General features: G+C 39.8%; 49 protein-coding genes, 2 rRNA genes and 1 pseudogene. 30 read left to right on the forward strand and 22 right to left on the reverse strand.

The features are described from left to right. The 3 genes from LS71_RS07675 to LS71_RS07685 form a co-directional block, all read left to right on the forward strand. Positions 1-101 (forward strand): 23S ribosomal RNA (locus LS71_RS07675); the annotation flags it as partial. 347 nt (positions 102-448) lie between these two features. Next, positions 449-565 (forward strand): 5S ribosomal RNA (gene rrf / locus LS71_RS07680). A gap of 463 nt (positions 566-1028) precedes the next feature. Next, positions 1029-1673 (forward strand): outer membrane protein, encoded by a 645-nt coding sequence (locus LS71_RS07685; protein ID WP_034356880.1) that lies wholly within the window; start codon positions 1029-1031, stop codon positions 1671-1673. 99 nt (positions 1674-1772) lie between these two features. Here LS71_RS07685 and acnB read toward each other — a convergent pair whose 3' ends face one another. Next, on the reverse strand, positions 1773-4352 hold the full coding sequence (gene acnB / locus LS71_RS07690) for a bifunctional aconitate hydratase 2/2-methylisocitrate dehydratase (RefSeq protein ID WP_034356877.1): 2580 nt from the start codon (positions 4350-4352) through the stop codon (positions 1773-1775). Positions 4353-4691: 339 nt separating this feature from the next. Between acnB and LS71_RS07695 the strand changes: the two genes are divergently transcribed. Beyond that, on the forward strand, positions 4692-6089 hold the full coding sequence (locus LS71_RS07695; RefSeq protein WP_034356874.1) for an aminotransferase class V-fold PLP-dependent enzyme: 1398 nt from the start codon (positions 4692-4694) through the stop codon (positions 6087-6089). 25 nt (positions 6090-6114) lie between these two features. Here the strand turns inward: LS71_RS07695 and LS71_RS07700 are convergent, their stop codons facing one another. From LS71_RS07700 to LS71_RS07725, 6 genes and pseudogenes are all read right to left on the reverse strand, one after another. Next, entirely contained in the window at positions 6115-7494 is a 1380-nt protein-coding gene (locus tag LS71_RS07700) for a restriction endonuclease subunit S (protein ID WP_138109899.1), read from the reverse strand. Continuing rightward, positions 7440-9470 carry an HsdM family class I SAM-dependent methyltransferase gene (locus tag LS71_RS07705; RefSeq protein WP_034353356.1) on the reverse strand — a complete coding sequence of 677 codons (2031 nt, stop codon included), beginning with the start codon at positions 9468-9470 and terminating at the stop codon, positions 7440-7442. The genes LS71_RS07700 and LS71_RS07705 overlap by 55 nt, the downstream gene beginning before the upstream one ends. A 157-nt stretch (positions 9471-9627) precedes the next feature. Beyond that, on the reverse strand, positions 9628-10317 hold the full coding sequence (locus tag LS71_RS07710) for a hypothetical protein (RefSeq protein ID WP_034353353.1): 690 nt from the start codon (positions 10315-10317) through the stop codon (positions 9628-9630). A gap of 104 nt (positions 10318-10421) precedes the next feature. Next, positions 10422-11444: pseudogene (selD, locus tag LS71_RS07715) on the reverse strand (selenide, water dikinase SelD); the annotation flags it as partial. 70 nt (positions 11445-11514) lie between these two features. Further along, the gene (yedF, locus tag LS71_RS07720; protein WP_034353348.1) at positions 11515-12132 is read right to left on the reverse strand and encodes a sulfurtransferase-like selenium metabolism protein YedF; all 618 of its coding nucleotides are present in this window, start codon (positions 12130-12132) and stop codon (positions 11515-11517) included. A gap of 282 nt (positions 12133-12414) precedes the next feature. Further along, on the reverse strand, positions 12415-12825 hold the full coding sequence (locus LS71_RS07725) for a hypothetical protein (RefSeq protein ID WP_034353345.1): 411 nt from the start codon (positions 12823-12825) through the stop codon (positions 12415-12417). A gap of 140 nt (positions 12826-12965) precedes the next feature. Here LS71_RS07725 and lysA point away from each other — a divergent pair, with 140 nt between their 5' ends. The 8 genes from lysA (at position 12966) to LS71_RS07765 (ending at position 21399) form a co-directional block, all read left to right on the forward strand. Continuing rightward, positions 12966-14213 carry a diaminopimelate decarboxylase gene (gene lysA / locus LS71_RS07730; protein WP_034353341.1) on the forward strand — a complete coding sequence of 416 codons (1248 nt, stop codon included), beginning with the start codon at positions 12966-12968 and terminating at the stop codon, positions 14211-14213. A gap of 3 nt (positions 14214-14216) precedes the next feature. Next, complete coding sequence (gene pheA / locus LS71_RS07735) at positions 14217-15293, forward strand: chorismate mutase (protein WP_034353339.1); 1077 nt, start codon at positions 14217-14219, stop codon at positions 15291-15293. A gap of 17 nt (positions 15294-15310) precedes the next feature. Beyond that, entirely contained in the window at positions 15311-16201 is an 891-nt protein-coding gene (locus LS71_RS07740; protein ID WP_034353336.1) for a DUF2156 domain-containing protein, read from the forward strand. Further along, positions 16198-17007, forward strand: a complete 810-nt coding sequence (locus LS71_RS07745) for a glycoside hydrolase family 25 protein (RefSeq protein WP_034353334.1) — start codon at positions 16198-16200, stop codon at positions 17005-17007. The genes LS71_RS07740 and LS71_RS07745 overlap by 4 nt, the downstream gene beginning before the upstream one ends. Then, entirely contained in the window at positions 17004-18029 is a 1026-nt protein-coding gene (locus LS71_RS07750) for an alpha/beta fold hydrolase (protein WP_034353331.1), read from the forward strand. The genes LS71_RS07745 and LS71_RS07750 overlap by 4 nt, the downstream gene beginning before the upstream one ends. A 141-nt stretch (positions 18030-18170) precedes the next feature. After that, positions 18171-19376, forward strand: a complete 1206-nt coding sequence (locus LS71_RS07755) for a DUF455 family protein (RefSeq protein ID WP_034353330.1) — start codon at positions 18171-18173, stop codon at positions 19374-19376. Positions 19377-19386: 10 nt separating this feature from the next. Beyond that, positions 19387-20520, forward strand: coding sequence for an acyl-CoA dehydrogenase family protein (locus tag LS71_RS07760; protein WP_138109901.1), 1134 nt, complete (start codon positions 19387-19389; stop codon positions 20518-20520). Positions 20521-20529: 9 nt separating this feature from the next. Next, positions 20530-21399: a phosphate/phosphite/phosphonate ABC transporter substrate-binding protein gene (locus tag LS71_RS07765; protein WP_034353325.1), complete on the forward strand. Its 870-nt coding sequence runs from the start codon at positions 20530-20532 to the stop codon at positions 21397-21399. Here LS71_RS07765 and truD read toward each other — a convergent pair. The 4 genes from truD to recR form a co-directional block, all read right to left on the reverse strand. Further along, positions 21362-22522: a tRNA pseudouridine(13) synthase TruD gene (gene truD / locus LS71_RS07770; protein WP_034353322.1), complete on the reverse strand. Its 1161-nt coding sequence runs from the start codon at positions 22520-22522 to the stop codon at positions 21362-21364. The genes LS71_RS07765 and truD overlap by 38 nt on opposite strands. Before the next feature lie 3 nt (positions 22523-22525). Continuing rightward, on the reverse strand, positions 22526-23563 hold the full coding sequence (locus tag LS71_RS07775) for an alanine racemase (RefSeq protein WP_034353319.1): 1038 nt from the start codon (positions 23561-23563) through the stop codon (positions 22526-22528). 23 nt (positions 23564-23586) lie between these two features. Further along, positions 23587-23892 carry a c-type cytochrome gene (locus tag LS71_RS07780; RefSeq protein ID WP_034353316.1) on the reverse strand — a complete coding sequence of 102 codons (306 nt, stop codon included), beginning with the start codon at positions 23890-23892 and terminating at the stop codon, positions 23587-23589. Between the two features lie 88 nt (positions 23893-23980). Then, on the reverse strand, positions 23981-24568 hold the full coding sequence (gene recR, locus LS71_RS07785; RefSeq protein ID WP_034353313.1) for a recombination mediator RecR: 588 nt from the start codon (positions 24566-24568) through the stop codon (positions 23981-23983). 112 nt (positions 24569-24680) lie between these two features. On the opposite strand from recR, the gene dnaJ reads away from it, so the two are divergent. The 5 genes from dnaJ (at position 24681) to LS71_RS07810 (ending at position 33835) form a co-directional block, all read left to right on the forward strand. Then, positions 24681-25835 carry a molecular chaperone DnaJ gene (gene dnaJ, locus LS71_RS07790; protein WP_034353310.1) on the forward strand — a complete coding sequence of 385 codons (1155 nt, stop codon included), beginning with the start codon at positions 24681-24683 and terminating at the stop codon, positions 25833-25835. An 87-nt stretch (positions 25836-25922) separates the two neighbouring features. Further along, positions 25923-27302 carry a potassium transporter TrkG gene (locus LS71_RS07795; protein ID WP_034353307.1) on the forward strand — a complete coding sequence of 460 codons (1380 nt, stop codon included), beginning with the start codon at positions 25923-25925 and terminating at the stop codon, positions 27300-27302. A gap of 37 nt (positions 27303-27339) precedes the next feature. After that, positions 27340-27999, forward strand: coding sequence for a potassium channel family protein (locus LS71_RS07800; RefSeq protein ID WP_034353302.1), 660 nt, complete (start codon positions 27340-27342; stop codon positions 27997-27999). Between the two features lie 126 nt (positions 28000-28125). Beyond that, positions 28126-28722: a peroxiredoxin gene (locus tag LS71_RS07805; protein ID WP_034353299.1), complete on the forward strand. Its 597-nt coding sequence runs from the start codon at positions 28126-28128 to the stop codon at positions 28720-28722. Positions 28723-28846: 124 nt separating this feature from the next. Next, positions 28847-33835, forward strand: coding sequence for a S6 family peptidase (locus tag LS71_RS07810; RefSeq protein WP_034353295.1), 4989 nt, complete (start codon positions 28847-28849; stop codon positions 33833-33835). 73 nt (positions 33836-33908) lie between these two features. On the opposite strand, the gene LS71_RS07815 is transcribed toward LS71_RS07810, so the two are convergent. From LS71_RS07815 to LS71_RS07855, 9 genes are all read right to left on the reverse strand, one after another. Continuing rightward, entirely contained in the window at positions 33909-34670 is a 762-nt protein-coding gene (locus LS71_RS07815) for an urease accessory protein UreD (protein WP_034353293.1), read from the reverse strand. Continuing rightward, positions 34670-35269: an urease accessory protein UreG gene (gene ureG / locus LS71_RS07820; RefSeq protein ID WP_034353290.1), complete on the reverse strand. Its 600-nt coding sequence runs from the start codon at positions 35267-35269 to the stop codon at positions 34670-34672. The genes LS71_RS07815 and ureG overlap by 1 nt, the downstream gene beginning before the upstream one ends. Positions 35270-35278: 9 nt before the next feature. Beyond that, positions 35279-35953 (reverse strand): urease accessory protein UreF, encoded by a 675-nt coding sequence (locus LS71_RS07825; protein ID WP_034353287.1) that lies wholly within the window; start codon positions 35951-35953, stop codon positions 35279-35281. Beyond that, positions 35950-36471, reverse strand: a complete 522-nt coding sequence (locus tag LS71_RS07830; RefSeq protein WP_034353285.1) for an urease accessory protein UreE — start codon at positions 36469-36471, stop codon at positions 35950-35952. Before LS71_RS07830 ends, LS71_RS07825 begins: the two co-directional genes overlap by 4 nt. A 3-nt stretch (positions 36472-36474) precedes the next feature. Beyond that, positions 36475-36987: an AmiS/UreI family transporter gene (locus tag LS71_RS07835; protein ID WP_034353282.1), complete on the reverse strand. Its 513-nt coding sequence runs from the start codon at positions 36985-36987 to the stop codon at positions 36475-36477. A gap of 23 nt (positions 36988-37010) precedes the next feature. Continuing rightward, a complete protein-coding gene (gene ureB, locus LS71_RS07840; protein WP_034353279.1) occupies positions 37011-38720 on the reverse strand; it encodes an urease subunit beta in 1710 nt (569 codons plus the stop codon). Positions 38721-38731: 11 nt separating this feature from the next. After that, positions 38732-39403 carry an urease subunit alpha gene (gene ureA, locus LS71_RS07845; protein ID WP_034353276.1) on the reverse strand — a complete coding sequence of 224 codons (672 nt, stop codon included), beginning with the start codon at positions 39401-39403 and terminating at the stop codon, positions 38732-38734. A 185-nt stretch (positions 39404-39588) separates the two neighbouring features. Next, a complete protein-coding gene (locus LS71_RS07850) occupies positions 39589-39960 on the reverse strand; it encodes a winged helix-turn-helix transcriptional regulator (RefSeq protein WP_052057875.1) in 372 nt (123 codons plus the stop codon). Between the two features lie 37 nt (positions 39961-39997). Further along, complete coding sequence (locus LS71_RS07855) at positions 39998-40324, reverse strand: YnfA family protein (RefSeq protein WP_052057874.1); 327 nt, start codon at positions 40322-40324, stop codon at positions 39998-40000. A 176-nt stretch (positions 40325-40500) separates the two neighbouring features. Here LS71_RS07855 and LS71_RS07860 point away from each other — a divergent pair, with 176 nt between their 5' ends. Then, positions 40501-41649 carry an FkbM family methyltransferase gene (locus LS71_RS07860; RefSeq protein ID WP_238700383.1) on the forward strand — a complete coding sequence of 383 codons (1149 nt, stop codon included), beginning with the start codon at positions 40501-40503 and terminating at the stop codon, positions 41647-41649. 20 nt (positions 41650-41669) lie between these two features. On the opposite strand, the gene LS71_RS09470 is transcribed toward LS71_RS07860, so the two are convergent. Beyond that, a complete protein-coding gene (locus LS71_RS09470) occupies positions 41670-41792 on the reverse strand; it encodes a glycosyltransferase (RefSeq protein WP_194145681.1) in 123 nt (40 codons plus the stop codon). 183 nt (positions 41793-41975) lie between these two features. On the opposite strand from LS71_RS09470, the gene LS71_RS07865 reads away from it, so the two are divergent. Next, positions 41976-43226 (forward strand): patatin-like phospholipase family protein, encoded by a 1251-nt coding sequence (locus LS71_RS07865; protein WP_034353269.1) that lies wholly within the window; start codon positions 41976-41978, stop codon positions 43224-43226. A gap of 30 nt (positions 43227-43256) precedes the next feature. Next, on the forward strand, positions 43257-44204 hold the full coding sequence (locus tag LS71_RS07870; RefSeq protein ID WP_138109903.1) for a radical SAM/SPASM domain-containing protein: 948 nt from the start codon (positions 43257-43259) through the stop codon (positions 44202-44204). A 19-nt stretch (positions 44205-44223) separates the two neighbouring features. Here LS71_RS07870 and LS71_RS07875 read toward each other — a convergent pair whose 3' ends face one another. Further along, positions 44224-44460, reverse strand: coding sequence for a helix-turn-helix domain-containing protein (locus LS71_RS07875; RefSeq protein WP_138109907.1), 237 nt, complete (start codon positions 44458-44460; stop codon positions 44224-44226). Between the two features lie 227 nt (positions 44461-44687). Between LS71_RS07875 and LS71_RS07880 the strand changes: the two genes are divergently transcribed. From LS71_RS07880 to LS71_RS07925, 10 genes are all read left to right on the forward strand, one after another. Then, on the forward strand, positions 44688-46304 hold the full coding sequence (locus tag LS71_RS07880) for a dynamin family protein (protein ID WP_034353262.1): 1617 nt from the start codon (positions 44688-44690) through the stop codon (positions 46302-46304). 9 nt (positions 46305-46313) lie between these two features. Further along, positions 46314-48542, forward strand: coding sequence for a dynamin family protein (locus tag LS71_RS07885; RefSeq protein ID WP_034353259.1), 2229 nt, complete (start codon positions 46314-46316; stop codon positions 48540-48542). Beyond that, complete coding sequence (locus LS71_RS07890; RefSeq protein WP_034353256.1) at positions 48539-50086, forward strand: dynamin family protein; 1548 nt, start codon at positions 48539-48541, stop codon at positions 50084-50086. Before LS71_RS07885 ends, LS71_RS07890 begins: the two co-directional genes overlap by 4 nt. A gap of 9 nt (positions 50087-50095) precedes the next feature. After that, entirely contained in the window at positions 50096-50512 is a 417-nt protein-coding gene (locus tag LS71_RS07895; RefSeq protein ID WP_034353253.1) for a hypothetical protein, read from the forward strand. Between the two features lie 186 nt (positions 50513-50698). Further along, positions 50699-51835 carry an Opr family porin gene (locus LS71_RS07900; RefSeq protein ID WP_034353251.1) on the forward strand — a complete coding sequence of 379 codons (1137 nt, stop codon included), beginning with the start codon at positions 50699-50701 and terminating at the stop codon, positions 51833-51835. 14 nt (positions 51836-51849) lie between these two features. After that, positions 51850-53130, forward strand: a complete 1281-nt coding sequence (locus LS71_RS07905) for a hypothetical protein (protein ID WP_052057869.1) — start codon at positions 51850-51852, stop codon at positions 53128-53130. A 360-nt stretch (positions 53131-53490) separates the two neighbouring features. Continuing rightward, entirely contained in the window at positions 53491-54699 is a 1209-nt protein-coding gene (locus tag LS71_RS07910) for an FAD-binding protein (RefSeq protein ID WP_034356268.1), read from the forward strand. Positions 54700-54752: 53 nt separating this feature from the next. After that, complete coding sequence (locus tag LS71_RS07915; protein WP_034356271.1) at positions 54753-55436, forward strand: outer membrane beta-barrel protein; 684 nt, start codon at positions 54753-54755, stop codon at positions 55434-55436. 10 nt (positions 55437-55446) lie between these two features. Continuing rightward, positions 55447-56295: an outer membrane beta-barrel protein gene (locus LS71_RS07920; RefSeq protein WP_034356274.1), complete on the forward strand. Its 849-nt coding sequence runs from the start codon at positions 55447-55449 to the stop codon at positions 56293-56295. Between the two features lie 12 nt (positions 56296-56307). Then, a complete protein-coding gene (locus LS71_RS07925; RefSeq protein WP_069723521.1) occupies positions 56308-57585 on the forward strand; it encodes a CCA tRNA nucleotidyltransferase in 1278 nt (425 codons plus the stop codon). Positions 57586-57671: the final 86 nt, after the last annotated feature.

Genomic DNA, 57671 nt, shown 5'->3' on the forward strand with positions numbered 1-57671 from the left:
CCCTGAAGGTCGCAGCAAGACTAGCTGCTTGATAGGGTAGATGTGTAAGCATAGTAATATGTTTAGCTGACTACTACTAATAGACCGCTTGGCTTTTTTTATTAAGCGATACTGCCTTATTGAGTGTATTTAGATTCAATGAAGTAAAACATGGCGTGTAATTATTAAGTTAAATTACTAATACTTTAAACACAAGGCTATTAACAATACTTTCTCTTTAGAACTTTGAATTAGGTTTATAGAATCTAAACTTACCAAATAAGATTCTATAAACCAAACAAAAAACAAAAAAGAGACAAAGCAAAAATGGAAATAAGAGCAAAGATAGAATCTAAAATATAGAATCTAAACTTAGATTCTAAGCATTATAGAATCTAGATTCTAGCAAACTTAAGTTTGACTATTTTTCGCGCAAAGACAAACAAAAATTGCTTTTATTTCCCTTTTTCTTTGTGTTAATATGATAGTAGGACACACCTAGCTCCATTCCGAACCTAGCAGTTAAGCTTCTATCAGCCGATGATACTGCACTTTTCAAGTGTGGAAATGTAGGTGAATGCAAGGATAGGGAAAATTACTTTCTGCAAATTACAAACTACAACAAACTAAAATTACGACTTACAAAAACGACACAAAACTGCAAAACAAAAACATTTTAGAGTCCAAAAAACATTCCACAAAATAAAATCATTAAAATCATAATACAGAATCTAGATTCTAAAACGCAATGAAATTCACAGAATCTAAATTTAACAAAAACCAACCACCACTCAATTGCCCTACCCTGCCATCGCGGTAAAATCTGCCACTTAAGCCTTTTGCCTCAAGTCTGCTAATATCCAGCTCATTAAATACAATTTAATAAAGCCCTCCTTGAATGCCAGATACAAAATCTGTTACATTATTTTACATTTAACATACAATTTACATCATATTTACCTTGACTTTAAGGTAAATATGGGGGGGGGGGGGGGTAGAATGTAAAGATATGCGTAAAAGCATAAGATTTACATTCTTAAGGAGTAACAATGAAAAAGTTGTTAGTAAGTTCAGTAGCGGCACTAGCTCTAACAAGCAGTGCGCTTATAGCAGAGGAAAGCGGCACATTTGTGGGTGTGGGCATTGGGTATGGAAGCACTACGCTTAAGCTTTCAAGCAATGTTTTAGGCGAGACAGAAAATATTAAAAACACAAAAAGTGGCTTAAACTATGGCATTATCGCAGGGTATAAGCAATTTTTTACAGAAAGCTTTGGCTTGCGCTACTATGGCAATATAGATATGAGCAGCGCGACAATTGAAAGTCAAGCCTACAATACACTTAATTATGGCGTGAATGTAGATGCGCTCTATAATTTTGTCACATCTGCAGATATGGATTTTGGTGTGTTTTTAGGTATTGGGCTAGGTGCAAACTCTTGGAGTGGTGAAGGCATTAATGACGCCAAAAGCGTACCTGCAGCGGCTGGTAAGAAAGCCACTACAACAGGCTTTGATGCCGCACTTAATGTAGGTTTAAGAGGCGTATTTGCTAAAGCACATGGTATTGAGCTAGCCGCACGCGTGCCTTTTGTAAAAACTACACTTTTTGATATAAATGTGACCGATGTAAGTGTCAAAGCCACTATTCACCGCACATATAATGTCGGCTTACGCTACACATTTGGTTTTTAAGGATTTTAAGCGATAGTCAGATTCTGTATTTTATCCCCACGCCGCGCAAACTTTGCCTGTAGCGTGTGGGCTATTTTGCAATGCTTGCGCGCTTTTAATTTAAAGCGCGAAGTCTTTTATAAGATTAAAATTAAGATAAGTATAAATGCTCGCTCGCTTATTATCAATTTTTTGCGGCACGATTTCAAGGTATTCTTGCGCAGTAGGGAGACGCCCTAGCAGCGCGCACACACCACCAAGCTCCGCACTTCCTAGATAGACTTGCGCCCCCTTGCCCATACGGTTATCAAAATTACGCGTTGAAGTAGAAAACACAATAGCATTATCCCTAACGCGCGCTTGATTTCCCATACACAGGCTACAGCCCGGCACTTCTACCCTTGCACCCGCTGCGCCAAAAAGCGATAAATAGCCCTCTTTTGTAAGCTCATTTTCGTCCATTTTAGTGGGTGGAGCAATCCAAATGCGCGTGTTACTCTGCCCTGCATTTTTGACAATCTCACCAAAAGCCCTAAAATGCCCTATATTTGTCATACAACTACCGATAAACACTTCATCAATATGGGTTGGGCGCTTGGGATTAGCATGGATTTCGCTAAGGGTCGCCACATCATCTGGGTCATTAGGGCATGCAAGGATAGGCTCTTTGATATCTGCTAAATCAATCTCAATAATCGCCGCATACTCCGCATCGCTATCAGGTTCTAAAAGCACAGGATTAGCAATCCACTCTTTCATTTTTTCCGCTCGGCGCTTAAGCGTCTTAGCATCTTGATAGCCACTTTTAATCATAGATTCTATAAGTGTGATATTTGAGCTAAGATATTCAATAATAGGCTCTTTATTTAGGCGCACGCTGCACGCTGCAGCACTTCTTTCCGCACTTGCATCGCTTAGCTCAAAGGCTTGCTCTACCTTTAAATCCCCTAAGCCCTCAATTTCTAAAATACGCCCGCTAAAGACATTCTTTTTGCCCTTTTTCTCCACCGTGAGCAAACCTTGCTTGATAGCGTAATAAGGTATAGCATTAACCAAATCGCGCAGCGTGATACCCGGATTTAGCTTGCCCTTAAAGCGCACAAGCACAGATTCTGGCATATCAAGCGGCATAGAGCCTGTAACTGCGGCAAATGCGATAAGTCCGCTGCCCGCAGGGAAGCTAATGCCAATAGGGAAGCGCGTGTGAGAATCTCCGCCCGTGCCAACAGTATCTGGTAGGCACATACGATTAAGCCATGAGTGTATCACGCCATCTTTTGGGTGTAGCGCCACACCGCCGCGACTGGAGATAAAATCAGGCAAAGTCGCCTGCAGGCTAATATCAGCCGGCTTTGGATAGGCAGCAGTATGGCAAAAACTCTGCAAGACAAAGTCCGCGCCAAAGCTTAGGGCAGCTAGCTCCTTAATTTCATCACGCGTCATTGCACCTGTGGTGTCTTGACTGCCTACCGTGGTAGTCTTTGGCTCGCAATAGCTGCCCGGGCGTATGCCCTCAACTCCGCACGCGCGCCCTACCATTTTTTGCGCAAGTGTGTAGCCTTTTGTGCTAGGCGCGGGCTGCTTTGGTGCTTTAAAAATATCGCTTTTGCCAAGCTTTAAGTATTCGCGCGCTTTTGTGCTTAAGCCTCGCCCGATGATGAGCGGGATTCTCCCGCCAGCGCGGATTTCATCAGTGATAGTTACAGGATTTAGAGTAAAGGTAGCCACCACTTTGCCATCTTTAATAATCTCGCCCTTGCGGGTGTCAAGTGTGATAATATCGCCATCTTTAAGCTCTCTCACATCAGCGACAATGGGTAGCGCGCCGCTATCCTCGCAGGTGTTAAAAAATATAGGCGCAATCACCCCGCCTATAACAATCCCACCGCTTTTTTTATTGGGAATAAATGGAATATCTTTGCCAAAATGCCACATAATAGAATTACAAGCAGACTTTCGGCTACTTCCAGTGCCTACCACATCGCCTACATACGCGACAATAGCGTCATTTTGCGCGGCTTTTTGTTTGGCAGATTCTATACGCGCCTCGTAGTTTTCAATGCGATTTTTAAGCATAGCCTTAGCATGCAAAGGAATATCACTGCGTGTGAAAGCATCGCTTGCAGGGCTTAAATCATCTGTATTTGTCTCGCCATCGACTTTAAACACACACACTTTTATATGCTCTTTTAAGCCCTCTTTGCTTAAAAACCACTCCGCATTAGCCCAAGATTGTAGAATTTCTTGCGAAAGCGGCGTGTTGAGTGCAGCAATTTTCTCAAAATTATCATAAATTAAAAGTGTATGTTTTAGCGCTTCTGCGCAAGCCTTTGCAATAGCATTATCTGGGAGCGAAAGCCCCTCAATGAGCGGAGAGACATTATATCCGCCAAGCATGGTGCCTAGATATGTAACTGCCTCACTTTGGCTAAAACCCCATGATTGCTGGTTTTTTAGGAGTATTTCGCCCAAAAATTCAGCCTTTAGCTGTGCGGAGGCATCAACGCCCGGATTTACCCTATGAATTATTAAATCCTTTGCAAATGCCCTAAGGCTCTCATCTATGCTATTATCTTTGCACATAGCAATGGCGCTTTGGGTTTGTGGCACGCTAAGTGGCAGTGGCGGAATCCCCTCTTTTTCACGCTCATTTACATGCGCTTTGTAGGCGCTAATAAAATCCTCAAGCTCTTTGTTCATCGCATTCTCCTCGCTTTGTAAAATTTGTTGTTGCTACCACAATTTTGGGTGGGTTTGTATTCAAATTGTATAATAAAAATCATAAATGATAAGGAAAGTAAAATAGAAGTTATCCAAAAAGCAATACAAAACTCCCAAGCTAATAAGGACTTTCCCCAAACTAAGCCTTGCGTGTATAGAATCTAGCGCTAGATTCTATAAAATGAGCGCTTTTAGTGTGGATTATAGAATCTGCTTGAGTGGGCGACACATTTGGAGAGTCTGTAGATTCTGTATTTATAGAATCTAAGTTTAAAGCGCAAAGTTTAAAAATAGTGTAAGCTTTTATAAGGAGGCGATATGGCTGCTTTCAAGCCTGAAAAGATTATCACTCGCTTTTTTGCGCCATTGCTCAAGCCTGATAGAGATGTGCTTACGCAGCTGCGCGAAAATATCATTTTAGCCCCAAAGCAGCATTATTTTGATTTTACAGCCTCTGGGCTTGCGTATAGGGGCATTTATAAGCGTATAGAATCTATTTTGCCCTATTATGCTAATACGCACTCATATTTTGCCACGCACTCTGCGCTTATGAGCCAAATATATGAGCGCGCAAAGGCGCATATTGCTAGCGCGCTTAGTTTGAGCGATGATTTTGTGCTTATTGCCGGTGGGAGCGGAGCTAGCTTTGGTATTAAAAAATTTCAAGAGTTAATGGGCATTTATATCTCTCCGCACACGCTAGCACACTTTAAGCCACTCATTGAGCCGCTAGAAAATTTAGCGCAGCTAGGATTGCTCAATGCGCTTAAATCTTATGATAAACGCACGCACAAGCTAGGCTTGCCCTATGTGATAATTAGTGGTTTTGAGCATCATTCAAATGAGATAAGCTACAAAGAGGGGCTTTGCCATATACAAAAGATTGATTTTAATGCGCAGGGCGTGCCAGATAGCACGCATTTGGAGCAGATTCTATCGCGCATTAAACATCATAAAATTATTGCTTCTCTAAGCGCGGCATCTAATGTTACAGGCATTTTGACGCCTTTAGATTCTATAAGTGCGCTTTTAAGGCAGTATAAGGCAATTATCGCGCTTGATATGGCAAGCTCCTCGCCTTATAAGCAAATAGATGCTAAGCACTTTGACGCGGCATTTTTAGCGCCTCATAAATTATTGGGCGGGGTAGGCTCATGCGGGATTTTGGCTATAAGGAAGTCTTTGCTTGATGTGAGCTTGCCGCCTAGCTTTAGCGGTGGAGGCGTGATTGAGTATGCTAATGAAAATACGCATACTTTTATTAGCGAAAATCCAGCGCGCGAGGAGGCTGGCACGCCGCATATTTTGGGTGTGCTACAGGCGGCTTTGGCTTATCAATTACGCAATGAAATTGGCTTAGATTGGATTGCGCGCAGGGAGAAAATCCTCACAGAAGTATTTTTACATGAGCTTAAAAAAATCCCGGCTGTAAGCATTTATGGCGATTTGAGAGCGGAGCGATTAGGGATTGTAAGCTTTAACATCGGCTCGATTTCGCCTCTTGATTTATGCGCGCTTTTAAGCAAAAAGTATGGCATACAAACGCGTGCGGGCTGCAGTTGTGCCGGTCCTTATGGGCATTATCTTATGGGAGAGGGGACATATGAGAAAAAGCCCATGTGGCTGCGCGTGAGCATTCACTATACGCATAGCGTGGGCGAGATTGAGTATTTGATAGAATCTATTAAGGCTTGCGTGAAAACCTTGCGCGGCTAGATTCTATGAGCCCTACACGGCTAGTCTATTTTATGGCGTGGTGATAGGCGTTTAGTTTTTTGTCGTTGTATAGAACTACATTTTTTATTACTTCTTTTTGAATAGCTTTGATAAAAGATTCCATAAAATCAAAGGCAATTTCGCCTTTTTTATGCACGGGTAAAATTATAAATTTTTCCTTAACTTTATTCCAAGTGGGCTTATTTTCATAATTAAAAAGTTCAAAAATTCCCTTTTGTAATGCTGCCACGAAAAATAAACAAATGTTTCTCTTTTCAAATTCATTAAATTTTAATGTTACTGCATAAGCATTATGTAAAATTGTAAATTCTTTTTCATGGTAATAAACTAAACCAGAAGCAACTGCACCATCAGCTATAATCACTATCTTGTTTCTTGCGGTTTCATAATCATTTTTGCTAACATAATACATAACACCATTATTGCCAACTTTTGCGACTACTGCAGGTATAGAATGTAATTTATCTTGTTCTTTAGCTCTAAATTCTCTGCTATCAAGCGGATTAAGTTTTTTCAATTCTATGACATCAAACAAACCGGCGATTTTGAATTCTTGCCATTTTATTGCGTGAGTAGATTCTGTGTTTTTTATGGATACTATAGAATCTTTAATATTTATAGAATCTTTAGGGGTTATAGATTCTATAGAATCTAGGCGGCTTTTACCCCCCCCCCCGTTAGTTTTAGAATCTAAAGCATTAAATATATTAATAGCATTTATTTCAGATTCTGTAAGTGTGTAGTCTTTTAAATTGGTAGCTTGTAAATATGCTTTAAGCTCTATTTTTTGCTCAAATTCCACTTCGCGAACACGCTCTATCTCCAGCTCTTTAATATAAGATTCCATAAAATCAAAGGCAATTTCTCCATTTTTATGCACGGGTATAGATACACAAGTCGCATTAAAATTTTTTTCAAAATCACGCACCAAAACAGATAGAAATTTTGGGCTATTTTTATTAAGCAAAACAATAAAATAATGAGCTATTTTTACATTAAAAGGATTAAATTTAGGATAAATCGTCTTTGTAAATTGCCCTGCGTAAAAATCTTTTTGCATATAAAAAAACTGCATTCCAAGCATTCCCACCGCTATGCTATTACCCTTAATTTTATGCTCCTCGTCTAAATATTCTACATATCCTGCTATGCCATTATTTAGGCAGGTTCTAGTAAAGTATGGATACTTTGCATTTTCGTTAAATTGAAAACTATCTTTATTTAACTGCGGATTTGATTTTACTTCAAATAACTCACCTAAAGCAAACTTTTTAAACCAGCCCCCATTCGCATAGAATCTAGATTCTAATTCTTGCAAATGAGGGCTTGCTAAAAAGGGCGATTTAAGTCTCCTTGTGATTTTAAAATATTGCTTACTTCCCATGCTAGATATTCACTCACGCATTTTTTAAAGTCTTCTAAGCGTGGCGTGGTGTCTATCTTTTGGTGCTGTGAAAAGGTCCAGTCCTTGCCATTTAGGCTTATGGTATCCTCTATCACGCAGGAGTCGTAAAAATGCGTTTTTTTCTTGTGATTAAGCACGATGGCTACGATTTCATCATATCTTGCTTTTGCATTATCTATATCTTTTAAATTCACATTTGCACCTGATTTTTTGCGGTTTTGCCTTGCGTAGCCATCATTAGTGAAATCAATAAATTTCACTATTTTATTTTCAAGGTGAGGCTTGCCCACTTCAAAAAGATAAATCGCTGTTTGCACGCTTGATTTACCGCAAAAAATATCTGCCATTTTCATACTTGCTAAAAGAGTTGAATGCGTTAGAATCTCTTGCGTGTAAGGCAGACCATTGCCACTGCCTGCGTTTTCTTGGATAAGCACGCAAGCCTTGCCACTTTTCATCTTTTTTAAGGCTTTTTCTACAAATATAAAGCCCTTACCCTCGGCTGAATACGGCGGATTAAGCAAAAAGACATTCGCAGGAAAAGGCTTATTTTTAAAACTTCCTTGCTCGTAATTACCCATAAATTCACTTAGAGAATCTGCATGAATGATATTTGAGCTGCCATCACCCATAAGTATCATATTTAGCACAGCAAGCATATAAATATCACTTCTAAGCTCTACGCCTAAGAGTTGATTTGCCTTAATTAGTGCTAATTTTTCGTTTAAATCTCTTTGTGAATGTATAGAATCTTTTGCATCTTGCATCATAAGTTTCATTGCTGAAATCAAAAAGCCACCGCTTCCTAGTGCGTAATCCCACACATAAGAATCTTTATTCACTTCGCACAATCTAGCCATAAGCTCACACACATATCGAGGTGTCATCACCACATCATTTTTATCACCATCGGGTATATCCACAAAGGAGTTAAGTACATTAAAAAGTTTGCCTGTAAAGTCTAAATGATAATTGTTGCTTTTAAGATAGGGCATTACATTTTGCGTTACGATTTCATAAATGGGCTTTAGACGACTTTCGTTATTTTTAGGCTCATAAAGCTTTGAAAATATAAAGACCTGCTCTAATTCTTTGGCTATCATTTCCTTTTTTTCGTTTGGTAAATTTTTAGATTCTAAAAAATCTTTAATTTTATCGATAAAAACTTTGCCATCATTTGAATTTGTCGTATTATGTCCTTTTAGCTCATTAATCTCAAGAGGTGCGACTTTAGATTCTACGCCTAGTGCTGCCATTATCATACCGACTATAAGCTTTACACGATAGCCTACACCTATGCCGTAGGTGTCGTGCATAGTTTGATTAAGCGTTTTTAGCCTTGTTTCTATGGTATTTTCAATATCTTTTGTCTTTTCTTCTAGCTCGTCTGCTGTAAGCTTTGCATTTTCTATAAGTTCGCTTAAATTTTCACTTGTTAAAAAACTTAAATCACTAAAATCGCCTAGCTTTTTATAAATTTGCGGATTGCTTACAAGATAGGCTCTAAGCTCGGTTTTTATATCATTATCATCGCTATATCCTTGTTTATAGCCATTGATACCTATGGCGATACATTCATTATAAGTGCTATAATCAGTCACTGCACTTGCATAATGAATCGCCCCATTTAGCGCGTATTTTGAGATATTTGTATAATTTGGCTCAGCATTGTCTTTTAAGAAATTTGAAATTTCGCCATTTTTCTCTAATTTCTCTAAATCACCTTTGCTACCCTTAACCTCTATCATTACTGGGATTTGCTTTAAATCTTTTGTATGTAATAAAAGCTTAATATCAGGATAATTTTTACCCTCGCCGCCCTTTTTACTTGGGGCTGTGCTTAGGGCTTTGTCTATTTGGGTGTTTATGCTTTCATTAGGTGTAAAATAGGGGATTTTAAGCTTGTCTAGTTGCCGCTTTGCCTTATCCTCGATGATTTTTTCTATACTTGCCATTCACACTCCTTTTAGATTCTATAAGATTCTATAAATTCAAAACATTTATTTTACTTGAAAATTATTTGTTTTAAAACACAGAATCTGCGTTTTTTAGATTATTTTGCTGTTTTGTAGCGTTATACAGCGGTGTTTATAGAATCTAATGCTATAGAATCTAGCGTGTGCTGCCTACAGAAGTCATACGCGTCTTGCTCCTAAAGGCTGGGATAGAAGCCCAAATGAACGCAAGCAAAAGCTTTTGCGCATCTTCAGCATTCATAAACTTATACTTAACAAGCACCTTACAAACAAGAAAGTCAAAATATGTTTTCCCCACACCTTTATCATCAAGATATGCTCGCTCAAAATCCCCGCCAAAGTAGCGTGCGATGTTACTAATGCCAATTTCTTTATTTGATAGGGTTTTTAGGTAATCTTCAGGCGGAGCAGGAGGGAATTTGCTCACGCGCGAGACAAGAAAAGTGATGAGCTTTTCTTCAAGATTTTGCACAAGCTCCAAAAATGCTACGCTATTTTTATCAATCTGCTCCCTTATGCGAATAGCCCTCTCAAGCGCCTCAGGCTTTGAGCCTTTGAGGAGTATGGTAGCAATTTGCGTGATTTTAGGTTCGGATAAAATATTTATCACATATTGCTTATTTGCGCGCCCGCTGGTATATGAGCGCTTGATACTATCCACAGCCTTATCAATGCTATCAGCCTCAAACATCGCATTAAAAATAGCAAACTCTTCTTTAGGCAAAAAGTTTTGCAAATCCTCTTTGTAATTTGCATTTGCCACAAAGCCTTCTTCTTTTAGCACATAGAATCTACGCACGAGCGTATTTATCATATTAAACTGCATGCAAAACCCTCCTAGAAATCTAGAGAAATTTAGTAAAAATAGCGAGATTTACCGCATAACATCGGCAAAATTATCTTTTTTTAAAGCCCTTTTAAAAGTGTAAGCTAGCCTAAAACAATAGGCGTGCGTGCTTTGGGGATAATTTCACCAATGAGCGCGGCAGATTCTATACCATTTTTGCGCAAGTCATATACAAGCGATTTTGCCTCGCTAAAAGGCAGCGCAAGCAGTAAGCCGCCTGAAGTTTGCGCATCGTAGTAAAAAATATCATCTTGTATATCGCATTGAATGCTTACTTTATGGGACAAAGCCTTTTTGTTCTCATGCGAGCCACCCGGCACAATGCCCATTTGCGCCATATCTCTTACCGCATGAAAAAGCGGAATATGCTGCGTGTAGAAAAGTATGCTTTTAGATTCTGTGTGTGTGTTTTGCAGCGTTTGCAGCGCATTTTGCTTAGAATCTAGAGCGCACATTTCAAGTGCATGCCCAATAAGCCCAAAGCCTGTAATATCCGTGCAAGCGTGGATTTCGTAACTTTTAGCAATACGCATAGCATAAAGATTGAGTGTTGCCATAGATTGCGTGACTTGCGTGGTGTCAAAGGCTTCTTGTGCCTTAATGGCAGTGGTTAGAATCCCGCTTCCTAGTGGTTTAGTAAGCACAAGCCCATCGCCTATTTGCCCTGTGCAGTTGCGCCATAGATGATGTTTATGCACTATGCCATTAACTGAAAGCCCATATTTTTGCTCTCTATCCTTAATGGTATGCCCGCCAAGCAGCAAGGCATTAGATTCTGTAATTTTATCTAATCCACCTTTTAGGATTTCATTTGCCACAGCAGTATCAAAATGCACATTATCCCACATAAGCAGGTTGAGCGCGCTTTTTGCTTCACCTCCCATTGCAAAAATATCACTCAAAGCATTTGCTGCTGCAATCTGCCCATACATATAGGGGTCATCGACCACAGGCGTGATAAAATCCACAGAAGAAAGCATAGCATACTCGCTATGAGGCTCATAGAGCATAGCGCCGCAGTCTTCATTATGCTCAAAGCCCGTGATAAGTAGCGCATTTGGCTTTTGAGTGAGCTGGCTAGAGATTTGTTTTAAGTCCTCCAGACCTACTTTTGCCGCTCAACCCGCGCATTGAATGTGCTGTGTTAGTCTAGAATCTGTTTGCATTATGGCATCTTTAAAGACTAATTAAACTATCGCTTAAAAGCATATTTTGCACGCCCTCAATGGCATTACCTATCATGCCTACTTTCAAACGCTCTGTAAGCGCAAAATAGCTCAAACACGAGCCGCAAGAATAAATCTCAACGCCCTGCTTTTCAAGCTCTTTTAGCACTTCGACAATTTCAGTATTCTCCACTTCTTTATTATCGGTAGTAAGCAGCACACCGCGATTTACAAAAAGCATCTTTTGAGGCAGCACATCTGTTTGCAAGAGCGATTTTATAAAGCCATGAATAAGCATACCGCCAAGCTCGCCCTCACCCACTCTATCGCTTTTAATAAGCATCATTTTAGGTAGGATTTTATCCTTGCCCTCTTTATTGTGCTTATTTGCTTTGCTTTTAAGAATAATCATAAATTGCTCATCGCGTCCAAAGCCCACTTCAAACTCAAAGCCCTCTGTGCTTAAAAATCTCATAAGATTTTCTTTTGATGAGGGAGAATTGCCAATGATTTCATAACTATGGAGCTTTAAGGAGTGCTCATTCACGCCAAGCAACGCCTTTTTTACTTTTAAAACAGGCTCGGGGCAGGGCAGATTACAAACATTAATTTGTATGGTGTCATTCATATTTAATCCTTGCATTTTTAAGGCTTTTAAAGTGGCATATAGAATCTAGCCCTTAAAATTAAGCCTCACTTTGTGGTTTTTGCAAGAGCCAAAAGCGCGGCGTTATAGAATCTAGATTCTATAAAAGTCAAAATGGATTTCCCAAATCCTTAGCAAAGCGCGATAATACACCCTTTTAAATTAAAGTTCTTTTAAGCACTTAAGCCCCTTAAGTCAAGCTAGCCAAAGTGAGCGGGGAGATTAAGTGCGGAGATTTAAAATATAGGCTTACTGCAAGAGAGTTTAAATATCACGCGCATCAAGGGCGCGATTAAGCGTTTTATTAAGTTCGCGCTCTAAATCAGGGTTTAGCTGCCTTAGGCGCTCTTCAGTGCGAATGATAAGCTCTGTGGAAGTATTTCTATGCACCGCTATGGCAAAAAGAAAGCTTTTTTTGCGATAATCGCTTAATTCTAGCTCATCATAATGCCCAAAAAACATATCTGCAGCCTTGCGCAGCGCCTCTAAATCGCTTTTTGGAGAATCAAGAATTTTCATAATTTCTTCAATAGTAACTTTGGGACGATGCTCTATTTGGCTAGATTCTGGCTTTTTGGGCGTTGGTCCAAATAAATAAAGTGCGGATATTAACACAAACAAAGCCACACAAAACACACTTACAAGCATAAAAACACTATCAGGTGATAACGCCATACATACAATCCTTGAGTAGGGAAAATAAAATAGAAATAATTTTGCAAACGAGGATTTTAACATAATATTATGCTATTGTGGCTAAAATTATCGCTTACAAAGTAAAAATCCCTACTTTTTATAGAATCTACGGAGCGGATATGGATTATTTTGCCCTTGCACAAGCCTACCAAACGCCACTTTATGTATATGATTTTGACCGTATCGCGCATACATTTAATACGCTAAAAAACGCCTTCAAAGCGCGTAAATCGCTCATTTGCTATGCTTTAAAAGCAAATTCAAATCTCTCTCTTATTCATCATCTTGCGCAGCTTGGTAGTGGGGCGGATTGTGTATCTATTGGCGAGGTGCGGCGTGCGCTGCGTGCAGGCGTGCCAAAGTATAAAATTATTTTTAGCGGCGTGGGGAAGCAAGATAGCGAGATTAGCGAGGCGCTGCAGAGTGATATTTTATTTTTAAATGTGGAGAGCGAACAGGAGCTTTATCGTATAGAATCTATTGCGCGCGATATGCAGATAAAGGCAAGGATTTCTGTGCGCGTTAATCCCAACATCGAGGCAAAAACGCACCCCTACATTTCAACGGGTTTAAGTGAAAATAAATTTGGCGTGGATATTGAGCAGGCAAAGGCTATGTATATTTTTGCTAAAAATGCGCCATTTTTAGAGCCTGTGGGCATTCACTTTCATATTGGCTCGCAGCTCACAGATTTAGCGCCCATTAAGCAAGCTGCACAAAAAATTGCTAAACTCGCCCATAGCTTGCTGGCTTTAAAGATTGATTTAAAATTCTTTGATGTAGGCGGAGGGATTGGGATATGCTATGATGATGAGCAGATTATTGCGCCCTATGCGTATGCGCAAGCGATTTTAGAAGCACTCTATGGGCTTGATTTGACTATTATTTGCGAGCCTGGACGGCTGCTTGTGGGAGAGAGTGGCGTGCTGCTCACAAAGGTAGTGTATGAAAAATATAATGGAGAAAAGCGCTTTGTAATCGTTGATGCGGCGATGAATGATTTAATGCGTCCCGCGCTCTATGGGGCGACACACAAAATAGAGCCGCTAGATTCTATAAATACAGAATCTAGCTCTAGCGCTCGCACATCTAGCACGCACACTAAGGCAAGTGTGTGTGATGTGGTAGGTCCTATTTGCGAGAGTGGGGATTATTTGGCAAAGGGTATTTTGCTCCCTACGCTTAAAAGCGGGGATTTGCTGCTTATTAAAAATGCTGGCGCGTATGGGTATAGCATGGCAAGCAATTATAATACACGCCCGCGTCCTGCGGAAGTGGGGGTTATTAATGGAGAGGCTAGGCTCATTAAGCGTAGGGAGAGCTTTGAAGAGATGATAAAAGATGAGGAAAGTTTGCTAAAAGGATAGTGGTTGAAAGCACAAGATGAAACACTTAAAGCGTTACGCACAGAGATTGATAGGGTAGATGATGAGATTTTGCGCGCTTTGCAAAGGCGTATGGAGCTAGTCGCGCAGGTGGGTGCGCACAAACATAAACAAGGTGGCGCGATTTATCGCCCAGAGCGTGAAAGGCAAATCATAGAGCGACTAAGCCAACAAAAGAGCAAATATATGGACAAACGCGCCATTGAGGCTATTTATCAAGAGATTTTTGCCCTTTCACGCAATATTGAGCTACCCCAAAAGGTGGCTTTTTTAGGTCCTATTGGAAGTTACACGCATCAAGCAGCAGAAGAGCGATTTGGCGCGATGAGTGAATATATCCCGTTAAATACCATTAGCGCAGTCTTTGAAGCCCTCTCTTATCAGCGCGTAAAATATGGCGTGATACCTTTGGAGAACAATACTAATGGCATGGTGGGGGAGAGCATTGATTTGCTTGCGCAAAGCGATTTTAAGATTATTGCAGAAGTCATTTTGCCCATTCATCATAGTTTTTTAAGCAGTTGCGAGCATTTAGGTGAGATAAAAAAGATTTTTTCTAAAGATATTGCCTTTGGGCAGTGCCAAAGATTTTTAAATGCTAATAATTTGCATCATATTGAGCAAATCCCTACAGATTCTACCGCACGCGCGGTGCAGCTGGCTGCTAGAGAGCCACAAAGCGCAGCCATTGGCTCAAAGATTGCAGGTAAGCTTTATAACCTGCCTTTGATGTTTGAGCATATTGAGGATTCTAAGCATAATAAAACGCGCTTTGTGATTGTGAGTGATTTTAGTAATGCTCCTAGCGGTAGGGATAAAACCTCGCTTTTTGTAAATTTAAGGCACAAAGACCAAGTGGGTGATTTATTTCGCTTGCTGGGGGATTTTGAGCAGGAAAACATTAATCTCACAAAGATAGATTCTCGCCCTTTAAGGAATGAGGATTTTAAAATGGGATTTTTTATTGATTGCGAAGGGCATTATCTTGATGAGCCTTTGCAGCGGCTTTTTGCTAAGAGGGGTGATGAGATTAAATGGCTTGGCAGTTATATTTTTGCTTAGATTCTTAAGGAGGAGTAATGGAGTTTAAAGGATTAGGGCTTGCAGATAGAGTGATTTTAGAGCCTTTAACGCGCTCAAGTGGGCGCTGGCAGGCTGATACAAACTTTTCTAATCTTTTTATGTGGCGGCATTCTAGGGAGATTAGCTTTTGCATTCAAGATGGGCAGCTTATTATCCAAACGCGCTACGCTGGTCAAAATCCCTTTATCTTTTATCCCATAGGCAAAGGCGATAAAAAGGCAATTATAGAATCTATGATAGCTCATTATGCGCATTTAGGACTGCCTTTAGAAATCCACTCTTTGCAAGCTAGTGAGAAAGATGAGCTTTTATCACTATTTGGCGATAGTTTTGAAATCACACAAAGGCGCGATAGATTTGATTATATCTATAATGTGGAGGAGCTTATTGCGCTTAGTGGGCGCAAGTTTCATAAGAAAAAAAATCATCTCAATCGCTTTTATCTGCAATATCCTCAAGCATGCTTTGAGCCGCTTAATGAAGGTAATTTACAAGAAGTTAGGGAAGTCAATAATCAATGGTTTTTAGAATCTAAAAAAGATGATGAGGGCTTGCATTTTGAGAATCTAGGCATTAATGATGCACTTTGCAATTTTAATACCTTAGGCTTGCAAGGTGGGCTTTTGCGATGTGATGGGGATATTATTGCCTTTAGTTTTGGCGAGGTGCTTGATGAAAAAATGGCGCTTATTCATATTGAAAAGGCAAATATCGCCTTTAGCGGCGCGTATCAGGCGATTAATCAAGCACTTTTAAAGCATACATTCTCGCATTTGCAGTATGTAAATCGCGAGGAGGATTTGGGCATTGAGGGCTTAAGGAAAGCCAAACTCTCCTATCAACCGGCATTTTTGCTAGAAAAATATGACGCAAGGCTTAGCGTGTGAAGCATAAGGGTGTTTATGTTGCTAAGCGTATGGGCAGATTTGCGCTGCGTTTAGGCGTGGTATGCTTGCTTGGCGGGATATTTTTTGTATTGCAGCATAATGGTATGGTATGGTTTAATATGCCAAGTCATAGTGCTTATCCGCTTAGGGGCGTTGATGTATCAGCTCATCAAGGGCAAATACAATGGGAGATTCTATCAAATGAGGGCATACGATTTGCATTTATTAAAGCCACAGAGGGCAGCAGCTGGGTGGATAAGCAATTTGCCTATAATTTTGAGCATGCCCAAAGGCATGGGCTGTATGTGGGAGCATACCATTTTTTTAGCTTTGATAGTGCGGGGCATACGCAGGGGGAGAATTTTATTAATAATGTGCCGCTTATAGAATCTGCATATATTTTGCCACCGGTAGTGGATATAGAGTTTTATGGTTCAAAAGCGGCTAATCCCCCCAAAGCTCAAGATGTGTATGAGCAGCTAGATATTTTGCTTGCGCGTTTAGAATCTCACTATGGCTTTAAGCCCATTATTTACACCACGCCAAGCTTTTATGATATGTATTTGCGCGGGCGCTATGGAGAGTATCCGCTGTGGATTCGCTCTGTGTTTTTTGCGCCAGATTCTTTGTGGGCTAGGCTTTTTAATGTGTATTTTGATAAGCATTCATGGGTGTTTTGGCAATATAATCCAAAAGGCGTGCTTAAGGGTTATTATGGGAATGAAAAATATATTGATTTAAATATCTTTAATGGCGATGAGCTAGCCTTAATGCAGTGGCTAGAAAAGCAAAAAGGAGGCAGATGAAAGATTATATTTTGCTAGAAAAGGATAGGAGTTTTATATCCGCTAAAGATAATTTGCGCATTTTTTATGATGTGTATATGCCTAATGTGCTTACAGATTCTATAACGCTTATTCAAATCGCGCATGGAATGGTAGAGCATAAAGGGCGCTATGAATGGGTGGGAAGTAGCTTAGCAAAAGAAGGCTTTGTTATCGCCATAGCCGACCATAGAGGGCATGGCAAGAGTATTGATGAAAATCACGAATGGGGAGAGATGAAAGGCATGCCAAGTGATATGCCACATAAGCCTCGTATAGAATCTAGCGCGCAAAGCGTGAGTGAAAGCGGCTTTGAATACGCTATAGATGATATGCATGAGCTTACATTGCTTCTAAAAAAACGCTTTAAGCCTAAAAAATTTGTGCTGCTTGGGCATTCTATGGGTTCTCTACTTGCGCGAGGTTATCTTAAGCTATACAAACATGAACTAAGCGCGCTTATTCTATCAGGCTCGCCTGCGTATAACCCTCTCGTGCCTTTTGGGATATTTTTAGCGCATATATTGCACAAATGCCACTTATACACATGGGGTAAGCATTTTATTAATAGCATTTCTTTTGGTGGATTTAATAAGCCCTTTTTGCGTGATAAGAACGAGGATAGAGACTTTGCGTGGCTATGCAGGGATAGGGCTGTGGTGAATGCGTATAAGGCAGATAGCGCGTGTATGTTTGTTTTTAGCTTGCAGAGTTTTATTGGTTTATTTAAGGGTATGCAGTGGGTGAATGATGTGCATAGCTTGCAGGGCGAGCATTTGCCCATGCTTATTATAAGCGGCTTGCAGGATAGTTGCGGGAAATTTGGCGCGGGGGTGGAGAAAATTGCCAAAGCATACGCAAAAAGCGGCTTTGATGTGCATTTAAAGCTCTATGAGGGCGCGCGACACGAGATTTTAAATGAGATAAATAAGCAAGAAGTATTAGATGATATTTGCTCCTTTGTGCGCTCCTTGCCTTTCGCGCCTTTGCACGCTAAAGGCTAAGTTTTTAAAACGCTACGCAGACAATAAAAGTTTAAGAAATATTTAAATAAAAATACATTATTATCGCGCCCTTAGCTTTCTGTATGAAAGATAACAAGTCCTCTTTTAAAGCTTGTAGATTCTATATTTTTTAGAGTTTCTATGTCTAATATTTCACTTGATACTTCGCACAAAGCTTGTATTTTTATGGGCGAATTAGTCCCTAGCACGCTCTTTTTTATGCGACTAGAAAATGCCTTTTTGCTCGCGCAGCAAAATACCATTATAGAAATTGTAAGTCAGCATGATAATTTGGAGCGGGATTTAATGATGTGGTGTCGCTTTAAGGGCGAGGAATTCATAGAAAAGCGTGCTCTTGGCACAAATGGCAAGGCGGATAGAATCTACATTTTGCGCAAACTCTCACCCCAGCAGTTTCAAGCCTTTAATCCCTCTCATCACGCGCCATTATCGCAGGGTTTAGCTCCTAATGGCGTGCAGATTGAGCGCGCAAGCCCAGAGTATCATTTTACATACACTTATGATAATGATATTGCAAGCAGTAATATAGAATCTTTGTATGAAGAAGCGAAAAAATCCCAGTGGAACGCCTCAAGCGATATTAAATGGCAGGAGATACCGCATTTTAGCCAAGAAGTAGAGTTTGCTATTGCGCAGATTATGACTTATTTGAGCGAAAATGAGTTTTCAGCCCTATATATTCCTAGTCGTTTTTTAGGGCAGATTTCACCTTATTTTACGCCCATTCCGTTGCTGCTTTCAAGCATTATAGGCGATGAAAGCCGACATATAGAATCTTTTATCAAGCGTGCAAATGCTACAGGGCTTGGCGTGCAGTATTCTACACGCATAACACAGCAAAGCCTATATAGCCTATGGGCGCAAAAGGATTATTTTGTTTCAAGTTTTTTGCTGCACATTATGGGCGAGGGGACTTTTATTGATTTACTGCATTTTTTGAGCGAGAGTTTTAGGCGCATAGGCGATGAGGCAAGCGCGTATATGCTGCAATTAGTTAAGCGCGATGAAGCAAGGCATGTAGCCTATGGTATGAGCAATGTAAAATATGCCCTAAGCGCTAATCCTGCAAAGATTGCACTGCTTAAAGATGTAGTATTTGCGCGTAAGCATTTTTTAGATTCTGTACATACAGAATCTTCACTGCTGCTTGAATCATTATCGATTTTGCGCGCAGGAGGAGCGCAGGGTATAGCGCGAGGCTTTGAGGAGGTGTTAGCTTTAAAGCAAAAAATGGAGAGAAACCGCGTAAAGCGGCTTGTGGAGTGTGGCATTGATGAGGAGCTTGCTTGGGATTTAAGCAAAGCACATACACCAAATTTTATGTAAGGAGTAAAATATGTTAGATTTAGCACATATAGAGCAAAGCACTTTAGCTTTTGCACAGGCATTTGTAGCGCCTTTTAGCGAGGCTGTGGATAAAGAGGGGCGATTCCCCAAAGAGGCATATAGCGAGCTTAAAAAGCAAGGCTTTATGGGCTTACTTGTGCCTAAAGAATATGGCGGATATGGTGGAAACGCCTTGCAGCACGCGCAGGTGTGCTATAATCTTGCGCGTTTTTGCACTTCAAGCGCGCTTTGCTATATGATGCATAATGTTGCTACAGCGTGTTTAGCGGCTTTTGGCACACAGGCGCAAAAAGATGAGTTTTTGCCAAAAATTGCAAAGGGTGAAATTTCCTTTGGGCTAGCTTATAGTGAAAGCGGCTCAGGGACGCATTTTGATTTACCTGATATTACAGAATCTAATGATGGGCAAAATAGAATTTTAAATGGGCGCAAAAGCTTTATAACCTCCGCACAGGAGGCAAATTACTACCTTACTTATACAAATTCTTGTATGGTTAAGGGTGGGAAAAATAATTGGATTACGCCAAGTGATATTGCGGGCTTAACGCACGAGGAGGGGGTGTGGAATGGGCTTGGTATGCGAGGGAATGTCTCAAAGCCTGCGCAATATCATAATGTCAAGCTTAGTGTAAATCGTTATTTGCTAGGTGAAGACGGGCAAGGAGAGGCACAAGCTGGGCTTGTGGCGATGTATTTTATCATAGGGCTTGGAGCGGTGTATAGCGGGCTTGGGCAGGCAGCGTATGAATGCGCCTTGCAGCATTGCAAAACGCGCAAATATACAGATGGCACGACTTTAGCCGATAAGCCCATAGTAAGAAGCCATATTGCTACACTTTATACGCAAGTTCAAAGTCAAATTGCCTTTGTCAAGGAGGCTGCGCGTGCATTTGATGAGCAAGATGCACAAGCGCCTTGTAAAATTTTTGCTAGCAGGATTAATGCTACGCATCTAGTGATGAGCATTTGTGAGCTTGCTATGCGTTTAGGCGGGGGCAGGGCGTATAGTAAATTACTGCCTTTGGAGCGATATATGCGCGATGCGCTGGCTGCTCAAGTAATGGCGCCAAGCCTTGATGTGCTGCAAGTTTGGCTTGCAAATGCGCTTTTGCCAAATGAATAAGGAGTGAAAATGCGACATATTGTTGTGGGTGCTGTGGCGTATGCGCCGCAGATTGTGCCTATTTGGGATATTATTAGGGAGTATGCTAGGGCGTATTTTGGAGATATTGCGCTAGATTATGTGCTTTTTAGTAATTATGAAAGACAGGTGCAGTGGCTTATGGAGGGGAAAATTGATATAGCGTGGAATACAAATGTAGCTTTTATCCGCTCGCAATTTGCCACAAATAATGGTGTAGAGGCGATTTTAATGCGCGATACAGATGTAGGCTTTAAGAGCGTGTTTGTTGCCCAAAAAGGCAAGATTAAGCAAGTGCAGGATTTAGTGGGCAAAAGCTTTGGTTTGGGCAGTTTAGATTCTGCACAAGCAGCCATTATGCCGCTATATTATCTTAAAAAACTCTCCATTCCTTACAAAGAGCTTGCTTTGGGAGATACATCGCTAGAGGCGCAAAGCAAGGCAGTGAGAATCTATCGCTTTAATAGCGATGTGGGCAAGCATGGCGATACGGGCAGGAGCGAATTTGATGTGCTAGATAGAATCCGCGATGGCGCGCTTGATGCTGGAGCGATTGGCTCAAGCACTTGGGTGCGCATTATGCAAGAGGGCAGTTATCCTCATATTGAGAGTTTTTATGCTAGCCCTGAATATTGCCATTGTAATTTTACGACTTTACGCACATTTGATAGCGGCTTAAAAAAGGCATTTGTAGAGATGATGTGCTCTCAAAATGAGGCAAAAGATAACGCGCAAATTACGCAGATGATGAGTATGGAGGGCTTAAATAAGTGGATTATTTGTGATGCACAGATTCTGAAAGGCTATGATGAGGTAGCAGCTGCTATGAGAGAGCAGAATCTGCTGCATTTGGTAAATTGAGCAAACATTCAAGAAAAATAGTCGCATAGCTGCCTTTTGGCAGGCTAAAGCATAGCTCATATTGAGCCTTTGGCGCGATGTATTTGCCCTCTATATCCTCCGCCCATACCCACGCATACCGCCGCGAGCCAATGGCGCGGATAGAATCTTGCAAGCTAGATTCTATACATAAAGCAAGCTTTTGCGCTGGCATAAGCTTTGTGCCAAAGAGCGCGCCTGTGGGGGATACCTCTCTATTTATAAAGCGCGTAGATTCTATATTTTCATCATCGCATATGAAAGTCTTGCCAAAAGGATAGTGGCACATCACATCACCTAGCAATAGCAAAAAGGGCTGCTTTTGAAGCTGCAAGGATTGAATGAGTGGGCGCGAATAGTGGGCTTTAAGAGTTTGCAAGGCTTGAATGTGGCTTTGATTAAGTGCATCTAGGACATCATTTGCGCTAAAGTTATGCACAATTTGTGAGAGATACACGCGCGCATAAAGCCATTGATTAAACAAATAGCTTTGGTAGCTAGAGATGAGAAAGGCGCTCATTTTTTTGTTTTTAAGTTTAAGTTGCTGTGCGTTAATGGCTTTGCCGCTTTGGAAATTATCCCCATCATTGCCAAAGCGTTGATTGCCAAAATAATTTGGAAAGCCCCAAGTTTGCAGCACTTTAAGCGCACTTTCAAGCCGCACTACATCTGTGGGTTTAAGTTTTTTAAGCCGCATAAAAAAGCGATTGCCTTTGAGATGTCCTATTTTTAGCTTATTGTGATGAGGCGTGATAGATAAAATCTTTATTTGTTCACTCGCTAAATGCGGCAATATAGAATCTAGCGCGGGTTTTAAAGAGCGATGTATGCTAAGGTATTGATAAGTGCTAGCGGCTTTATCCTTTAGCCCAGCGTAGCCTATATCGCGCACTTTGCAGCCTAGCATTTGGGAGAGTTTGGCTAAAAGTTCAAAAGTGCTTAGTCCGCGCTTGCGCACATAAAGTATGAGATGCTCTCCCTCCCCACTTGGCTCATAAAGTGGGATTTCTTTTACTACAAAATCGCGCGCAGATGGGTTAAAGTGGCATTGTATTGCGCTATGAGTAAAGGGGTAGATTCTATCTAGTGTGCGCGGAGACTGCATGACTTAGATAATAGTGCGCTTAATGGCAGGTGAAAGGCGCGTCAAAACCTCATAACTAATGGTATCAAAGGCTTTGGCAATGGGCGTGGCATTATCAAAAACGCAGATTCTATGTTTATCACAAAGGCATGAAAAGCAATCCATTGATGAGCGCGGCAGGATTTGATAGCCCTCTTTGGTATAGACTTTGTGTCGTTCATTCACGCGAAAAAAGCCATCGCCATAGCCTATATCATAAGTGCTAATAACGCTTTCACGCTCTAAGCTCGTGCAGCCGCTATATCCTATGCGCGCACCTTTTTGGGCTATGCGCGTGGCCACTCTATCCGCATAGAGCGCGGCGACTTTTTGCAGATTTGCGCTTACAGGATTTTGAAAATTTACATCAAGATAGCCATACATCGCAATGCCAATACGCACCAAATCATCGCTAATGCCTCCCTTATTTGCCGCCGCGCGCACTGCACCAGAAGAGCTAAGCGAGTGAAAGCGCGGCAGCTTAAAGCCATACTTTTGGCTTAGCCCCCTCACTTCTTGTTTAATCTCTGCAAAGCGCTTTTGCCCTTGCTCAAAGGCGCTATCTACATCATCGCCATAGCCATTATGGCAAAACACCCCTACAAGCTCTAAGCCATTTTGTAAAATAAGCTCGATAAATGTATAAATCTCGCTAGATTCTATACCATTGCGATTCATGCCTGCATTGACTTTAAGCTCTACTTTTGTGCCTCGTGGCAAGGCTGCGATATGGGCTTTGTCATTAATGACAAAAGCGATATTTTTGGGGAATTTGCCCTCTGGCATACCATAAAATGCTGTAATTAAAGGGAAATATTGACTTATGCGCAGGGCTTCGGCGTAGTTTTTTACAAACACACTTTTAATACCATAATCACGCGCTAAAAGGGCTATTTGCTCTAAGCCATGCCCATAGGCATTATCTTTTAAGACTGCGCCTAGCTCGATATTTGCGCCAATGTGAGAGGATATGATATTAAGATTATGTTTGAGGGCTTGTGAATTAAGGGTGATTTCAGCCATTTGGGTGCGGGATAAACCCGCCTTTATTTGGGAAGTTTAGCGATATAATCTGCTAAAAGTTCAATATCAGCATCGCTTACATTTGCCATTTGTCCATACATAATCGCCTTAGCGCCGCCATTATCAGCCGTCTTAGCTTTGTATCCTTTAAGCTGTTTTAAAAGCTCATCTTTTGACATTCCAGCAATTTTTGCATTACCTTTGCTGCCCGGAGCGACCTTTTTGCCATCTGCGCCGTGGCAGGCGATACATTTTTTATACGCAGCTGGAGCCTCTGCAAATGCAGTGCTTACAAAGCCTAAAAACACGAGAAAAAGCAACTTTTTCATACTCAATCCTTTATATTGTTGTTTGCCCTGGTTTTAAGACAACGCGGGATTCTACAAATCAAAAACTAATACTATCCTTAAAGGTATTTTAAAGCTTCACGCGCAGGCTTATTGCACGCGAGAGCGAGAGCTGGTCGATAGAATCTAGCCCAATACCTGTTGGCACGCCTTGAGCAATTTTGCTAAAGCGCAGGGGAGAGGTGATTTTATCTTCAATATAGAGCATGATGGCTTCATTAGCTAGGCTTGGAGAGAGGGCAAAGATAATCTCTTGAATAGATTCTGTAATGATGCGATTGTTAAGCAATTTAAAATCAATTTGCTCTAAATCATTTTGAGAATCTAGCACAAAATATCGCCCGCAAAACTCCCCTATATCCTCAATGGTAAAAATATCTTTTGGGCTTGCTACAATGCATAACTCGCCATTTTGTCGCGTATGGGAGGAGCAGATTTCACAAATCTCACTTTCGCTTATACCAAAGCATTTTTGACATCGCTGCACACTTAGTGCGGCATTTTCAATAGCATGGGCGATATTAAGCCCTAAAAATTTATCCTCTAAGCAAAGCGCATACGCCATTTTTTGCGCACTTTTTTTGCCAATGGCTGGGAGTTTTTCAAGCGCAGAAATAAGCTCAAAAAATGCTTTAAGACTAAATTTATATTCATTCATAGATATGCCTTTGTAGGGGTTAGAATCCCAAATCATAGCGGCAAAAAATTTAACTTTGCCTTATAAAATTTTGCTACAATTTTTGGCTTAAAATAACTACTAGGAGTAGCCTTTGGAGACTTTTGATTATTATGAAGTGCTAGAAATCATGCGCACAAGCGATAAGGAGGTGATTAAAAAGGCTTATCGCAAAATGGCATTAAAATATCACCCCGATAGAAATCCTGATGATAAGCATGCTGAAGAGCAGTTTAAGCGTGTGAATGAGGCTTATGAGGTCTTAAGCGATGATGCTAAGCGACAAATTTATGATAAATATGGCAAGGAGGGCTTACAAAACTCTGGCTTTAGCGGCTTTAGTGGGCGTGATTTTAGCGATATTTTTGGAGATTTAGGCTCCATTTTTGAATCTGCTTTTGGTGCAAATTTTGGATTCTCAAATAAAAATGCTAGCGCGCAGGGCAAGTATAGTTTAGATGAAATTATAGGCTTAGAATTAAGCTTTAAAGAAGCCGTTTTTGGCTGCAAAAAGCAAATTCATAATAGCTTTAAAATCGCCTGCAGTGATTGCAAAGGCACAGGCGCAAAAGATGGCAAACTCACTACCTGCAGTGATTGCGGAGGTAAGGGACAGGTATATATGCGACAGGGCTTTATGACCTTTGCGCAAACTTGCCCAACTTGCAAAGGAGCGGGGCAAAAAGCAAATGAAAAATGCGCTAAATGCAAGGGTAGCGGCTTTGAGATGAGTGAGGAGGATTTTGAAGTAAATATCCCTGAAGGTATTGATGATGGGCATAAAATCCGCATAAGCGGCAGAGGAAATGCTGATAAAGATGGCAAAAGGGGCGATTTGTATATTGCTATAAGCGTGGCAGAGGATACAAACTTTGTGCGCGATGGGGAAAATGTGTATATTGAAGTGCCTGTATTTTTTACCTCAATCGTGCTTGGCACTACGCTTAAAATCCCCTCTTTACGCGGAGAATTAGAGCTTAGAATCCCGCCAAATACAAGGGATAAGGAGCAATTTGTATTTGACAATGAGGGCATAAAAGATGTAAATAGCTCATATAGAGGGAAGTTTGTGGCTCAAATTAAAATCACCTATCCTCCTAAATTAAATGCAGAGCAAAAGGCATTGGTTGAGAAACTCCAAGAGAGTTTTGGTGTAGAGAGCCAGCCTTATAAAAATGTATTTGAAGAGTGCTTTACTAAAATTAAACAATGGCTACACAAGCACGATATAGGCAAGGATAAAGCCTAGAAATTAACATTAACTATTAAGCACTACAATGCTCACAATTTTAAACCTTAGATTCCTGCTTTTTAAAAGTAGAGTTAAGGAGAGGCTATGCATTTAAAGAGTATGCAAATTCTTGTTTTGGGTTATGTGTGTATCATTATCGTTGGCGCGTGTATTTTGCTGCTGCCGGGTATGCACACCACTCCTATAACTTTCCTAGAGGCACTCTTTACAAGTGCGTCGGCTTTTACTTGCACGGGGCTTATCATCAAAGATACTGCGGTTGATTTCACCATACTTGGGCAAAGCGTGATAATAGTGCTTATTTGGTTTGGTGGTTTTGGTTATATGAGTTTGCTAGGCATTGTGTATGTGCTTTTACGCAGGCGGCTCTCGCATATGGAGCTTAATATGATAAAAGGCGCGCTTAATCACCCAAGTGTTGATGGTATGACACATTTTCTTAAAAAAATTCTAGTTTTTGTGCTGATTTTAGAGGGTGTGGGGGCTTTGGTGCTTTTTATTTATTTTTATTATTGCAAGGATTTTGATGTGGGCAAAGCCGCATTTGCTGGTATTTTCCACGCTATATCAGCACTTAACAATGCTGGATTCTCTATTTTTAGCACCAATCTTATGGATTATCGCCAAAGTTTGGTTGTAAATTTTGTCATTTGCTCGCTTGTTATTTGTGGGAGTTTGGGCTATATCGTGCTGGTAGAATTGCATGCCTTTACGCATTCATATTTTAGTAATTTTGTGCGAGCATGTATCCATAAATGCGATATGGTAAAAATCCGCCTAAGCCTGCATACAAGGATTGTAGCGACTTATACTATAGGACTTTTACTCATTGGCTTTTGCTTTGTGCTGCTCTTAGAATATAATAACGCTAAAACTTTGGGGAGCTTTACATTTTTTGATAAGGCACTCTCAAGCTTTTTTATATCGGTTAATTACCGCACTTCTGGCTTTAATACCATCGATTTATCGGGCTTAAAGGATTCTACTTTATTCTTTTCTTCGCTTCTTATGCTCGTAGGAGGTGCGCCCGGCGGGAGTGCTGGAGGGATTAAGGTCACTACACTTGCTGTGCTTCTTGCCTTTTGTATCGCGCTTTTTAATGATGCAAAGCCTGCGTTATTTAAGCGCGCCATTTCAGAATCTAGCATTAAAAAGGCTATTGTTGTGGCGATTATTGCGCTATTTAGCATTGTGATTACAAGCTTTTGTATAGCCATTTTTCAAGAGGATACGCGCTTTATGCTTATAATGTTTGAAGTATGCTCGGCATTTGCCACCGTTGGCGTATCCACAGGCAATGGCGGCACACTAAGTTTGAGTGCGAATTTTAACTTTTTCTCCCAGCTGTGCATTATTGCGCTTATGATTATGGGTAAGGTTGGGATTTTGGCATTTTGGCTTATTTGTGTAGGCAAGCGCAAGCAGAGCCATATTGCGCTACAAGAGGAAAATGTGACTATTTAGCGTTGGGCTAGATTCTATAAATTCTAAGGAGTGAGCAATGAAAAAGACTTATGCTGTAATTGGACTTGGAAAGTTTGGGCAATACCTTGCTAAAGGGCTTTTGCGCAGTAATGAAAGTGTGATTGTATGCGATAATGATGCGGAAAATATTAAAGAGTTTAAGGATTTAAGTGATGAAATTTATGTCCTTGATGCGACGAATAAAGCCGCATTGCTTGAAGCGGGAGTGAAAGAACTTGATGTAGTGATTGTAAGCATTGGCGAGGATATAGAATCTAGCATTCTCAGTATCATTGCATTGCAGGAATTAAAAAATAAATTCATCATTGCAAAGGCTGTTAATCGCGCGCATGGCATTATTTTAGCGCGTTTGGGCGTGGATTTGGTTATCCGCCCAGAGCAGGACGCCTCAAGCCGCTTGCTTGAGAAGTTATTATGGAATCGCAATAGTATTTTTGCTATCAATGACCAGCTTAATATGAGCAAAATGCCCATTATAGAATCTGATATAGGCAAATCTGTGAAAGCAAAGCAGCAGGAGCTGCAAGCCCAATGTGTGAATAGCGATTCTCAAAATGTGAAAATTATAGGCGTGCTGCAAGGGGGCAAATGGCAGCTTTATGCGTCCTCAAATGAGCCTTTGGAAAATCTAGTTTTAGAATCTGGCGCGGTATTGCTCTTATTGTATCTTAAATGATTTTTATGCTTTCATGCTCGCCTTTATGCTTCATATAGGCTTAAATTTACTATTAAGTTACTTGCGTGGATTAGAATTGTTTATGATAATAATTTGTTATCAATATTTTTTATTAAGGAGTTTAGCATGTTAGTTACAAAACCAGCACCAGATTTCACAGCGGAGGCAGTTAAGCCAGATGGGACTTTTGAGGATAATTTTAACCTCTATAACAACATAGGCAAAAATGGCGCAGTAGTATTCTTTTGGCCCAAGGATTTTACTTTTGTATGTCCAAGTGAGATTATTGCATTTGATAAGCGTGTAAAAGACTTTGAAGAACGCGGCGTGAAAGTTATAGGCGTGTCAATAGATTCTAAAGAAGTGCATTTTGCATGGAGAAATGTCCCTGTGAATGAGGGCGGTATCGGCGCGGTTACATTCCCTATGGTGTCTGATATCACAAAGCAAATTTCACGCGATTATGATGTGCTATTTAATGGCGCTGTAGCACTTCGCGGGAGCTTTTTGATTGATAAAAATAAGGTTATTCGCCACGCTGTGATTAATGACCTCCCCCTTGGGCGCAATGTAGATGAGATGATTCGCACTGTGGATATGATGCTATTTGTTGAAGAGCATGGCGAAGTATGCCCAGCAGGCTGGCATAAGGGCGATGAGGGTATGAAAGCTAATGCCAAAGGTGTGGCAGAATATCTAAGCAAACACGCTAGCAAGCTTTAATCCTTTGCACTCCTTTGGGGTGCGCCCTCTACCCCTCTATGAAACTCCATATATTCAAATCTTTCAATTATTTTTATTTTAGCTTTTTGCACTACAATGCTCTAAGATTATAGCCGGAGAGAGTATGCGCGCTAATAAAAAGAACATTCAAATACTACGCACATATATTCTAAGCCTTTGCGTGCTTTGCAGTATGGCTATGGAGCTGCACGCCCAGCGGATAGTCATTGATAATTTTAATTATAGAGATTTTTTGGACTTTGGGCAAAATAAGGGCAGTTTTAGCATTGATAGCCAAAATATCGCAATAGCTGGCAAAGAGAGTAGCCTAAATCTGCCAAACACGCCCTTTGTGGATTTTAGCGCGGCGAGTAATTTTGGCTCTCTTACGCACATTGGGCGCGGCTTTGTGGCGAGTGCAAATCATGTGAATAACTTTGATAGCATAGAGCAGTGGCGCACTTGGGGGCTTAGCACTTATAATATTACGCGTGAGGGCGGTATGTCAAACCCCTATGGCGCGGATAATAAATTTTTGCGAATGGATAAATACATTGTCGAAGGGGAGGCGAATTTGGCAGATTCTGCTTTCCAAAATACGCTAGATTTTAGCGATACTGCGGCACAAAAACTAAATCTTCAAGCTTTTGACAAATTGCTTAAAAATTATGAAAACACTGAGGGCAAGATTCATCTCTACATTAGCGGCTCTGGGGCGCTTAGCCTATATGATAAAAATGGAAATGCCACAGGCAGTCTGCAGCTAGAGGGCAGTGGGGAGCGGCGAGGCGGCGGCATTGGCGTGCTTGATGAGAGTTTGACAAACTATAATAAAACGCAGCTTTGCGACTGGTGCACCACTAGCGGCATTGATTTTTTGTATGTGCCAGATGGCGAGTTTCGCAATGCCTCAAGTAGCGGTGATAGCGGCAGCGGCATTTATGCGTATGATAATGCGGCTAAGGAGTGGGTGCTGCTTGGCGTGCTATCGCGCCTGCCTTATACTGGCAGTATTCCCTCGCGCTATGCCTTTGTGGCAAAGAGTGATTTTAATGATTATAAGGCAAATTTTGAGCAAGGTGTGAATCTAGCCTTAAAGGCGTGGAATGCGAATAATCAAGGCTTAGAATCTGGGGCTAATTTCATTGGTTTTCAAGGCAATAAAGATATAGTTTTTAGCGGTGGTGGCGAGGTTTTGGTCACTTCAAATATATTGCGAAATATTAGCGGGCAAAGCGGTGGATTTATTTTTGCGGATTCTGCAAATAGCGTGACTTATAAGTTTTCTAGTGTCGCTGGGCAGAGTTTTTATTTTAAAGGTGCTGGGCTTGATGTGGGTAAAAATGTAACACTTGAGTGGTCGCTTCGTAATGAAAGTGGGGATATTTTACACAAAGTTGGCGAGGGGACTTTGGTGGTAAAGAGCAATTATACGCCTTTGGCTGGGCAGAATCTAGGCTTTTTAAAAGTAGGGCAGGGGAGTGTGATTTTAGATTCTAATGTGAAATTGTATGAGGGGATTTATATCGTTAGTGGGCGTGGGGGCGTGGAGCTTGTGAGTGGTAAGGCGGAGGCGTTAGGAGCGATAAAAGATTCTAATGTTACGAATAGTTACATATTAACGCAAGATTCTAATAAAAATATGGGAATCTATTTTGGCAGTGGTGGTGGGAGTCTTGATTTAAAGGGGAATTCATTAAGGCTAAATACGATTGCAGCAAATGATTCTAATGCTGTGATTTTAAATTCAAGCGTTACGAAAAGTAACCTAGAAATTGAGGGCTTTGGATATGATACAAATGGTAACAAAACTCAAAATAAGACTGATACGCTAATCCATGCAAGTATTGGGAATCTTCCTACGCGAGATTCACAAGGGAATGTAACGAATAGTAACGCTACAAATATTGACATTGTGTATAATGGTAACAAAGATTCTGGAGCAAACTTGATTTTTGCGAATTTGATTTTTGATGGGAATATTAATACAAGTGGCAAACTGCAAGGAAATAACGCAAATATCACGCTTCAAGGGCATGCCACAACGCACGCAATTGTGAGTAATGAGGCTGATAGAAATGCCATCATTCAAGCGCATAAAAACGCGGGAAATCCGCTATCTAGCGATATTGATTTAAGTAAGCCTAGCAGTCTAAATCAAAATGATTACGATACGCGCGAGTTTAATTTTGGCTCTGGCATTATCTTGCAAAATTCGAATTTAAATGTCGGTCGCAACGCGATTTTAAGTGCAGATATTACACTAGATTCTAACTCAAAAGTTACTTTTGGTAACAATGTGCGGCATTTTATCGATAATAAAGATGGCGCAAATATCCACTCAAATGGCTTTGGATATTATCAAAAATTAGAATCTGGCACTCTTTCTAACGCGGCTTTAATCAATAATAGCATTAGCTACAATGGCGTGATTAACGCGCTTGGTGGCGTTATAGAATCTAGTATTTCTCATTTTAATGCCACTTTGAATCTTAGTAATAATGCAACATTGCAAGCGGAATATTTGACATTAGATTCTAATAATAGCGTTACTTTTAGTAACTCAACTGGTGAAATTGCAAACTTACATATTAAAGATATAAATTCGCTAAATAATAAGCTAAATTTGAATAATTCAAATCTAAATATTACAAAAAGACTAATTTTTGAAAATGCAAATGTGAATTTAGATTCTATAGAATCTAGTTTGAATCAAAGCGGGGCTAGTTTGTCAAAAGGTTACGATATTACCGCATTTTCAAATGCGAAAGTGAGTGCAAATGTGTTAAATAGTAACATTTTGGCATATAATGGCGGTGCAATTAGCGCAAATCTTCTAAATCTTAGCGGCGAAAAAAATAGCATTGTTGTGTATGATGCTGGGACGAGCGTTAATGTGGCAGATTCTATAAATGCGAGTGATATGGAATCTAGCTATATCATAGCGACAAATGGTGCGAAAATAGAGAGTAAAAAGCTAGAATTTAATAATGTAAAACTTGCGAATTTTATAATGAATAAAGATTCTAATATTATTATAAATGAAACTTTAAGCCTTAAAAATTCTAGCTTAAATATGAAATTAAGCGATAATGCAAATGTTAAGATTAAGGATTTAAGCTTGCAAGATTCTAAAGATTCTGTGCTTTCTTTGCAAAATAATGCGCGTTTAGAATCTAATAGCTTAAATTTAAATAATTCATTACTGAATCTAGATTCTAAAAATATCATCATAAATGAAATTAATTTAAAAAATAACTCTACTTTAAATTATAATGCAGATTCTAAAACTACAAAAAGTATAACTTTAGATAATGGCTCAAATCTTAGTTTTAACGCCGATACGACAAATATTCAAAATGTTACTTTAAGTAATAATTCTACTGCTAGATTCAATGAGTTTAGTTACCAAACGCAACAAATTAGCACAGATTCTAACTCTGCTTTGTATTTTAATAGTTTGAATGTGGGAAAAAATTCTAAGATTCTAAACGCAAATGCAAATATTTTACAGGATCTAAATTTAAACGATGTGGGCATTTTAGGCGGAAATAACGGAAATAACGCTGCGGAAAATCGCTACCATGCGCTAAATATTTCGCAGAATCTAAACTTAGAATCTAGTGCAAAAATTAATGTAACTTTTGATAAATCTGTGCTAAATGAAACAAATTCAAATGTAGAAATGGGTAAATTTTACACACTTTTGAGTGCTGGAAATTTAAATGATAATCGCATCGATAAAAAAATAAACTTTACCTTTGCTGACGCGTCTAAAAGTTTTTTTATGGTTAGCAAGGTTGAAAATAACAGCATTTTTATAAAATTTTTAGAATCTAATCCAAAAACTTTTATTGAGGTTAATAAGCGGATAAATCCCGCATATAGCGACATTGCACGCATTTTAATCGAGCATAATCCAAACGATTCTATTTTAGATAACGCGGTTAGCACTGATGATTATGACAAGCTAAATGTGTATTTAAGTAACATAGAATCTAATCTAAACGCCCTTTCAAAGAATGATTTGCGTAAAATTAACACAAATATACTTTTTAGCAATAATACTTCGATAAATTCGCGTGTAAGCAGCGTGCGCTTCGCACATAAAATGCAAAATATGGAATCTGCCCTTGCGTTAAACATACTAGATTCTAAAAATATAAAGGTCGCCACAGACGCGCAAACTCCAAACCCTTTAAAAGATTCTATAGAATCTAATTTGCAAAATTATAAAGCAGATTCTATAGCGCAGGATTTTATAGAATCTAAAAATGCAAAAATCACAAAGCAAAGCAAATATCGCCCGCTAATCTTAAATGATGCCTTGAATAATGCGTGGGGAAGCGTGTCTGCCGGATATTTTGGCGGTAAAAGTTCTATGGGCTTTTATAGTATGAATGTGGGCTATGATAGACTTATAAAAGACACGCTAGTAGGCGTTATGGCAGGATATGGCAGCTCTAATGCGACTTTGAATGCCTTGCAAGATTCTAGTCATATTGCAAATTTTGCCCTTTATACCCACGCGCCTATCAATAATCATGAGATTGCAAGTAATTTAAATATGAGCGCGATATTTTCAAAAAAAACTTTAAGCACTAAGAGCCTAGATTCTGTAACTAGCGACTTAGCAAATAGCACAAATTTTGGGCTTTTATGGAATCTGTATTATAAATACGCGTTTAATCTTAGCGCTATTAAGGGCTTTTATCAAAGTATAAAGCCTGTGGCGATGATGAGTGTGAGTGCGCAAAATGTGGGTGCTGTGCGCGGCAGTATGTATAAAATGCAAGGCTATAGCGACTTTGCAAGTGAAATAGGTGTGGGACTAGAGTATGTGATAGGGAAAAGTAATATGTATTATAGCGCGCAGATTTTGGCGCGTCAGGGGCTATTTCACACGATAGATTCTATAAATCTTAGTTTGAGTAATGCTACTGGCTCTATTAGCTATGCTTTAAGAGATGATACGACTGCATTTGAGCTAAATCTAAATGCTGCACATAATGTGAAAGACAGAATCTATATGCAGTATAATTTTGCAAGTTTAGTAGATATTGCTGGTAATTATGGCATTAAAGGAGAGCTAAAATTTGGCGTGTTGTTTTAGCGTAGTGTGAAATGCGTTAAATGTAGATTCTATATGTGGCGTAAAATATAGAATCTAGCACCTACTTTGAGTTTTATCTGGCTATGTTGATTATATCCGCGCGCAGTTTGAGTAGCTCCTCGCTGCCATATCCTAGCGCCTTGAGGCAATATCCGCCATTAATGGCAGTGATAGCACACATACTAGATTGGCTCTCTAAATACTCTAAAGCCTTGTGTAAATTAAACGCTTTATCGATAATGATAAGGTTTAAGTAATGGCTAAAATCGCCCAAAAAGCATAGATTCTCTAAAGGCATTTGACTGGGGATAAAGCGAGTGTTATCAAATAGCACTAATTTATTTTCTATAAAAATTTTTAAGGTTGTGATGTAGCTTTTAAAGGCAAAATGCGCGTTTTGCAGATTTCTGGCTGCTAATATCTCGCTGTGATAGAGTATAGAATCTGCTTTAAGTTGTATGTCACTCTGGGCGCGGAAGCTAGCGTTTTCAAAGAGAATGCAGGGTAGGGGGTTAAAATCTAGCATAGCGTGATTAGCGACATTAATGAAAAGTTGGCGACTGGCATAGTCATCTTGGGTATCATGCACTTTTTCAAAACTTTGCGAGGTAAGGTGCAAGCGGCTTTTTTCTTGCAAATCTAAGCACATCTCTTGCCTATCGCCTGCCATAAGCCCCGCACTTGCTACCATTAAGATAATATGCGCTGCTGTGCTTTCATCATAAAAAGGCTCTATAATCTTAAAAGGCGGGGTAAAAAACATTTTATCAATAATGGTTTTATCCCCAAATCCAAGTTTTACACTCAAATGCAATTGACTAATGTGTGGATACATCACTCCTCCAAAAGGGCATTTTTACAAATCCACTCTATAACTTCATTAATACCGACCTTTTCGCGTATATTTGTGAAATAAAATGGGCGATTGCCACGCATTTTTTTAGAATCTCTTTGCATAACTTCAAGGCTAGCCCCCACATAGGGTGCTAAATCAATCTTATTAATCACTAGCAAATCAGAGCGTGTAATGCCCGGACCTCCTTTTCTTGGAATCTTGTCTCCTTGCGCCACATCGATTACAAAAATGCTAACATCAGCTAGCGCAGGACTAAAAGTCGCACTTAAATTATCCCCGCCACTTTCAATAAAAATAATATCAAGCTTAGGAAATCGCTCTAAAAGTTCATTTACTGCTTCTAGATTCATAGAAGCGTCCTCTCTAATGGCAGTATGCGGGCAGCCTCCTGTTTCTACGCCAATAATTCTATCGCGCTCTAACACAGAATTTTTTGCCATAAATTCCGCATCTTCTTGCGTATAAATATCATTTGTGATAACACCAATTGAGTATTTTTCACTCATAATTCGGCTTAAAGCCTCAATTAGCGCCGTTTTCCCACTGCCAACTGGTCCGCAGATTCCAATTTTAACCATACTTTCTCCTTAGCTCATATAAAGTCGCGAATAAAGATACTGATGCTTCATTGCTAAAATATCATAAAGGGGTGTGCTAGCCCCTAAATCCTCAAGCGTTAGGCTGTTTAGGCTATCAAGGACATTTAAAAAAGTATCTTGCAAATAATTGAGAATCCACTGCCCATCATCTTGTGAAAGCGGAATGAGTTTTACACCATTAATAACCATATTTGCACTTTGGGCGTAGAGAAAGGCGCTCATGGCTTTGTGATAGGGCATATTATGTGCCGCGCAAAAGATAGCATAGCTTGTAGCGTGCGTGGGATAAATGCTTTGAGCGATATAGTTTTGCCATAGAGGTTGAGAATCTACGCCCATACTCTCAATAGTTTTAATAAAGCGAATGCCTAGCTTGTGGTTTGCCTCTCTTATTTCTTGCGGTATGGTGAGCGCGTGGAGGAGGGATTGTATCTCTAGTATTTTGTGTATATCATTTGCAGATTCAAAGCAAATTTTAAGAGAGAGCAAATCATTGTATAAAAAGCTTGTTTGCAAGTAGCTTTGCATAAAATTAAGCATAGTTTTAGAATCTACCACCATATACCCCAACACATAGCTTTCTAGCCCAAAAGAATGCTGAAAGCTCCCAATGGGGAAAAGTGAGTCATTAATCTGCAATAATAGAAAATCTTGCTTTGTCATATAGCATCTATGGATTTTTGGATAATTTTGAGGTTGGGAGAGGGCTTTAATTGCGGCTCTTTTTGCATGGGGAGCGAGATAGAAAAGCGCTTTTTTGCGTGCATTTTGGCAAGCATTTTACGCGCGCTAAAGCCCATTTTGCGCAAGGAATGCTCTAAAGTTTGCTCATAAGGAATTAAAAATGTCTCATTATCTCCATAAAAAAGCGGAATATGCGCATTGCCTATTTCATAGCAAAGCTTTGCAATCTCTAGCTTACTTGTCGCGTGAATGAGCAAGACTTCGCAAGGGATAATATTTACTACAATAGCCAATAGCTCATCTAAATAAAGTATATCTCCTTCATTAAGTCCATAGATGAGAGGTGTAGGGAAGCGCAGGGCAATATCTAATCCTCCCGCACTCTCATATCTACCAATGCGTTTGTAAGCCTCATACCATTCTAAATTAATGGTATCAATGTTGCATGTTATGCTTACATCATTAAGATTGCCAATAACTTGCGTAAGCTCTAACACTTATCACACCCAAATTTTTACAAAAAATAGCCACGCAGGAATCCAAGCTGTGATAATCCCCTCTAAAATTGCTAAATATGGCACAAATTTTAATTCAATTTTCAAAACAGATTCTATAAATCCAGTAAGCCACAACACACCCCAAGCAAGCCAAATAAGTGCAAAATAAAATCCTTGCGTGCTACTATCTGTATAACTCAAATATGCTGCAGGCAAGGTATTAATCGCTACAAATAAACTATACCAGCCAAAAATACGCCAATCTAGATTGTAAATATTAATAATTGCGATTAAAAGATATGTAAAGCCAAATAATAATCCAGTAGCCGCTGCGTAATATTCTATGGCAGAATTAGTCAAACTGCCATGGATTATGACTACGATATTGCACACAACACAGAGCGTTCCTACGAAAAGATTCATAACCGATGTGCTTTTAGAATCTATTTTGTAGATTCTGCAAATTCCATTATTTATAAGCACAATTCCAACATATAACAAAACTAAGCCTAGCATGCTCGCCTCCTTGAATGGAAATCTTAGAATAAATAATATAATTGCCCTAGCGAAACCTTTTCTACCCATTTTGAAGTGATTTTTTTGCCATTGACTTTGATTTCATAAGTCTGTGGATTTACTTCAATATGCGCTGTTACATCATTATAAAGCATATCTTTTTTACTAATATTGCGACAATTTTTGATAGGCAATACAATGCGCTTTAAGCCTAATTTTTCTTTAATGCCTAGCTCATAGGATATTTGAGAGACAAAAGTAATGCTTGTATTAAATTTTGCCTTGCCATGATGACCAAAGCTAGGACGATAAATGACAGGCTGCGGCGTGGGGATTGAGGCATTAATATCACCCATTTTTGAGGCAGCCACCATGCCATTTTTAATAATCATCTCTGGCTTTGCACCAAAAAAGGCAGGTTTCCATAGCACCAAATCCGCGTATTTGCCAACCTCTATAGAGCCCACATAAGAGCCAATGCCATGCGCAATAGCGGGATTAATGGTATATTTAGCCACATAGCGTTTAATGCGGAAATTATCATTATCCCCGCACTCCTCTTTTAATCTGCCAAATTCTTTTTTATTTTTATCTGCTAGCTGCCAAGTGCGCGTAATCACTTCGCCCACTCGCCCCATAGCTTGAGAATCTGAACTTGTGATAGAAAAAATACCCAAATCATGCAATGTATCCTCAGCCGCAATGCTCTCTGGGCGGATTCTAGAATCTGCAAAGGCGACATCTTCTTTAATGCGCTTATCTAAGTGATGACAAACCATAAGCATATCTAAATGCTCATCTATAGTATTTTTTGTATAGGGGATAGTGGGGTTAGTCGAGGCAGGCAGGATATTTAGCTCGCCTGCTACTTTAATAATATCAGGCGCATGCCCGCCGCCCGCACCTTCGGTATGGAAAGTGTGTATAGTGCGTCCATTAATGGCTTTAAGCGTATCCTCCACACAGCCAGCTTCATTTAGCGTATCAGTGTGGATTGCCACTTGCACATCATATTTATCTGCGACATTTAGCGCGTGATTAATGACTGCTGGTGTGCTACCCCAATCCTCGTGAATCTTTAGCCCCAAAGCACCGCTTAATATTTGCTTAGATAATGCCGCTTCACTTGAGCTATTGCCTTTGCCAAAAAAGCCTAGATTCATAGTGTATTCCTCAGCAGCTTTTAACATTTGCTCTAGATTCCATTTGCCAGGCGTGCAAGTAGTCGCACTTGTCCCAGCAGTAGGTCCCACGCCTCCTCCAATCATCGTAGTAATGCCGCTATATAGGGCTGTTGGTATTTGCTGTGGAGCGATAAAGTGAATGTGCGTGTCAATGCCACCAGCCGTCACAATTAAGCCTTCCCCTGCGATTACTTCCGTGCTAGCTCCCACAATCATATTAGAATCTACACCATCTTGTGTATCTTTATTCCCAGCCTTGCCAATGCCTACGATTTTCCCTGCTTTTATACCAATATCTGCTTTAATAATCCCGCTATAATCAATAATCACAGCATTTGTAATTACCAAATCAAGCGCATCTTCGCCCTCATTGACACTTTGCGCCATACCATCGCGGATACTTTTGCCTCCACCAAATTTAATCTCCTCGCCATAAATCGCGTAATCTTTTTCAATCTCTGCAAACAAATCAGTATCGCCAAGCCGTATTTTATCGCCTAGTGTGGGACCATACATCGCCACATAATCTTTTCTTGAAATCTTTGCCATTTTGCCCACCTTTAGTTTGCAAAATCTTTTAGCTTTGCTATGGCTTTAGCTTTAGAATCTGCACTAATTTGCGCGTTAGTCAAATCATTAAAGCCAAACACCCTTTTATTACCACCAAAATCAATAAGCGCGATAGTCTTGCTCTCACCGGGCTCAAAGCGCACACAAGTGCCAGAGGGAATATCTAGCCGCTTGCCAAAAGCTTTGGCTCTATCAAAGGATAATTTTTTATTGGTTTCAAAAAAGTGAAAATGGCTGCCCACTTGAATAGGTCTATCGCCATTATTTATAACCTCAAGCGTTGTTATTTCCTTATTTGCATTAATCTCAATTTCATCATCTTTAGTGATAATCTCGCCTGGGATTATTCCGCCATTATACGCGATTGGATTATGGATTGTGACAAGCTTTGTGCCATCAGGAAAGGTTGCCTCCACTTGCACTTCGGTTAGCAATGAAGCCACACCCTCCATACATTCGCCCTCCTTTAGAATCTCCCTGCCTAGCTGCATAAGCTCTGCTACTGAATGCTTACCCTCTCTTGCTAGCTCCATAATCTCCATACTAATAAGCGCCATACCCTCAACATAATTTAGCTTAATACCCCGCTCTTTACGCTCTTTTGCCAAACTGCCCGCGTAATGCAGCATAAGCTTATCTAGCTCTCTTGGTGTTAGTCTCATTTCACACTCCTTTAAGCATCAATATTTAAGCAAAATTTTACATGATTCCACTCGCGCGGATTCTATAAACTAAAATCTTAATAGAAACTTATTTCAGATACAATTTATGTAAAATATTTGTATAAATATACACTTAATATATGCGAAGCACATAGATTTGCGCAAACGCTTTGAATAAGCGATAATTATGCTTTTGTGTAGTGGTCTTTGCCCCATTCACACATCGCATCAAGTATGGGGATAAGCGATTTGCCTCTTTGAGAAAGGCTATATTCCACGCGCGGAGGGATTTGTGGGTATTCTGTGCGGATAATGAGATTATCATTTTCTAGCTCTCTTAATGCGTTTGTAAGTGTCTTAAACGACACGCCTTGCAAATATCGCTTCATTTCATTATAGCGCACCACTTCGCCGCGAAAGAGGCAATACAGAATGCTCATTTTATATTTGCCAGCAATGAGTGATAGCGTGTAGGCAAAAGGCGTTTCTTGCAGGCATTTAGCATTTTGACAATTAAACTTTATAGAATCTAGCGTATCATTTTGGGCATTTGTCATATTCTCTCCTTTGGGGGCGATTATAGCACATTGATATTTACAAATTGCGTGGCGCATACATCATAATGAGTGCGCCGCATATTGCCAAAAGAGCGCCTATAATATCCCACTTATCGGGCTTAAAGTTATCAATAAACATAGCAAATCCCACACTTAGCGCGATAAATATCCCTCCATAAGCCGCATATACGCGCCCAAAGCCCTCTACCTGTAAAGTAGCCAGCACACCATACAAGCCTAGCAATATAAGCCCTCCTAAGCCCATATAGAGATTTTTGCCCTCTTTAAGCCACAGCCACACGAGATAACCCCCGCCAATCTCGCATAAACCCGCGAGTATGAAAATACAAATTGAGCGCAACATTATGATTTCCTCCTAGATTCTATATTCCACACTTTCTAAAGGCTAGATTCTATAACCTTGCTTTTAGCATAAGCATATCCGGTAGATAGGCAATTTGTGGCTTATTTCTTATTCATTTTTTTTTTTGTAAAACACCAAGCCTGCTTTTAATACCCGCTTTTTAAGAAGGATATATGATGAAACAAACTAAAGCAGTATGGCGATTTTTTGGCTTGCCATTTTTGACAAAACTAACCGCCATAGAGCCGCAATTTGTGGCACTTGAAAGTAAAAAATATCTTACTTGCATACGCATAAGGCATACTTATAGAATCTGTGGTTTATATCCTTTTTATTTTAACGAAATATATTTTCCTTACGTATATTGGCTTTTAAAAACGCGTAGTGCAGTGCTTTTAGGCATTGATGGTATGAGTTTATCGCTAGGGGAATACATCGCCACTTCGCCAGATAGCGCGGCTAAGATTATCGCACTTGTGCGCAATATAGCCCCGCAGCAAGCGCATAATGTCCTGCGCGTGATTGAGCGGTTAAAGCAGAGCTATTTGCACCCTAAGCATTATATTTTTTCGTATGATAAAGATGAAGTGAGTGCGCTTTGTGAGATTGAATGCACTTTTAAGCGTGATATTGCGCAGCTAGCGCCAAAGGTGTTTATGTATAATGGTTATTTATTGCCCAGAAATCATTTTGAAATAGGTGTATTTTTGTATAAGCATGGCTTAAATATTTTAGAATCTAGCACTCTGCAGCAAATAAGAAATAAGGATATTATCGATGTGGGTGGCTTTATTGGTGATAGCGCGATAGTGTTTGAGAGGGAATTTTGCGATAAAACTATTCATAGTTTTGAAGCGACACAAGCAAATTTTAAACTTATGCTGCAAACTTTAGCCCTCAACCAAAGTAAGCGCATTGTGCCTATTAATAAAGGACTAGGCGCAAAAGAGGAGCAAAGGGAAATTTCTGTGCTAGGCTCTGGCTCGACTATGAGTAAAGAGGGACGAGAGAGGTATAAGGATACATTCACTACAGAATCTGCGCATATTATTACGCTAGATGATTATGTGGCGGAAAATAATATTGAAGTAGGGTTTATAAAGGTAGATATCGAGGGCTTTGAGCAGGCGTTTTTGCAAGGCGCAATACATACGATAAAATCCCAAAAGCCCGCTATGCTCATTAGCATTTATCATAATGTGAGTGATTTTTTTGACATAAAGCCGCTCATAGAATCTTGGGATTTGGGCTATACTTTTAAGTTTTACAAGCCAACTGAGGGCAATATCAGCATTGAAATGGCGCTATATTGCGAGGTGCTATGAGCTTGAAGATATTTAGAATTTTAAAAATATGCTAGATTCTGTGAATTTATAGAATCTAAGCATTGTGCTAAGTATTTTTGCACATTATAAAATGGCACGATGATGGCGACTTTGGGCGCTTTTTGCTGTGAATGATGTAACATAGCATAATCCTTAAAATTAAAATAAAGCGCGCATTATAGCAGGTTTTAGCTTATTTGGCGCCAGTTTATGGAGCGTTATAGAATCTATACCTGCTTATGTTTAAACCTTATAAAGGTTAGATTCTGTAACATCGCAAATACGATTTTATATTTATTTTCACAATTTTCCCAAAGGAGCAAGCGATGAAAAGGGCTATTGTGCTAGGCGGTGGAGGCTCAAAAGGTGCGTATCAAATCGGTGCTTGGCGCGCACTAAATGAGCTTGGCATCACATATAGTATCGTTACAGGCACAAGCATCGGCTCGCTTAATGGCGTGATGATGGTGCAGGGGCATTATGAGCGGGCATTGCAGCTGTGGAGCGAAATTAGCATTGATAAAATCGTGCTAAATGGGCTTAATCTACGCACAGACTTTAACTATTACAAAGACAATAGCGATAAACTCATTCCCTTTATCAAAAGTTATGCTAATAATAAAGGCATGGACATCGCGCCGCTCAAAAAGCTCATCGATGGCGTGGTTGATGAGAGTTTTTTTACCTCGCCTATTGATTATGGCTTAGTAAGTGTGAAGTTTCCCTCATTTGCGCCTGTGCAAAAGCACAAATCCCAACTCACACTAGCAAATCTAGCTCTTTGGGTGCTAGCCTCTGCTTCGTGTTTTCCTGCTTTTCCAGTGTGTGAGATTGATGGGGAGAATTACATTGATGGCGGGTATTATGATAATTTGCCAATTAATCTTGCCTTTGAGCTAGGCGCGCAAGAAGTCATTGCCATAGCGCTCAATCCCGATACGCATTTTTATAGCGCTCACCCGCTTGTAAGGACGATACAGCCCATTGCGCCATTAGGGGGAATGCTTGATTTTGACAGCACAAGCATTAGTGAAAATATAGAAATTGGCTATCTTGATACGCTAAAAAGCTTTGGAAAGCTCTGGGGTAGGGCATATAGCTTTAAGATAGATGTGGCGTTTATGCAGCGGCTAAGTCTTGCGTTACGCGCGGCTTTGGCTTATTTATTGCATAGTGAATTAAAAGAGACAAAAATTTTACCCCTTAACATTCACAAAGCCCTTGATATGCTCACTCCCCAAGATTATAATATTTTTGGCTTAAGCCCCCTGCATAATAGAATTTTGAAGCTTTTAAGTATGCAATCGCCGCAGTTTGCGTATATTGAGCGGGCGTGTGCTAGTGAAGGTGTAAGCTTTGAGGTGGGCAATCTTAATTTATATGCTGCTAGTCTTAATCTTATAGAATCTGTAATGGCGCATTTTGGGCATTTTACACGCGATAGAATCTACACATTTGAACAAGTATGCGATGAGCTTCATTTGAAGGCTGACAAAAATTGCGCGCTTAATTTGCAAAATACCGATAAAGAGCTGCTTGGGGGATTTTTTAGCCTTTGTTTGGCGTATATGCCTTGAATTTATAGAATCTAAGCGCATAGGGCAAAAGTGAAGCAGTTTCAAAAGATTTATGTTGAAATTACTGATTATTGCGCGCTTAATTGTGGATTCTGTCCAAGTGGTGGGCGCAAAAGTAGGCGCGGGCAAATGGATTTAGAGCTATTTAGGCAAATATGCACCCAAATTCAGGGCAAAACAAAGCGCGTATGCTTGCATATTTTGGGCGACCCGCTAAGTGCTAGGGATTTTGAGCATTATGCAAAGACTTTGGCACATTTTGGGCTTAAGGTGGAGTTAGTAACTACAGGTTTATTTTTGCATAAGCAGCATTTTGCGATGCTTTCGCGCCCACCTTTTGTGCAGGTTTGCTTTTCTTTAAGTGCGTTTGTGGCAAATCCTTGTGTGCTTACAATGCAGCATTTGGAGCAGATTCTGTATTTTTGCGCGTTTAATTTGGAGCAGAATTCGCCTATTTTTATTAATCTGCGCTTGCATGAGGGGGATATGCATAAACCCCTTGCGCAGGATATATTAGCGCGCATTTATAGGTTTTTTCATGTGAGGGAAGATGAGATGACACAAGGGCGCATAAGGCTTGGCAAAAAGGTGCTTTTAATATTCACGCGCGTTTTTGAATGGGAGCAGGTTTTTGAAAAGGAGCGGAGGGATATGGCAAATGTGCGTGCGCTAAAAGTGTATAAGGCAAAGGCGCGCGAGACAAAGCAGCCTTTGCAAGAGAGTAAGCCTTTTTCAAAGACGCAAGATTCTATATTATGCTATGGGGCAAGTGGGCAGATTGGGATTTTGAGTAATGGCGAGCTTGTGCCTTGCTGTATTGATTATGAGGGCAGGGCGAGCTTTGGCAATGTGCGGGAGCGGGATATAAAAAGTATGCTAGATTCTATAAATTTTAGGCATTTTGCCTCTATGCTAAAGCAGGGCAAAGCTCCTTGCGAGCTGTGCCAAAAGTGCGGATATAAATATATTTTGGGCTAGATTCTATAGGCGAAAGAATCTATTCTTGTTTATCTTGTGGAGGGGAAAGCTTGGGGGTTGAAGCGTATTTGCTGGTGTATTGTGTGCTTTCGGCTAGATGTGCTAATTTCTCATAATGTTGCTTACTTTCTTTAATTACTTCTTCTATAGCAAGTCCTTGCATAATAATTTTGTAGAGATTTGGGCGTGTTTTCTTCCAGTTGCGTAATGTCTGCACATCTACACCCAAAAATGCTGCTATGTCTCTCTTTGTCATTTTATTTTCTATCATTTATAATTTTTTTTAAACGATAGCCAAAAAACTTTAAAAAACTAACAGCATAATATATATCTGAAATTATTATAAAAAGCATAATATTTATTTTTTATAAAGTATTTAGATTTTATAATAGTTCTGCGCATGAGACTTTAATCACGAGGTACAAAAGTTAGTGTTTGGGTGTATTGGAGATATTTTATGCAGATTTTTAGTAGGAGTGGGTTATGTTAGAGATACAATCTAAGTATATTAGTTTTATTAAGGAGGTGCAAGAGTTTATAAAAGATATTGAAAATATGGATAAGACAAAGCAGAATAAGCTTATTGTAGACATCAGCCATCAAGAGCTGTGTGTAGTTGTCGTGGGTGGTTTTAGCGCTGGTAAAAGCACACTTATTAATCAGTTTTTAGGCGAAGATATTTTAGCCACAGCCTTAACACCAGAAACAGCTTTGGCAACAGAGCTTAGATTCCACAATGAAAATTTTTATGAGGCTATAAAAAGCGATGGAAGTTCCCAAAGATTTGAGCTTTCACAGAGTGAGGAGATTAAGCAACAAGCAGGAAAATTTGCTTATCTAAAATTATTTTTAAATAATGAAAAATTAAAGCAAATTGAGCCTTTGATTTTAGTCGATATGCCTGGTTTTGGAGCTCCTGTGGAAGAACATAATCAAGCTATTATCAATTATCTTTCAAAAGGTGTTTATTTTATAGTTTTAACAAGCGTGGAGGATGGCAATATCACTAAAAGTATGCTAAGAGAAGTGGAAAATATCATAAATTTTGGCAAAGACTTTAGCTTTGTCTTAAGCAAAACAAATCTTAGGAGCAATGAAGATGTGAGGGCTGTTAAAGACGAAATACAATCACAACTTCAAGAGGAGTTTAACTATACAAGAGGGGTAATTTCTGTAGATAAAAATAGTGCGGAAAGTTTTGAAAAAATCCTTATGGATATAAATCCTAATCAACTGTTTCAAAAAATATATGAGGCGTATTTAAAAGAGTTTTATTTTGACATAAGTTCAAACCTAAAATTAAAAATAGCAACCCTAAAATCCTCCAAAGAAGAAATACAAAAAGTCTTGGAAGATTTGCAAAAAGGTGTGAATGATGTCAGAGATTTAAAGGAGAAAGTGATTAGTGATGTTGAGGATAAATTCTCCCACAGTAGTACTGAGAGTATTGTTAATGCTGTTGGCAATGAGTTAATGTTGCGCAAAAAGGAGCTTGTCTCATTAATGGGCGATAGAGAATCTTTTAATAGTGAAGTAAATTCTATTGTTAAGAATGTTCTTATAATTGAAGTTAATCGCAAGCTTAAGCGTGTTAACGAATACATAACATATAGATTTGACAGTAAAATTAAAGATATTGCAGCTAGCTTTAATCCCGAATTTCAAAAAGGTTTTACAGATGTCTTGGCTACAACAACAAACATGATTTCAGATGAAATGACAAAACATCTTCCGCAGTGGAAAGAGGGTGGTCATATGGCAATAATTGCTGTTTTAGTTTTAAAGATACTTGATGCTGCATGTCAGTTTTTGAAATCTGAACGAATAGAAAGACTGAAAGAAGATAAAATTGTTAATGAAGTTGTGCCTTCAGTAAAGGCGCAGTTAAGGAATAAATTGCCCGCAAAACTTCAAGAGTATATAGAGCAAACTACCCAAAATGCCGCGGCTAAATTTGAAGAGCTCATCAAGCAAAAAGAAGCCGAAGTCGCTCAAAGTGCCAAAGAAAAAGAAGAAAACAAAAAAGAGTTGGAAGTTGAAATTTCAAAGCTTTCCAGAGCAAATGCTGCAATCAGCGAGCTTGCAAATCAATTGTTTTAAGGAGAAAAAATGAAACTCATCAAAGAATTTGAAAATTTAGAGCAATTTGTCGCCAAAAATGATTTAAAGTCTTTAGTCGCAGGCATTTGCGATGAAAATGGTAACGAGCTTAGTGTGCCCACAAGCAAGGAGCTTGCAAAGTGGCTTGAAGACAATAATGATAAGGGTAAAAAGCTCAAATTAGGTATAGTCGGCAGGGTCAAAGCCGGCAAAAGTTCGCTTTTAAATGCGATATTTTTTTCTGGCAAGGATATTTTACCTAAAGCTGCTACACCTATGACCGCAGCCTTAACTTTGCTTAGCTATGATGAAAATTTCTCTGCAAGCGCAGAATTTTTCACCCAAGAAGATATTGAGGCTTTAAAACAAGAGCATAGCATATACGAAAAAGAATTGAGAGAAAAAATAGAAGCTAAATTTCAAGAGCTTAAAGGAAAAGCGACCAGTCAAAACAGTCAAAAAAGCGATGATGAATTAAGAGAAAGCGCACAGACAAGTATTGAAAGGGAAATGAGAAAAACTACACTTTATGCGAGCTTTGAGCAATATGAAAAAATTAAGCAAAGCATGCTTGGGGTGAATGATTTAAAAGCAGAGATAATGACCTCAAGTTTAGAGGAACTGCAAGATATTTTAAAAGACTATGTAGGCGAAAGTGGCAAATACATGCCCTTTACCAAAGCAACGACCTTAAATTTAAATATCGACAGCCTCAAAGATATACAAATCATCGATAGCCCGGGCATAAATGATCCTATCGTCTCGAGAGAAGAGCGCACGAAAAAGCTTCTAAAAGACTGCGACGCGGTGTTTTTAATCTCGCCTGCGGGGCAGTTTTTAAGTGCTGAGGATTTAAGCTTACTGGATAGGATTAGCGATAAAGAGGGCATTGCTGAATTTACTATTATCGCCTCACAAGCGGACAATCAGCTCTTTGGCTCAGCCAAAGACAAGGCAAATGGCGTTTTAAGCGAGGCAAGCGAGTATAATAGACAGGATTTAAGCGCTCATCTTAAAAAAACTATGCTAGATTTCAAGGCTCAAAGAAGCTCACAAAGTGTCAAAAACACTTGCGACAAGCTTGCTAACTCGCCTGTGATTTTAAGCTCAGCAGCGTGCTTTTCTATGCTTGAGAGCTTTGATAACAAGGCTTCTTGGGATAGCAATTTACAAAAAATCTGGGACAACTTAAACGAAGACTACAAAGACTATTTCAGCGACGCAAGCAGTGCCAAAGAAAATCTCAAACTCATCGCAAATATCGACAAGGTCAAAGAAAGGCTAGACGAAGTAAGAGCAAACAAAAAGCAAATTTTAGAGACCAAGAAAAACGAGTATTTGCAAGCTAAGATAAAAACCCTAGCAGACTACACCAAAGGCATAGAACAAATCATCAACGACAGGATAGAGGAGCTAAACAGCAAGGATTTAGAGCAAATCTCAAAGCAAATCAGCGAGCTCAAAAAGAAAAAAGCAGACACGACAGTCTTTGTCGATGATGCTTATGATGACCTTTGTGCGGACTTTATCACAGATTTAAAAGATGAGCTTAAGTCATCTAAGAAAAGTTATTTTAAAGAGGGTAAAGGAAGCATTAAAGACAACAAGGACACAGGTACAGAAAGCTATGAAGCCAGCACAAGCAAGTGGTATAAGTTTTGGACTTGGGGAAGAACTGAAAGAAAAACAAGGGAATTTCAAATCATCTATGCGGGCGATGTGCGTAATGCCTTAGAAGAAATGATTTCAAATCTACAAGACTTGCTCAATGATGAGATTAAAAAACGCAGCAGAACTTGGAAAAGCGCGCTTTTATCTAAGCTTGTAAGCGTCTTAAGAGAGCATTTAGGCGATGATAATATCGACACCGCAAGCATTGTAAGAATCATCAAAAATATCATCAATTCTTTGCCTAAGCCTGATGTTGATTACAGCGATGCTTTGCCTAGCGACCTTCATAAGAGTGGGAAATTAACAGAGTATGCGGCTGAAAGATTTATCGATGATGCCACTGAATTTGTAAGTGATTTTTCAAGCGAAGTTGAAGAGGACATCAGAGAGCTTTGCTCAAAACTTGAAACAAATCTTAAAAAAATCAAAATTGCCGATGAAATTTTCAAAGGCTACGAAGCAGAGCTAAGCAAGCTTGAAAATGAGTTAAAAAACAAAAAATTATCCCTAGACAAATACGACAAAATGCTTAAAGACTTAGAAAATATTGCAAAAGAAGTAAGATGAGAAAATTTATCTTTAATGTTTTTAGAAAATGCTTTGCCCAAGAATTTCAACAAGAAGAAGAGAAATTCAAAAAACTTAATGTTTTGCATCGAGATTTAGTTTTAAAATATGAGAGCTTAGAAACAAATTTAAGTGAAAACATGAAAAACTTAGAGGATTTAAATCTTAAATTTCAAATTGTTTCAAATGTCTTGCAAGCCACAAATCACAACGAGCATTTAAAAGCTTTTAGCCAGAGCTTGGAAGAGTGGGTAAAATTCAGCAGCGAGGGTGTGGATTTAAACGATGAAATAGAAATTTTTCTCAAGCTCAAGAATATAGAGAAAAAATTAGAGCTTGTTTGTGCTTATCCTAAACTTTATCAGAATCCCATCATCGCAGTGGGTGGGGGCTTTAGCTCTGGCAAAAGTGAGTTTATCAGCTCTTTTATAGAGGATGAAAATTTTAAACTCGCTATTGATATAAAGCCTACGACAGCCATTCCTGCTTATGTTTTTAATGATGAAGATAGTAAAGTGCTTGCTAATACTTATAAGGAAGCCTTTGTAAATTTAGATGAGATTCAAAAGGGCATTTACTCTCAATTTTCACATGATTTTATAGAAGCTTTTGGGTTTAATCTTAAGGATATTATGCCTTTTGTGGTGTTGGGGGTGAATATGAGGCTTAAACACCTTTGTTTCATTGATACTCCAGGTTATAATCCTTCAGGCTCTGGATTTAGTAGTGGCGATTCTGGTGTGGCTAGAGAGTTTTTAGGCAATGCAGACACGCTCTTTTGGCTCATAGGGCTTGATGCAAATGGCACGATAAGCACGAGTGATTTAAAGTTTTTAAATACCTTAAACTTAGAAGATAAAGAGCTTTTTATTATCCTAAACAAAGCGGATTTGAAATCTAATGAAGATTTAGAAGATATTTTAGACAATATCGCAGGCATTTTAGATGATGAATTGATAGGGTTTGGAGGCATTTCTGCATATAGTGCAAAGAGAAATAAAGAATATGCTTTTAGGAAAATGTCCTTGCTTGAGTATATGGATACGCTAAAAGTCAAAAAGCAGATTCATAATGAGCTTGTAAAAGAGCTTTATGAGGTTGATGAGATGGTGCAAAAAGACCTTTTGCTTGCTATTAAGGAAAGAAAGTTCTATGCCAGCGCATTAAAGAGTGTGGAAATTGACTTGCTCCAAAATGGGCTTGATGATTTTTCTAAGCCTTATTACATGAGGATTGGCAGGCTTAAGGACTCGCAGGACACAAGGGATTATGAGCATAAATTAAATGAGCTTGGCAAACATATAGAGAAACTTAAAAGTACTATTGATGGTGTTTTCAAGAAAGTTTCTCCTTTACAAAGAAGAATTTATACACAAGATGATGTAGAAAGTCAATTGGATTTTGAAATACCACAGGTTGAAATACCTAACGAGAGAGAACCGCTTACTCCTCCAGATAGGCAGCGAAAAAAAAGAAAGATAAGTGACGAGTGTGTTGTGGAATCTCATATGCCTCTTTTATTTAAGCTATTTTGGAAACAATAGGAGCTCTTTATGGTAGGTGCTTTTGGTATGTTTGTTATGATTATTTTTAGTATTTTTGGGCTTATCTTAGTGGCCATGTTTTGGTTTGCCGCTGTTATGATAGCTGGGTGTTGTGTCGTTTTGCTCTTATGTCTTAATCAACCCTATCCTTATGATATTATTTTGAGCAGCAGTTTTTTAGCTTTTATAGGCTATGTGGCATATCGACAATTAAAAAATAAGGAGCTTTCCATGCCTGTGCGAATAATAAAATTATATTATTGTAACAACTGCAGTTATAAGGTACTTCATACGCAGGGTGATGTGCTGCCACCCCTACCCCCATCAATATGCCCAAAGTGTAAGCAGGGCATTAAAAGTAAACTTCCTAAAGCGTTAGATTTATTAGACCCACGCTTATTCTTTTATACATTTAAAAAGGTTTAAGGTTTTAGTGTCTAAGGTATAGGTTCCATAATCGTAAAATTTTATAAATCTTAGATTTCATAAAATACAGAATCTGGCGCACAAAAGCACACAATTAAAGTAGTGCATCACAATATGGAATTATTTTTGCTAGAAGTGTGGAAATAGATTCTAAAAGGAATTAGAATACGCACTTAAAGGGATTTTATGAAAAAGCTATTAGTGATGATTGCTTGTGTGCTTTGTTTGAGCGAGGTGGCAAATGCGCTTGATTTAGCGCGTTTGCTTTTAACAGGGCGTCCTAGTGGGCATATGGGTATGTATTATCAAGGTATGACGGGCGGTGCGCCGAGCTTTGTAGATGCCAATGTCTCCTTAGCCTATGAGACACAACGCTTTCAAGGTATAGGGCTTGGCGGCTCTATGTGGGCTGCTACAAAGCTCTATCAGGCTCATGGAGGGGATTTTGCTAAAGTCAAAGATGGCTTTGTTTTTACAGAATTGTATGCGAGCTTTCTTAATCCTAATCGTATAAGCGTGTATGCAGGGCGATTTAAAACCGATAGCGAGTGGATTAAGCATTTCACACAAGGTGCGTCGGTTACTTATGAGGATATTGAAAATCTAAAAGTTGATTTTATATGGGCAAATAAAAATGCTTATGTAACCAATTATCGTATGGATAATTTTCAAAATCCCTATGGCAGCGTGGGCGCTATTTATCTTGGCGCGACTATCACACTGCCTGAATCTCCCCTGCAAATTACACCTTATATGTATGTAGCCCCTGATGATTTTACCTCATTTGGTGCAAAGGTGCTTGTGGCTGTGCCGGCTGGGAGCTTTACGCTCTTTGGCAAAATGCACTTTTTATCTTTTGTAAGCCGCAATGATAGGGTGATTGATTATTCAAGCACTAATGGCGATGGCGGCTTTGTGTGGCTTGAGGGTGGTGGAAAGTGGCAAGGCTTAAGCGCTGGAGGTGGGGTTCTCTCTGTGGCTGAAAATGGCGCTAGGGGCATTGACTCATTTGGTCAAAGCAGCCATTTTGAGCGGCGTGAGGGGTTGTTTTATAATAATGCCACAACACTTTATGGCTTTTTAGAATATGATTTAAAGCAATATGTGCAGCTTGATGCGGCTATTAGGCATACGACTGTAACGAATAAAAATATTTTTAACTGGGAGGTGGGCTTAGTCTCACAGCCTCAACATAATATTAAATTAGGTGTGAAAGTTATAGGAATGATAAATAATGCCGATTTTACCCTTGATAATTCCATTTTTGCTAATGACGGCAGGAATTATCTTATGACTCGTCTTTTTGGGCAAGTCAATTTTTAGTTTAAGGAGCAAGAATGAAAAAAGTGTATGTGTCTTTGGCTGTAGCAACTAGCCTAGCAGTAAGTATGAATGCGGCGGAAATTAATCCATTTGGACATTTAGGTGCGTTCTATCATCAAGGGCTTGGTGGAATGGGCGTGCTTGATAAAAATGGCAAAGAAGTGCAAGCAGCCTATGCGAATGTAAGCGCACGCGCAGGGATTGATATAGGACTTGGCTCAAATATTAGTATAGGGCTTGGCGGCTGGGGTGGCTATCCTTTCTATAGCACTGGTTTTAATCCATCAAGTGGCGATGAAGATTTGGTAGGTGAGAGCGCATTTCCTAAAAAAGGTGATGTTTCTGATGCGTATGTGCGCTATGATGGCACAACACTAAGCTTTGCGCTTGGACGCTTTGATATGGGAGAATTTTTCCTAGGTAAGGCAAAAGATTCTGAAACAAAGAGCTACACAGGTGTGGATTGGATTTATGGTAATGTGCAAGGCGGCGCGCTTAATGTGCAAGGCGGCGTGATGGGACTTTGGGCATATTGGAGAAACTCCGCACTTGGCGCAGGGCAAGCATACAATCGTATGGGCTATGAGCTATCAAGCTTTGATACTTACCAAAATTACAAGAATAGCACCGATATTGGCGAGCTTGTAGGCGCTGGACTAGACTTTGACTTTGGCGTGGTGAAACTCTCTCCATTTGTGTCATACTTGACAGATGTCAATACTTCTGTTGATAGCGTAAAAAATACCAATGGTGTAGATGATGTGCTAAATGCCGGTGCAAAGGCACAAATTGAGCTAGGTAGCGGGAATTTAAAGTCTATCACTACACTTCGCGCAGTATATGGCACAAGCAATATTACAGGCAAGGGCAATAGCACAAATGGCTTGACATTCTGGGCTGATGAAGAGCTAAGATTTAATGATATTTTTAAATTTGGTGCGGGCTATGTCTCACAAGATGAAAATTCCAATCTTTTAGATTTTGGTAATAGAGCGAGATTCTATGGCTATCGCAATGGTATGCCTAATATGTATGGCACTTATGGCAGCAACCTTGGCGCAGGCTATGGACAATCTACTTATTATGTATTTGGTGGTATAGAGGCTAAGCGCGTAGGGCTTGACTTGCTCTGGTCTGGTGGAGATTATAAAGAATTATCAGCCGTTGGCTCGCTTAAAATTTGGGAGAGAGGCGATAAACTCTACTTCACAGTGGGTGCTGGATATATCCATAATGAAGTGCCTGCAGGCAAAGACCAAAATTCTGTGCTAGCTTTTGGTAAGCTTGGATTCTAAGGCTATTGCAGCAATTTTAACTTCGCATTTTAGAGGCTAGATTCTATAATTCCGCGCTGTTGCTTTTGCTAGCACAAAAGCCGCGCGGTCTTGTTTGCTGGCAAGTGAATTGCCCTGCAACGCCTAAAGTATAAAGTTATAGCTGCTTTAAGCATCTATCAACTTATTTTTAAAGGCTAGATTCTATAAATTTATAGAATCTAGCCTGTCTATTACTTCTCATTTAGTTTAACTTCTAATTTGTTTTATTTTGCCCTCAATTTTCTGGCACTTAATTCACTCGCACACTCCCTTAAACAGAAGCATAGACAAAGCATGCTACAATCGCACTATTTATTTTGCCTATTTTTAAGGAATGGTATGAGCGTGGATTTAGGACAATATGATGTGGCAATTATTGGGCTAGGCGTGGCTGGGAGCAATCTTGCTGCGCTTTTAGAGCCTCATCTTAAAGTAATTGCTATTGATAAAAAAGATATGCAAGGGGATTGCTTTGATAGAGGCTTTCATAAGCCTTGCGGTGGGCTATTATCACAAGGCGCGCAAAAAGCCTTTGCTATGCAGGGCTTAAATCTCCCCAAATCCGTGCTAGTAAGCCCGCAAATTTTTGCCATTAATACCATTGACTTTGGCTACCCCTATGCCTCATATATCCAAAAATGCTATGTGAATATGGAGCGACATCGCTTTGATTTATGGCTTAAATCGCGCATTAAAGCGCATATTAGCGTATTTCATCGCGCCTCTTTTAAGGCTATAAAGCAAAACGAGCAGGGATTATATGAAGTGCATTTCACACAAAGGCAAAATGAGCTAATTTCTAACTATCACTGCCGCGCTAAGCTTGTAGTGGGCGCAGATGGCGCAGCTAGCCATATCCGCGCGTTTAGTTATCCTAATCTTAAGATTAAGAGTTTTATTTGCATTCAAGAATGGTATAAAGAGGGCAATACGCCCATGCTTTCATGCATTTTTGATAAAGATTTGACAAAAAGTTATAGCTGGAGTATGTCAAAAGATGATTATTTTATCTTTGGCGGCGCGTATGCGCATAAGGATTCTCAAAAAATGTTTAATGAGCAAGTAGCGCGACTAAAAAGCATAGGATTTCACTTTGGTAAGAAAATAAAGCGCGAATCTTGCCTCGTGCTACAGCCTACAAGGTGGCGTGATTTTCCGCGTGGGCATAGTGGGGTGTTTCTCATAGGTGAGGCAGCTGGATTTGTGAATGCAAGCACATTGGAGGGCATAAGCGGAGCTATGCACAGCTCTAGAATCTTAGCCCATATTTTAAATACAGAATCTATGCTTGATACAGATTCTATATTTACAGAATCTACGCACGCGCAAATCCCAAACAACGCGCTTTCCCCCTATGATGCGCTTAATAAATGGCGCAAAAATCTTCATACGCGCTACACAAAAGCCACGCGTATGTTAGTGCTAAAAACGCTTGTGCGCTCGTTTATGCGCTATCCATTTATGTTTATCCCATGTCTTAGACGCCTTATCCTGCGCTTGGGTGTGTTGAGCATTAGAGCGGGGTTAAGAGAGCATACTATTATTTAAAAATTAGTCGATATAATCGCTAGAAATTTATCATTTTTTTAAGGTATAAAATAATGAAAAGATATTTATTTATGCTTTTTATGGCGATTTGTGTGGCGTATGCAGGTGAGAGCGGAGGCTTTATAGGCGGGAGTTTAAGCTTAAATAACACCCACTATAGCGGCACTTACAGCGCGGTAAGTAATGGCATAATCACGCAATACCCACATAGCAATGATTCTAGCGATAAATTTGGGCTATCTGTGCGTTTTGGTTATCAAAAATTTAGTGCCGATTCGCGCTTTGGTGGTAGATTCTATGTTGAATACAACAATAATGGCTATGCGGCATATCGCGATGAGGGTGGCAAGGCGCATAAAATGGACGCTTACGCGCTTGGGCTAAATGCTGATGTGCTTTTTGAGCTTGTGAGCTTAAATGGCGTGGTGCTTGGGATTTTTGCCGGTGGAGGCGTGGTGTTTGATAATCATAAATTTACAAACGCGCAATATGCCATTTATCAAGAAAATCCTTATGTAAATAGAGGCGCGACTTTAAGCGGATATGGACTTGCTTATCAAGGTGGCGTATCGCTTAGCTTTGCGGGCAAACATCGCTTGGAGTTTGAAATAAAGCGCAGCGGGGTGGTGAGTGATTATGATTCTGGCTTTATATATGTAGGTGCAAATGCGGAGCGGCTGGAGCTTGAAGCGCGCGGCTTTTTGAGCTATAGAGTGAATTATGCGTATGTGTTCTAGGAGGTGTAAGGTGAAAAAAATATACTTTTTTATGCTCTCTTTGGTGCTTTTATGCACAGCACAAGATGCAGATACCAAAAATGGCGCATTTTTTGCCATAGGTGGCAGCTACACTCCACAAATGCACTATGATATAGAATCTAGCACGCTCAAAACGCCACTTTACACAGGTGGTATCAAATATGGGGCGCGGCATTATTTTGGCAATATGCTGGGCTTGCGCCTGTATATTCCCATAGAGGGCGGACATAGCAATTTTGGCGATGTGTATAATCCCACAAACGCGAGCTTTGCCTCCATTGGTATGGGTGGAGATATACTTTTTGATATTGGCTCATCTAGGCGCAGTATAGGGATTTTTGCCGGTGGTGAAGTGGGCTATGCGTATTATTGGCTAGATTCTATGCACGCGCGCGGTGTGCAAAGCAATGTCCATTTAGGCATAGCACTTAATTTTAATCCGCGATTTGCCCTGCATTTGGGCGTGAAGCAATACATCAACCGCCCGCAGCAAGAAAAGCTTGTCATAAGTTCGTCTATAAGCGACTATGGTGGGTTTGTGGATTTTGTCTTTAAGCTTGATAATGGCAGCATTTCACGCGAGCAGGCATTAAGAAATGAAATATATGAAAAACAAGCCAAAGAGCGCTCTCTTGCTGAAGAGCAGCGCATTTCACAGGCGCAATCTAGCAGTGCAGGCAGTGCCTCTAGTGGAAATGGCTTTCTGGGCGCATTTTTTGGGAGTATTATTGGCTCAATTATTGGCAATAACTCATCGTATTCAAGAGGCTATTATTATGCCCCGCCTCCATTATATGCGCCTCGCCCACCCGCTACGCCGCGATTAAAAAATTTCTAGCCCTGCAAACTTATGGCTCTTACTCCTTTGGCGACTACTGATTTATCATTGGCTAATTTTTCTCCCACTCATTTCGCGCCTATTTTGCCAAAGGAGGTGCTTTATATTTTAAAGACATTGCATAAGGCAGGCTATGAGGCTTATATCGTGGGCGGCTGCGTGCGTGATATGATTTTGTGTGAAATGCACCATTGGAATAAAATACCTCACGATTATGATATTACTACTTCTGCGCTGCCCAAACAGGTTATGGAGCTTTTTGCCCATACTATCCCTACAGGGCTAAAATATGGCACGGTGAGCGTGCTTATAAATAAGCAAAGTTATGAGGTTACGACATTTCGCGTAGATGGGGATTATAGCAATTTGCGCGCGCCAGATTCTATAAGCTTTTCACGCTCGCTATTAGAGGATATAAAGCGGCGTGATTTTAGCATAAATGCGCTAGCATATTCTATAGAATCTGGGCTAGTTGATGAAGTAAATGGCGTGCAGGATTTGCAGCGAGGGATTATAGCGTGTGTGGGAGATGCGTTTTTGCGCTTTAATGAGGACGCGTTGCGTATTTTGCGTGCTTTGCGCTTTGCTTCACAGCTTGGTTTTAGCATACAAGCCCATACCAAAGACGCCATTTGTGCGCTAGCACCTAATCTTAAATATATAGCAAGTGAGCGCATAAGGGTAGAGCTTACTAAGATGCTCTGTGGGCAGTATGCGCATAGAATCTTGCGCGAATTTAAGGAGCAAATCGCCATTGTAGCGCCTGTGCAAAATGCGCAAAATTATCAACCGCACAGCCACCCAAAACTCGCTTGGGCAGCGTTTTTGCATAATATAGACATAGGGGAGTGCAGAGAAGTTTTAGGGCGATTAAAATTTGATAATAAAACAAAAAGATATATTTTAACTTTGCTTGCATATTATGATATGTCCTTTAGCTTAAGCCCCCTCGCACTTAGGCGTATGCTTGTGGCGCTAGGTGGGCGAGGTGTGCCAAATGCGCTAGAGGAGATAAATGCTAAGAATATTATGCGTGATATTTGCGTGCTTAATGCTAATAGAGCGGGCGTGGAGGCGTTTAGGGCATTGGTGCTAGATACACTTCATTCATCTTTGCCGCTAAGTCTTAAAGAGTTAGCCATAAATGGCACGCATTTAGCTCAATGCGGCATAGCAGGTAGGCAAATAGGCAAAATGCTTTCTATATTGCTTGATGAGGTGCTGCAAGAGCGGCTAGAAAATACGCCTCATGCCCTTATATCGCGCGTCTTGCGATTAAAGGGGGAATAATCTTTTTTTAATTATAATGGCGCATTTCTTTCAAAGGATTGTAATGGTTATAAAACCCTCATACACTAAAGATGGCATTGTATATT

This window comes from Helicobacter jaachi, assembly GCF_000763135.2.
Lineage (GTDB): Bacteria > Campylobacterota > Campylobacteria > Campylobacterales > Helicobacteraceae > Helicobacter_C > Helicobacter_C jaachi.

What these genes read in the sequence shown, in the direction of transcription:
- LS71_RS07685 (WP_034356880.1), top strand. Translation starts at nt 1,029, where the DNA reads ATGAAAAAGTTGTTAGTAAGTTCAGTAGCGGCACTAGCTCTAACAAGC.
- acnB (WP_034356877.1), bottom strand. Translation starts at nt 4,352, where the DNA reads ATGAACAAAGAGCTTGAGGATTTTATTAGCGCCTACAAAGCGCATGTA.
- LS71_RS07695 (WP_034356874.1), top strand. Translation starts at nt 4,692, where the DNA reads ATGGCTGCTTTCAAGCCTGAAAAGATTATCACTCGCTTTTTTGCGCCA.
- LS71_RS07700 (WP_138109899.1), bottom strand. Translation starts at nt 7,494, where the DNA reads ATGGGAAGTAAGCAATATTTTAAAATCACAAGGAGACTTAAATCGCCC.
- LS71_RS07705 (WP_034353356.1), bottom strand. Translation starts at nt 9,470, where the DNA reads ATGGCAAGTATAGAAAAAATCATCGAGGATAAGGCAAAGCGGCAACTA.
- LS71_RS07710 (WP_034353353.1), bottom strand. Translation starts at nt 10,317, where the DNA reads ATGCAGTTTAATATGATAAATACGCTCGTGCGTAGATTCTATGTGCTA.
- yedF (WP_034353348.1), bottom strand. Translation starts at nt 12,132, where the DNA reads ATGAATGACACCATACAAATTAATGTTTGTAATCTGCCCTGCCCCGAG.
- LS71_RS07725 (WP_034353345.1), bottom strand. Translation starts at nt 12,825, where the DNA reads ATGGCGTTATCACCTGATAGTGTTTTTATGCTTGTAAGTGTGTTTTGT.
- lysA (WP_034353341.1), top strand. Translation starts at nt 12,966, where the DNA reads ATGGATTATTTTGCCCTTGCACAAGCCTACCAAACGCCACTTTATGTA.
- LS71_RS07740 (WP_034353336.1), top strand. Translation starts at nt 15,311, where the DNA reads ATGGAGTTTAAAGGATTAGGGCTTGCAGATAGAGTGATTTTAGAGCCT.
- LS71_RS07750 (WP_034353331.1), top strand. Translation starts at nt 17,004, where the DNA reads ATGAAAGATTATATTTTGCTAGAAAAGGATAGGAGTTTTATATCCGCT.
- LS71_RS07755 (WP_034353330.1), top strand. Translation starts at nt 18,171, where the DNA reads ATGTCTAATATTTCACTTGATACTTCGCACAAAGCTTGTATTTTTATG.
- LS71_RS07760 (WP_138109901.1), top strand. Translation starts at nt 19,387, where the DNA reads ATGTTAGATTTAGCACATATAGAGCAAAGCACTTTAGCTTTTGCACAG.
- LS71_RS07765 (WP_034353325.1), top strand. Translation starts at nt 20,530, where the DNA reads ATGCGACATATTGTTGTGGGTGCTGTGGCGTATGCGCCGCAGATTGTG.
- truD (WP_034353322.1), bottom strand. Translation starts at nt 22,522, where the DNA reads ATGCAGTCTCCGCGCACACTAGATAGAATCTACCCCTTTACTCATAGC.
- LS71_RS07775 (WP_034353319.1), bottom strand. Translation starts at nt 23,563, where the DNA reads ATGGCTGAAATCACCCTTAATTCACAAGCCCTCAAACATAATCTTAAT.
- LS71_RS07780 (WP_034353316.1), bottom strand. Translation starts at nt 23,892, where the DNA reads ATGAAAAAGTTGCTTTTTCTCGTGTTTTTAGGCTTTGTAAGCACTGCA.
- recR (WP_034353313.1), bottom strand. Translation starts at nt 24,568, where the DNA reads ATGAATGAATATAAATTTAGTCTTAAAGCATTTTTTGAGCTTATTTCT.
- LS71_RS07795 (WP_034353307.1), top strand. Translation starts at nt 25,923, where the DNA reads ATGCATTTAAAGAGTATGCAAATTCTTGTTTTGGGTTATGTGTGTATC.
- LS71_RS07800 (WP_034353302.1), top strand. Translation starts at nt 27,340, where the DNA reads ATGAAAAAGACTTATGCTGTAATTGGACTTGGAAAGTTTGGGCAATAC.
- LS71_RS07805 (WP_034353299.1), top strand. Translation starts at nt 28,126, where the DNA reads ATGTTAGTTACAAAACCAGCACCAGATTTCACAGCGGAGGCAGTTAAG.
- LS71_RS07810 (WP_034353295.1), top strand. Translation starts at nt 28,847, where the DNA reads ATGCGCGCTAATAAAAAGAACATTCAAATACTACGCACATATATTCTA.
- LS71_RS07815 (WP_034353293.1), bottom strand. Translation starts at nt 34,670, where the DNA reads ATGTATCCACACATTAGTCAATTGCATTTGAGTGTAAAACTTGGATTT.
- ureG (WP_034353290.1), bottom strand. Translation starts at nt 35,269, where the DNA reads ATGGTTAAAATTGGAATCTGCGGACCAGTTGGCAGTGGGAAAACGGCG.
- LS71_RS07825 (WP_034353287.1), bottom strand. Translation starts at nt 35,953, where the DNA reads ATGACAAAGCAAGATTTTCTATTATTGCAGATTAATGACTCACTTTTC.
- LS71_RS07835 (WP_034353282.1), bottom strand. Translation starts at nt 36,987, where the DNA reads ATGCTAGGCTTAGTTTTGTTATATGTTGGAATTGTGCTTATAAATAAT.
- ureB (WP_034353279.1), bottom strand. Translation starts at nt 38,720, where the DNA reads ATGGCAAAGATTTCAAGAAAAGATTATGTGGCGATGTATGGTCCCACA.
- ureA (WP_034353276.1), bottom strand. Translation starts at nt 39,403, where the DNA reads ATGAGACTAACACCAAGAGAGCTAGATAAGCTTATGCTGCATTACGCG.
- LS71_RS07850 (WP_052057875.1), bottom strand. Translation starts at nt 39,960, where the DNA reads ATGACAAATGCCCAAAATGATACGCTAGATTCTATAAAGTTTAATTGT.
- LS71_RS07855 (WP_052057874.1), bottom strand. Translation starts at nt 40,324, where the DNA reads ATGTTGCGCTCAATTTGTATTTTCATACTCGCGGGTTTATGCGAGATT.
- LS71_RS07860 (WP_238700383.1), top strand. Translation starts at nt 40,501, where the DNA reads ATGAAACAAACTAAAGCAGTATGGCGATTTTTTGGCTTGCCATTTTTG.
- LS71_RS09470 (WP_194145681.1), bottom strand. Translation starts at nt 41,792, where the DNA reads ATGTTACATCATTCACAGCAAAAAGCGCCCAAAGTCGCCATCATCGTG.
- LS71_RS07865 (WP_034353269.1), top strand. Translation starts at nt 41,976, where the DNA reads ATGAAAAGGGCTATTGTGCTAGGCGGTGGAGGCTCAAAAGGTGCGTAT.
- LS71_RS07875 (WP_138109907.1), bottom strand. Translation starts at nt 44,460, where the DNA reads ATGACAAAGAGAGACATAGCAGCATTTTTGGGTGTAGATGTGCAGACA.
- LS71_RS07880 (WP_034353262.1), top strand. Translation starts at nt 44,688, where the DNA reads ATGTTAGAGATACAATCTAAGTATATTAGTTTTATTAAGGAGGTGCAA.
- LS71_RS07885 (WP_034353259.1), top strand. Translation starts at nt 46,314, where the DNA reads ATGAAACTCATCAAAGAATTTGAAAATTTAGAGCAATTTGTCGCCAAA.
- LS71_RS07890 (WP_034353256.1), top strand. Translation starts at nt 48,539, where the DNA reads ATGAGAAAATTTATCTTTAATGTTTTTAGAAAATGCTTTGCCCAAGAA.
- LS71_RS07895 (WP_034353253.1), top strand. Translation starts at nt 50,096, where the DNA reads ATGGTAGGTGCTTTTGGTATGTTTGTTATGATTATTTTTAGTATTTTT.
- LS71_RS07900 (WP_034353251.1), top strand. Translation starts at nt 50,699, where the DNA reads ATGAAAAAGCTATTAGTGATGATTGCTTGTGTGCTTTGTTTGAGCGAG.
- LS71_RS07905 (WP_052057869.1), top strand. Translation starts at nt 51,850, where the DNA reads ATGAAAAAAGTGTATGTGTCTTTGGCTGTAGCAACTAGCCTAGCAGTA.
- LS71_RS07910 (WP_034356268.1), top strand. Translation starts at nt 53,491, where the DNA reads ATGAGCGTGGATTTAGGACAATATGATGTGGCAATTATTGGGCTAGGC.
- LS71_RS07915 (WP_034356271.1), top strand. Translation starts at nt 54,753, where the DNA reads ATGAAAAGATATTTATTTATGCTTTTTATGGCGATTTGTGTGGCGTAT.
- LS71_RS07925 (WP_069723521.1), top strand. Translation starts at nt 56,308, where the DNA reads ATGGCTCTTACTCCTTTGGCGACTACTGATTTATCATTGGCTAATTTT.